General features: G+C 73.4%; 48 protein-coding genes (1 of these 48 only partly in view). 29 read left to right on the top strand and 19 right to left on the bottom strand.

Going from position 1 to position 56,721, the window contains the following annotated elements:
• Nucleotides 1-74: 74 nt before the first annotated feature.
• On the top strand, nt 75-1,943 hold the full coding sequence (locus ACQPW6_RS33895; protein WP_433893537.1) for a transketolase: 1,869 nt from the start codon (nt 75-77) through the stop codon (nt 1,941-1,943).
• Nucleotides 1,944-2,019: 76 nt separating this feature from the next.
• Here the strand turns inward: ACQPW6_RS33895 and ACQPW6_RS33900 are convergent, their stop codons facing one another.
• A complete protein-coding gene (locus ACQPW6_RS33900) occupies nt 2,020-2,418 on the bottom strand; it encodes a DUF6479 family protein (RefSeq protein WP_433893538.1) in 399 nt (132 codons plus the stop codon).
• A 93-nt stretch (nt 2,419-2,511) separates the two neighbouring features.
• Here ACQPW6_RS33900 and ACQPW6_RS33905 point away from each other — a divergent pair, with 93 nt between their 5' ends.
• The 3 genes from ACQPW6_RS33905 to ACQPW6_RS33915 all read left to right on the top strand — a co-directional run bounded on the left by ACQPW6_RS33905 (nt 2,512) and on the right by ACQPW6_RS33915 (nt 5,356).
• A complete protein-coding gene (locus tag ACQPW6_RS33905; protein ID WP_433893539.1) occupies nt 2,512-3,462 on the top strand; it encodes a cation diffusion facilitator family transporter in 951 nt (316 codons plus the stop codon).
• Between the two features lie 204 nt (nt 3,463-3,666).
• Nucleotides 3,667-4,554, top strand: coding sequence for an SGNH/GDSL hydrolase family protein (locus ACQPW6_RS33910; RefSeq protein WP_433893540.1), 888 nt, complete (start codon nt 3,667-3,669; stop codon nt 4,552-4,554).
• A 49-nt stretch (nt 4,555-4,603) separates the two neighbouring features.
• Complete coding sequence (locus tag ACQPW6_RS33915; protein ID WP_433893541.1) at nt 4,604-5,356, top strand: ZIP family metal transporter; 753 nt, start codon at nt 4,604-4,606, stop codon at nt 5,354-5,356.
• On the opposite strand, the gene ACQPW6_RS33920 is transcribed toward ACQPW6_RS33915, so the two are convergent.
• Complete coding sequence (locus tag ACQPW6_RS33920) at nt 5,325-6,086, bottom strand: hypothetical protein (RefSeq protein ID WP_433893542.1); 762 nt, start codon at nt 6,084-6,086, stop codon at nt 5,325-5,327. The two genes, ACQPW6_RS33915 and ACQPW6_RS33920, sit on opposite strands and share 32 nt — an antisense overlap.
• 149 nt (nt 6,087-6,235) lie before the next feature.
• On the opposite strand from ACQPW6_RS33920, the gene ggt reads away from it, so the two are divergent.
• Complete coding sequence (gene ggt, locus ACQPW6_RS33925) at nt 6,236-8,086, top strand: gamma-glutamyltransferase (protein WP_433893543.1); 1,851 nt, start codon at nt 6,236-6,238, stop codon at nt 8,084-8,086.
• Between the two features lie 52 nt (nt 8,087-8,138).
• Here ggt and ACQPW6_RS33930 read toward each other — a convergent pair whose 3' ends face one another.
• From ACQPW6_RS33930 to ACQPW6_RS33940, 3 genes are all read right to left on the bottom strand, one after another.
• Nucleotides 8,139-8,696 (bottom strand): isochorismatase family protein, encoded by a 558-nt coding sequence (locus ACQPW6_RS33930; protein WP_433893544.1) that lies wholly within the window; start codon nt 8,694-8,696, stop codon nt 8,139-8,141.
• A gap of 123 nt (nt 8,697-8,819) precedes the next feature.
• On the bottom strand, nt 8,820-10,340 hold the full coding sequence (locus ACQPW6_RS33935) for an MFS transporter (protein WP_433893545.1): 1,521 nt from the start codon (nt 10,338-10,340) through the stop codon (nt 8,820-8,822).
• Nucleotides 10,337-10,768, bottom strand: coding sequence for a MarR family winged helix-turn-helix transcriptional regulator (locus tag ACQPW6_RS33940; RefSeq protein WP_433893546.1), 432 nt, complete (start codon nt 10,766-10,768; stop codon nt 10,337-10,339). Before ACQPW6_RS33940 ends, ACQPW6_RS33935 begins: the two co-directional genes overlap by 4 nt.
• Before the next feature lie 182 nt (nt 10,769-10,950).
• Here ACQPW6_RS33940 and ACQPW6_RS33945 point away from each other — a divergent pair, with 182 nt between their 5' ends.
• From ACQPW6_RS33945 to ACQPW6_RS33980, 8 genes are all read left to right on the top strand, one after another.
• The gene (locus ACQPW6_RS33945) at nt 10,951-11,487 is read left to right on the top strand and encodes a hypothetical protein (RefSeq protein WP_433893547.1); all 537 of its coding nucleotides are present in this window, start codon (nt 10,951-10,953) and stop codon (nt 11,485-11,487) included.
• Nucleotides 11,488-11,649: 162 nt separating this feature from the next.
• Nucleotides 11,650-13,470 carry a hypothetical protein gene (locus ACQPW6_RS33950; RefSeq protein WP_433893548.1) on the top strand — a complete coding sequence of 607 codons (1,821 nt, stop codon included), beginning with the start codon at nt 11,650-11,652 and terminating at the stop codon, nt 13,468-13,470.
• 165 nt (nt 13,471-13,635) lie between these two features.
• Nucleotides 13,636-14,478 (top strand): nitrilase-related carbon-nitrogen hydrolase, encoded by an 843-nt coding sequence (locus ACQPW6_RS33955; RefSeq protein WP_433893549.1) that lies wholly within the window; start codon nt 13,636-13,638, stop codon nt 14,476-14,478.
• Nucleotides 14,479-14,481: 3 nt separating this feature from the next.
• Nucleotides 14,482-15,867, top strand: a complete 1,386-nt coding sequence (locus ACQPW6_RS33960) for an aspartate aminotransferase family protein (RefSeq protein WP_433893550.1) — start codon at nt 14,482-14,484, stop codon at nt 15,865-15,867.
• Nucleotides 15,864-17,270 (top strand): dihydropyrimidinase, encoded by a 1,407-nt coding sequence (hydA, locus tag ACQPW6_RS33965; protein ID WP_433893551.1) that lies wholly within the window; start codon nt 15,864-15,866, stop codon nt 17,268-17,270. Before ACQPW6_RS33960 ends, hydA begins: the two co-directional genes overlap by 4 nt.
• 60 nt (nt 17,271-17,330) lie before the next feature.
• Nucleotides 17,331-18,344, top strand: a complete 1,014-nt coding sequence (locus tag ACQPW6_RS33970) for a TIGR03842 family LLM class F420-dependent oxidoreductase (RefSeq protein WP_433893552.1) — start codon at nt 17,331-17,333, stop codon at nt 18,342-18,344.
• Between the two features lie 82 nt (nt 18,345-18,426).
• A complete protein-coding gene (locus tag ACQPW6_RS33975) occupies nt 18,427-19,326 on the top strand; it encodes an inositol monophosphatase family protein (protein ID WP_433893553.1) in 900 nt (299 codons plus the stop codon).
• Nucleotides 19,323-20,750 carry a phytoene desaturase family protein gene (locus ACQPW6_RS33980; RefSeq protein WP_433893554.1) on the top strand — a complete coding sequence of 476 codons (1,428 nt, stop codon included), beginning with the start codon at nt 19,323-19,325 and terminating at the stop codon, nt 20,748-20,750. Before ACQPW6_RS33975 ends, ACQPW6_RS33980 begins: the two co-directional genes overlap by 4 nt.
• Nucleotides 20,751-20,753: 3 nt before the next feature.
• Here ACQPW6_RS33980 and ACQPW6_RS33985 read toward each other — a convergent pair whose 3' ends face one another.
• On the bottom strand, nt 20,754-21,260 hold the full coding sequence (locus tag ACQPW6_RS33985; RefSeq protein ID WP_433893555.1) for a MarR family winged helix-turn-helix transcriptional regulator: 507 nt from the start codon (nt 21,258-21,260) through the stop codon (nt 20,754-20,756).
• 91 nt (nt 21,261-21,351) lie between these two features.
• On the opposite strand from ACQPW6_RS33985, the gene ACQPW6_RS33990 reads away from it, so the two are divergent.
• Nucleotides 21,352-23,724, top strand: a complete 2,373-nt coding sequence (locus ACQPW6_RS33990) for an FUSC family protein (protein WP_433893556.1) — start codon at nt 21,352-21,354, stop codon at nt 23,722-23,724.
• Nucleotides 23,725-23,765: 41 nt separating this feature from the next.
• Here ACQPW6_RS33990 and ACQPW6_RS33995 read toward each other — a convergent pair whose 3' ends face one another.
• Nucleotides 23,766-24,572, bottom strand: coding sequence for a nucleotidyltransferase domain-containing protein (locus tag ACQPW6_RS33995; protein ID WP_433894750.1), 807 nt, complete (start codon nt 24,570-24,572; stop codon nt 23,766-23,768).
• A gap of 233 nt (nt 24,573-24,805) precedes the next feature.
• Here ACQPW6_RS33995 and ACQPW6_RS34000 point away from each other — a divergent pair, with 233 nt between their 5' ends.
• Nucleotides 24,806-25,273 carry an SCP2 sterol-binding domain-containing protein gene (locus ACQPW6_RS34000; RefSeq protein ID WP_433893557.1) on the top strand — a complete coding sequence of 156 codons (468 nt, stop codon included), beginning with the start codon at nt 24,806-24,808 and terminating at the stop codon, nt 25,271-25,273.
• Nucleotides 25,274-25,276: 3 nt separating this feature from the next.
• Nucleotides 25,277-25,789: an NUDIX hydrolase gene (locus tag ACQPW6_RS34005; protein ID WP_433893558.1), complete on the top strand. Its 513-nt coding sequence runs from the start codon at nt 25,277-25,279 to the stop codon at nt 25,787-25,789.
• 62 nt (nt 25,790-25,851) lie between these two features.
• On the opposite strand, the gene ACQPW6_RS34010 is transcribed toward ACQPW6_RS34005, so the two are convergent.
• Entirely contained in the window at nt 25,852-26,361 is a 510-nt protein-coding gene (locus ACQPW6_RS34010; RefSeq protein WP_433893559.1) for an NUDIX domain-containing protein, read from the bottom strand.
• A gap of 145 nt (nt 26,362-26,506) precedes the next feature.
• On the opposite strand from ACQPW6_RS34010, the gene ACQPW6_RS34015 reads away from it, so the two are divergent.
• Nucleotides 26,507-27,661, top strand: coding sequence for a glycerate kinase (locus ACQPW6_RS34015; protein ID WP_433893560.1), 1,155 nt, complete (start codon nt 26,507-26,509; stop codon nt 27,659-27,661).
• Nucleotides 27,662-27,787: 126 nt separating this feature from the next.
• On the opposite strand, the gene pssA is transcribed toward ACQPW6_RS34015, so the two are convergent.
• From pssA to ACQPW6_RS34055, 8 genes are all read right to left on the bottom strand, one after another.
• Nucleotides 27,788-28,639 carry a CDP-diacylglycerol--serine O-phosphatidyltransferase gene (gene pssA, locus ACQPW6_RS34020; RefSeq protein ID WP_433893561.1) on the bottom strand — a complete coding sequence of 284 codons (852 nt, stop codon included), beginning with the start codon at nt 28,637-28,639 and terminating at the stop codon, nt 27,788-27,790.
• Nucleotides 28,626-29,273, bottom strand: a complete 648-nt coding sequence (locus ACQPW6_RS34025) for a phosphatidylserine decarboxylase (protein ID WP_433893562.1) — start codon at nt 29,271-29,273, stop codon at nt 28,626-28,628. Before ACQPW6_RS34025 ends, pssA begins: the two co-directional genes overlap by 14 nt.
• A 183-nt stretch (nt 29,274-29,456) precedes the next feature.
• A complete protein-coding gene (locus tag ACQPW6_RS34030) occupies nt 29,457-30,668 on the bottom strand; it encodes an acyl-CoA dehydrogenase family protein (protein WP_433893563.1) in 1,212 nt (403 codons plus the stop codon).
• 1 nt (nt 30,669) lies between these two features.
• Complete coding sequence (locus tag ACQPW6_RS34035) at nt 30,670-31,179, bottom strand: MaoC family dehydratase (RefSeq protein ID WP_433893564.1); 510 nt, start codon at nt 31,177-31,179, stop codon at nt 30,670-30,672.
• Between the two features lies 1 nt (nt 31,180).
• Complete coding sequence (locus ACQPW6_RS34040) at nt 31,181-33,181, bottom strand: protein meaA (RefSeq protein WP_433893565.1); 2,001 nt, start codon at nt 33,179-33,181, stop codon at nt 31,181-31,183.
• The gene (ccrA, locus tag ACQPW6_RS34045) at nt 33,181-34,554 is read right to left on the bottom strand and encodes a crotonyl-CoA carboxylase/reductase (protein WP_433893566.1); all 1,374 of its coding nucleotides are present in this window, start codon (nt 34,552-34,554) and stop codon (nt 33,181-33,183) included. The genes ACQPW6_RS34040 and ccrA overlap by 1 nt, the downstream gene beginning before the upstream one ends.
• Nucleotides 34,555-35,021: 467 nt before the next feature.
• Nucleotides 35,022-35,819 carry a TetR family transcriptional regulator gene (locus ACQPW6_RS34050; protein ID WP_433893567.1) on the bottom strand — a complete coding sequence of 266 codons (798 nt, stop codon included), beginning with the start codon at nt 35,817-35,819 and terminating at the stop codon, nt 35,022-35,024.
• 58 nt (nt 35,820-35,877) lie between these two features.
• A complete protein-coding gene (locus ACQPW6_RS34055) occupies nt 35,878-37,761 on the bottom strand; it encodes a 3-hydroxyacyl-CoA dehydrogenase family protein (RefSeq protein WP_433893568.1) in 1,884 nt (627 codons plus the stop codon).
• 655 nt (nt 37,762-38,416) lie between these two features.
• Here ACQPW6_RS34055 and ACQPW6_RS34060 point away from each other — a divergent pair.
• The 3 genes from ACQPW6_RS34060 (at nt 38,417) to ACQPW6_RS34070 (ending at nt 40,514) form a co-directional block, all read left to right on the top strand.
• On the top strand, nt 38,417-38,911 hold the full coding sequence (locus ACQPW6_RS34060; RefSeq protein WP_433893569.1) for a hypothetical protein: 495 nt from the start codon (nt 38,417-38,419) through the stop codon (nt 38,909-38,911).
• Between the two features lie 65 nt (nt 38,912-38,976).
• Nucleotides 38,977-39,984: a hypothetical protein gene (locus ACQPW6_RS34065; protein ID WP_433893570.1), complete on the top strand. Its 1,008-nt coding sequence runs from the start codon at nt 38,977-38,979 to the stop codon at nt 39,982-39,984.
• A 35-nt stretch (nt 39,985-40,019) separates the two neighbouring features.
• Entirely contained in the window at nt 40,020-40,514 is a 495-nt protein-coding gene (locus ACQPW6_RS34070; RefSeq protein ID WP_433893571.1) for an adenylosuccinate lyase, read from the top strand.
• A gap of 54 nt (nt 40,515-40,568) precedes the next feature.
• Here ACQPW6_RS34070 and ACQPW6_RS34075 read toward each other — a convergent pair whose 3' ends face one another.
• Nucleotides 40,569-41,189 (bottom strand): N-acetyltransferase family protein, encoded by a 621-nt coding sequence (locus ACQPW6_RS34075; protein WP_433893572.1) that lies wholly within the window; start codon nt 41,187-41,189, stop codon nt 40,569-40,571.
• Nucleotides 41,189-42,259, bottom strand: coding sequence for an Rv2578c family radical SAM protein (locus tag ACQPW6_RS34080; RefSeq protein ID WP_433893573.1), 1,071 nt, complete (start codon nt 42,257-42,259; stop codon nt 41,189-41,191). The genes ACQPW6_RS34075 and ACQPW6_RS34080 overlap by 1 nt, the downstream gene beginning before the upstream one ends.
• 103 nt (nt 42,260-42,362) lie before the next feature.
• Here ACQPW6_RS34080 and ACQPW6_RS34085 point away from each other — a divergent pair, with 103 nt between their 5' ends.
• Together ACQPW6_RS34085 and ACQPW6_RS34090 are read left to right on the top strand one after the other, a co-directional pair.
• Nucleotides 42,363-42,812 (top strand): SRPBCC family protein, encoded by a 450-nt coding sequence (locus tag ACQPW6_RS34085; RefSeq protein ID WP_433893574.1) that lies wholly within the window; start codon nt 42,363-42,365, stop codon nt 42,810-42,812.
• Between the two features lie 165 nt (nt 42,813-42,977).
• On the top strand, nt 42,978-45,470 hold the full coding sequence (locus ACQPW6_RS34090) for a DHA2 family efflux MFS transporter permease subunit (RefSeq protein ID WP_433893575.1): 2,493 nt from the start codon (nt 42,978-42,980) through the stop codon (nt 45,468-45,470).
• 88 nt (nt 45,471-45,558) lie between these two features.
• On the opposite strand, the gene ACQPW6_RS34095 is transcribed toward ACQPW6_RS34090, so the two are convergent.
• Nucleotides 45,559-47,151, bottom strand: coding sequence for an MFS transporter (locus ACQPW6_RS34095; RefSeq protein ID WP_433893576.1), 1,593 nt, complete (start codon nt 47,149-47,151; stop codon nt 45,559-45,561).
• Nucleotides 47,152-47,520: 369 nt separating this feature from the next.
• On the opposite strand from ACQPW6_RS34095, the gene ACQPW6_RS34100 reads away from it, so the two are divergent.
• The 7 genes from ACQPW6_RS34100 to ACQPW6_RS34130 all read left to right on the top strand — a co-directional run.
• Nucleotides 47,521-50,037 (top strand): SpoIIE family protein phosphatase, encoded by a 2,517-nt coding sequence (locus ACQPW6_RS34100; protein ID WP_433893577.1) that lies wholly within the window; start codon nt 47,521-47,523, stop codon nt 50,035-50,037.
• A 149-nt stretch (nt 50,038-50,186) separates the two neighbouring features.
• Entirely contained in the window at nt 50,187-50,912 is a 726-nt protein-coding gene (locus tag ACQPW6_RS34105) for a methyltransferase domain-containing protein (protein WP_433893578.1), read from the top strand.
• Between the two features lie 72 nt (nt 50,913-50,984).
• Entirely contained in the window at nt 50,985-51,818 is an 834-nt protein-coding gene (locus tag ACQPW6_RS34110; RefSeq protein ID WP_433893579.1) for a M55 family metallopeptidase, read from the top strand.
• The gene (locus ACQPW6_RS34115; protein ID WP_433893580.1) at nt 51,811-53,184 is read left to right on the top strand and encodes a M20/M25/M40 family metallo-hydrolase; all 1,374 of its coding nucleotides are present in this window, start codon (nt 51,811-51,813) and stop codon (nt 53,182-53,184) included. The genes ACQPW6_RS34110 and ACQPW6_RS34115 overlap by 8 nt, the downstream gene beginning before the upstream one ends.
• On the top strand, nt 53,184-55,196 hold the full coding sequence (locus tag ACQPW6_RS34120; RefSeq protein ID WP_433893581.1) for a prolyl oligopeptidase family serine peptidase: 2,013 nt from the start codon (nt 53,184-53,186) through the stop codon (nt 55,194-55,196). The genes ACQPW6_RS34115 and ACQPW6_RS34120 overlap by 1 nt, the downstream gene beginning before the upstream one ends.
• A gap of 95 nt (nt 55,197-55,291) precedes the next feature.
• Nucleotides 55,292-56,212, top strand: coding sequence for a S66 peptidase family protein (locus ACQPW6_RS34125; RefSeq protein ID WP_433894751.1), 921 nt, complete (start codon nt 55,292-55,294; stop codon nt 56,210-56,212).
• A gap of 108 nt (nt 56,213-56,320) precedes the next feature.
• Nucleotides 56,321-56,721, top strand: partial view of an NAD-dependent epimerase/dehydratase family protein gene (locus ACQPW6_RS34130; RefSeq protein WP_433893582.1) — the 5' portion only. It continues 676 nt past the right edge of the window; only the first 401 of its 1,077 coding nucleotides appear in the window; the start codon lies at nt 56,321-56,323; its stop codon lies off the right edge, out of view.

The following is a 56,721-nucleotide window of genomic DNA, read 5'->3' on the forward strand; positions in this document are numbered from 1 at the left end:
GTCCTGCTGTGGTCCGGGCAGCCGCACCGAATGGAAGGTGAAAGGTGTGGACCCATGATCGGAGAGCGCACGACATGAATGACACCACTGCCCCGCCGGAAGCCCTGGACGACGGCCGGCTCGCCGAACTCGCCCAGCAGCTGAGGGTCGACGCGGTACGCGCGGCGGACGCGGCCGGCTCCGGACACCCCACCTCGTCGATGTCGGCGGCCGAGATCGCCGCCGTGCTGTTCGGCCGCCATCTGCGCTATGACTTCGACCAGCCCGACCACCCCGGGAACGACCATCTGATCCTGTCCAAGGGCCACGCCTCGCCGCTGCTCTACGCGGCCTACAAGGCGGCCGGCGCCATCTCGGACGAGGAGCTGCTGACCTTCCGCAAGCTCGGCAGCCGGCTGGAGGGCCACCCCACCCCGCGGCTGCCGTGGGTCGACGTGGCCACCGGGTCGCTCGGCCAGGGCCTGCCGATCGGCGTCGGCGTGGCACTGTCGGCCAAGCGGCTGGAGCACCTGCCGTACCGCACGTGGGTGCTGTGCGGGGACAGCGAGCTGGCCGAGGGCTCGGTGTGGGAGGCGTTCGAGCACGCCGGCCTCGAAGGGCTCGACAACCTCACCGCGATCCTCGACATCAACCGGCTCGGCCAGCGCGGCCCCACCCGGCACGGCTGGGACCTGGACGCCTACGCCCGCCGGATCCAGGCGTTCGGCTGGAACACCGTGCAGATCGACGGCCACGACATCGACGCGGTGGACGAGGCGCTGGCCACCGCCCGCACCACCCGCGGCGCGCCGACCGCGATCATCGCCAGGACCAGGAAGGGCCGCGGCGTGGCCGCCGTGGAGGACCGCGAGGGCATGCACGGCAAGCCGCTGCCCGACGCGAAGAAGGCGATCCGCGAGCTCGGCGGCATCCGCGACCTGCGGATCCACGTCCGGCGCCCGCCGGACGCCGACCCATACCCCAAGGACGGCGGCGACCGGAGCGCGCGGCTGCCGACCTACCCGGCCGGCGGCGACGAGGTGGCCACCCGCAGCGCCTTCGGCGAGGCGCTGGCCGCGCTCGGCACCATGCACGACGACGTCGTCGTGCTCGACGGCGAGGTCGGCGACTCCACCAAGGCCGAGCTGTTCTCCAAGGAGCACCCCGAGCGGTACGTCGAGTGCTACATCGCCGAGCAGCAGCTGATCGGCACCGCCGTGGGCCTGGGCGTGCGCGGCTGGCGGCCCTACGCCTGCACCTTCGCCGCCTTCCTGACCCGGGCGCACGACTTCCTGCGGATGGCCGCGATCAGCCGCTCCGACATCAACGTGGTCGGCTCGCACTCCGGCGTCTCGATCGGCGAGGACGGGCCGTCCCAGATGGCGCTGGAGGACCTGGCGATGATGCGGGCGATCCACGGCAGCACCGTGCTCTACCCGTGCGACGCCAACCAGACCGCACGGCTGCTGCCCGCGCTGGCCGACCGGCCCGGCGTCGGCTACCTGCGCACCACCCGCGGCACCACCCCGGTGATCTACTCGCCGGACGAGGAGTTCCCGGTCGGCGGCAGCAAGGTGCTGCGCTCCGACCCGGCCGACCAGGTCACCCTGATCGCCGCGGGCATCACCGTGCACCAGGCGCTGGAGGCCGCCGACCGGCTCGCCGAGGACGGCGTCAAGGCCCGGGTGATCGATCTGTACTCGGTCAAGCCGGTGGACACCCAGACGCTGCGCGAGGCCGCGGCCGAGACCGGCAGGTTCGTCACGGTCGAGGACCACCACCCCGAGGGCGGCCTCGCCGACGCCGTCCTGGAGTCGTTCGGCAACGGCCACCCGATGCCGCTGCTCACCCGGCTGGCCGTGCACTCCATGCCCGGCTCCGCCACCCCCGAGCAGCAGCTCGAAGCCGCCGGCATCGACGCCTCGGCGATCACCGCGGCGGCCCGCACCCTGATCGACCGGTGACCTCGCGGCCCGGCCGAGCGCCGAGCCCCCGCGGACTCCGGGTCCGCGGGGGCTCGGCGCGCGTGCGCTCGGCGGCTCAGCGCTCGGGGTGCTCCTGGCCGCCCGCGGGCGGCGTGCTGGAGGAGCTGGTGTCGCTGATCTCGTACGGCTTGCGGCGGATTCCGTCCCGCGGAACCTCCGCCGGGTACGGCCGGCCTGACTCGTAGCCCTCGCGGTCGCCGCCGTCCTGGTGGCCGGGGCCGTGCCCGGAGCCGGCCGGCGGCCCGTCCTCGTGCTCCTGCCGGGTCTGCCAGGCCCCGGACCGCGGCTGCGGTCCGCGCGGCGGGGCCGGCTCCCGGGCGGTACGGCGGCGGCCGTACACCACGGCCGCGATGAGCAGGGCCACGATGCAGACACCGATGACCAGCGGGCCGATGCCGACCAGGAAGTCGTGGGTGACAGCGAGCTGTACCTGTTGTGGGCCGTGAGTGGACATTCTCGACACCTCCTGGAATGACGACTGCCCTTGATCGGGACGGGAACACGGAAAAGCAGGCGCACAACCCGGACGGCCGAGAGGAAACAGCAGATGGCAGGCAAGGGCCCGCAGGACGGCGACGAGGGCACCAGGGGGGCCGTCCTGGTGGCTCTGGCGGCGAATCTGGTCATCGCCGTCGCCAAGACCGCGGCCGGGCTGTTCGCCGGGTCGCCCGCGATGCTCTCCGAGGCCGCGCACTCGGTGGCCGACAGCCTCAACGAGGTCTTCCTGCTGCTGTCGCTGCGCCGCAGCAAGCGCGCCCCCGACGCGCAGCACCCGTTCGGCTACGGCAAGGAGCGGTACTTCTGGTCGCTGCTCGCCGCGGTCGGGATCTTCGTACTCGGCGGGATCTTCTCGTTCTACCAGGGCATCGAGGCGGTCAGGCACGGCGAGAACGAGAGCCACGCCGGCTACGTCGCGGGCCTGGCGGTGCTGCTGATCGCGCTGCTGGCCGAGTCGGCCTCGCTGCTGCGTGCCGTGGTGCAGACCCGCCGCTCGGGGCACGGCGCCGAGGACCCGGCGCTGCGCACCGTACTGGCCGAGGACGGCACGGCGGTGATCGGCGTGCTGCTGGCCGCGGCCGGCATGATCGTGCACATGGTGACCGGGAACGCCGCCGCCGAGGGCGCGGCGTCCATGGCCATCGGCGTGCTGCTGATGATCGTCGCCTCCGGCCTCGGCCGCACCGCGCACCGGCAGCTGATCGGGGTGTCGGCGGACCCGGAGCTGCGAGACGAGATCGAGCAGCTGCTCGGCGAGCAGCCAGAGGTGGACACCGTCGAGGAGCTGCTGACGATGCGGCTCGGCATGGACTCCACGCTGGTGGCGGCCAGGATCGACCTGGTGGGCGGGTTGGACAGCGAGCGGGTCGAGGAGGTCAGCCTGCGGATCCGGCACAGCATCAGGGAGCGCTGGCCGGCCGCCGACCGGGTCTTCCTTGACATCACCGACGCGCGAACGGAACGTGAAGACCGGGCAGCCGACCAGCGACAGGACCATTGACAGCAGGTCACGTCCGACTGAAGCCTGATCCTCGTCAACGACGACGACGGGGAGGGCCCGATGGCCGCAGGCACCGGGAAGAACGCCGCACAGTACGCGGGGCAGGGGTCACGGGAGTCATCCCGGGACGCGGATCGCGGTGGACCGGGGGCGCGGCCCGGCGCCGCGCCCGCCAGGCGGGCCCCGGGGCGGAGGGCCGCGGTCATGGGGGTCGCGGCCCTCAGCGGGGCACTGGCGCTGACCGCGGCCGCGGTCACCCCGGCCGCCGCCCGCCCGGGCCCGGCCCGGCATCCGGCGCCCGCCGTGCACTACGTGGCGCTCGGCGACTCGTACACCTCGGGCCCGGTCATCCCCACCCAGGTGGACGCGAACTGCGCGCGGTCGGACCACAACTACCCGTCGCTGTTCGCCGCGGCCGACAAGACCGCGGCCTTCACCGACGTCAGCTGCGGCGGCGCCACCACCGCGCAGATGTGGCAGCCGCAGGGCACCAACCCCGCGCAGCTCACGGCGGTGCACCGGGACACCACCCTGGTCACCCTGCAGATCGGTGGCAACGACATCGGCTTCGGCTCGATCATCGCCACCTGCGCCGCCCTGAGCGTCACCGACCCGGCCGGCAGCCCCTGCCAGAAGCACTACCGGGCCGGCGGCATCGACCAGCTCACCCTGAACGTGATCAGGACCGCCCCCGACGTCGGCCGGGTGCTGCGGGCCGTGCACCGGCAGGCACCGCACGCGAAGGTGGTCGTGGTCGGCTACCCCGACCTGCTGCCCGACGACGGCGTCGGCTGCTTCCCGGCCGTGCCCTTCGCGGCCGGCGACTTCCGCTACCTGCGGGACACCGAGAAGCAGCTCAACACCATGCTGCGGATCGAGGCGCTGCTCGGCGGGGCCTCGTACGTGGACACCTACGGCCCCACCGTCGGCCATGACATGTGCAAGGCGCCCGCGGACCGCTGGATCGAGCCGCTGACGCCCGCCGCACCGGCCGCGCCCGCCCACCCCAACGCCAAGGGCGAGCAGGCGATGGCCGCCGCGCTGCTGGCGAAGGCCGGGCAGCGGGGTGCGCCGGGCGGCCACCGTCGGTAAGGGCCACCCCTGAGTCGCGAGCGCGCGGGGCGTCGTGGATCATGACCTCATGCCGGTCCTGATAGCCGCGTGCGCGTTCGCGATGACCCTGGTCGGCGGGACCGTCGCGCAGCACATCGGGGACCGCCGCCACCTCGTGCTCGGCCTCGCCGCCGGGCTGATGCTCGGCGTGGTCGGGTTCGACCTGCTGCCCGAGGCGCTGGAGACCCAGCCGAAGGTGGTCTTCGGGGTGCCGGCGGCGCTGCTGATGTTCGTCGCCGGCTTCCTCGCCCTGCACATCATCGAGCGCTCGGTGGCGATCCACCGGGCGCACGAGGGCGAGTACGCCCCGCACGCGCACGGCCACGGGCACGCCCACGACCCGGTCAAGGGCATCGGCATCACCGCCGCGGTCGCCCTGGTCGGGCACAGCGTGATGGACGGCTTCGCGATCGGCGCCGCCTTCCAGGCCGGCGACACCGTCGGCATCGTGGTGGCCATCGCGGTGATCTCGCACGACTTCGCCGACGGCTTCAACACGTACACCATCACCCGGATGTACGGGAACGGCCGCCGCCGCGCCCAACTGCTGCTCGGCGCCGACGCGCTGGCCCCGGTGGCCGGCGCCGCGGTGACCCTGGCCTTCACCATCCCGACCTCGGCGCTCGGCCTCTACCTGGGCTTCTTCGCCGGCTTCCTGCTCTACCTGGCGACCTCCGACATCCTGCCCGAGGCGCACAGCCCGCACCCGTCGAGCTCCACGCTGCTGTGCACGGTCGCCGGGGCCGGCATCATGTGGCTGGTGATCGGTCTGGCGGACTGAGGGTCTTGGCCGGGGTGCCGGCCGCCTTGGTCACGTCGCCGACCAGCTCCACCACGTCGGAGCCGTACGCCTGGGAGTTGACCACCCGCAGCAGCAGGCAGAAGGTGCCGTCCAGGCCGTGCTTGCGGGCCAGCCGCCCCTGGTGCCTGGCCAGGTAGCGCACGGCGGCCTGGTTGGCGACCCCGCGCTGCCCCGCCGACAGGAACACCGGCCGGTCGTTGCCGGACTCGCGGTTCGCGGCCAGCCGGGCCAGCAGGACGTACTCCACCGCGCCCTTCTCCATCCGGTACGTCTCGCCGCCCACGGTGATCGCGCCCTGGTCGGGCCCCGGCGCCGGGTCGGTGTCGATCTCCACGCCCGGCAGCATCGAGCGCAGGTGCGCGGCCAGCCGCAGGTTGGCGGCCGGCCCGCCGATGCAGAACTCGGTACGGGCGCCGAAGCCCTGCCAGGCGGTGTCGTGCGCGAGCACCTCGGCGTGCGCGCCGCACTCCTTGATCGCCGCGGCCAGCTCCAGCAGCGCGAAGACGTCGTGCCGGGCCAGGCTCCAGCCGCGCGACCCCGGGTCGCGCGGCACCACCAGCAGGCATTCGGACTCCGCCGGCAGCCCGAAGAACCGCTGCTTGCGCTGGAGTCTGCGGCGCCACAGATAGGTCCGGGCGGACCAGCCGAGCAGCAGGCCGATGGCGCAGGCCGCCAGGCCGATCACGAGGGTGCGGAGGTCGTCGCTCATGGCGGGGCATCGTAGCGGTGTTCGGTTGAGCGCGTCACGGGTGGCGTCGGCCGGCGCACGCCGGAGCCGGCCGGGCGGGGCGGCGGTCCTGACGGGGCGGGAGGGGCGACGTTAGGCTGCCGGGACGGTCGTTGAGTGGAGGCTCCGTCATGGAACATTTCCGTCGAACACGACACATCGAAGGCATCGGGCGCGGACGCCCGCGGACGTTACGCGCGGTCGCGGTCCTCGCCGCCGGCGCCGCCGTCGTCACCGTCACCGCGGCGGCCCCCTCGCCCGCCGGACACGGCGCACCACCGCCCGCCGCGAAGAGCCCGCTGGCCGTCGGCTACGGGGGAGCGGTCGCAAGTGTCGACTCCGACGCGTCGGCCGCCGGGATCGACGTCCTGCGGCACGGCGGCAACGCGGTGGACGCGGCCGTGGCCACCGCCGCCGCGCTCGGCGTCACCGAGCCGTACTCCGCGGGCATCGGAGGCGGCGGCTACTTCGTCTACTACAGCGCCCGGCAGCACAAGGTCTCGACCATCGACGGCCGGGAGACCGCGCCGCGCAGCGCCACCGACCAGCTGTTCGTGGAGAACGGGCAGCCGCTGGCCTTCGCCGACGCCGTCACCAGCGGGCGCAGCATCGGGGTGCCCGGCACCGCCGCCACCTGGCAGACCGCCCTGGACAACTGGGGCAGCAGGTCGCTCGGCCAGGTGCTGAAGCCCGCCGAGGAGATCGCCCGCGACGGCTTCACCGTGGACGCCACCTTCAACCAGCAGACCAAGGACAACCAGGCCAGGTTCAAGGACTTCCCGGCCACCGCCGCGCTCTTCCTGCCCGGCGGGCAGCCGCCGGCCGTCGGCTCTACCCTGCGCAACCCGCAACTGGCCCGCACCTACCAGGAGCTGGCCGCCAGGGGAGTGGACGCGATCTACCACGGCGACATCGGCGCCGACATCGTCCGGACGGTACGCAAGCCGCCGGTCGACCCGGCCGCCACCCGCGTGGTCCGCACCGGCGACATGACCGCCGCCGACCTCGCGGCCTACCGGGCCAAGACGCAGGCGCCGACGCACACCGGCTACCGCGGCCTGGACGTGTACGGCCCGGCGCCGTCCTCCTCGGGCGGCACCACCGTGGCCGAGGCGCTGAACATCCTGGAGCACACCGACCTGGCCAAGGCCAGCGAGGCGCAGTACCTGCACCACTTCCTGGAGGCGAGCCGGATCTCGTTCGCCGACCGGGGCCGCTGGGTCGGCGACCCGGCCTACGAGCAGGTGCCGACCGCCGGGCTGACCTCCAAGCGGTTCGCCGCCTCCAGGGCCTGCCTGATCAAGGACGACAGCACGCTCAGCAGCCCGCTGGCGCCCGGCGACCCCGCGCACCCGGCCGCGTGCGGCGGCACCGGCAAGGCGGCGCCGACCACGTACGAGGGCGAGAACACCACGCACATCACGGCGGCCGACAAGTGGGGCAACGTCGTCGCCTACACCCTCACCATCGAGCAGACCGGCGGCAGCGCCATCGCCGTACCGGGCCGCGGCTTCCTGCTCAACAACGAGCTGACCGACTTCTCCTTCGTCCCGGCGAGCCCGGGGGTGCCCGACCCGAACCTGCCCGGGCCCGGCAAGCGGCCCCGCTCGTCCATCTCGCCGACGATCGTGCTCAAGGACGGCCGCCCGGCGTTCGCCCTCGGCTCGCCCGGCGGCGCGACCATCATCACCACGGTGCTCCAGGTGCTGACCGAGCACGTCGACCGCGGGCTGCCGCTGGTGGACGCCATCGCCGCGCCCCGCGCCAGCCAGCGCAACGCGGCGGCCACCGAGCTGGAGCCGGCGCTGTGGAACAGCCCGCTCAAGGCCGAACTGGAGGGTGTCGGCGAGCACTTCACCCAGAACCCGGAGATCGGCGCGGCCACCGGTGTGCAGCGGCTGCCGGACGGCCGCTGGCTGGCCGCCGCGGAGCCGGTCCGGCGGGGCGGCGGCTCCGCGATGGTGGTCAGCCCGGCGGGCTGACCGGCCGGCCGGCTCCGCCGGTACGACGGCAGGGCCGGCCGGGCCGGCGGTGTCAGGCGGCGGGCAGCAGCGCGGTGATCTCCGCGGTGCTGCCCGTCTCGCCGAGCCGCGGGAAGATCTTGCCGACCGCGTGCGCGTGCGCGTCGGCGTCGGTGTCGGTCACCGCGTCGACGGCCACCGTTACGTGGTAGCCGGAGTCGTACGCGGCACGGGCGGTGGACTCCACGCCGATGCTGGTGGATATCCCGGCCAGCACGATCTGGGTCACGCCGAGCCGGCGCAGCTCCATGTCGAGCGAGGTCCCGTGGAAGGCCCCCCACTGCTTCTTGGTGACGGTGATGTCGCCGGGCTGCCGGTCGAGGCCGTCCACCAGCAGCGTCCAGTCGTCGGGAAGCGCGCCGGACATCCCGGGGCCCTCGTTGCGGCCGGGCGCGAGGCCGGCCACGTTGACCAGCACCACCGGCAGCTCGCGCTCCCGGAAGGCGGCGGCCAGCTGGGCGCTGCGGGTGACGATCTCGTCAGCGGGGTGGGCGGTCGGCAGGCCCACGATGCCGCGCTGGAGGTCGATGACGACCAGGGCGGTACGGGGGTCGAGAGTGGTGACGCTCATGTGCGGAAATCTCCATGCGTTTGGTTCGTGCGGTGCGGCCGGCCGGTGTCCCGGCCGGGTTCTCGGGGTGTCTCTGGTGCTGCGCCCGGCGGGACGGGGGCGCCCGCCGGGCTGCTTGTCCGGTCATCCGCGGCGGCTCCGCAGCGAGCGGTCCAGGAGGGTGAGCAGCAGGACGGCCACGCTCAGGACGGCGGCCGTCAGTGCCATGTCGTGCAGGCCCGCGTCGGTCGCCCGCTGCCCGTAGAACAGGCCGATCAGGCTCGCCGCGGTGATCGCCCCGAGGTACTGCGCGGTGCGTTGCAGGCCGGCCGCGGAACCCGTCTCACCGGGCGGCGCCTGCGCGTAGACGGCGGCCTGGTTGCCGGTCGAGGCCAGCCCCTGCGGCAGGCCGAACAGCGCGCCGCCGGCCGCCAGCAGCAGCGCGGGCGAGGTGTGCCCGGCGCCGAGCAGCATCACGCTGCCCACACCGAGCAGCACGGCGGCCATCGTGAGCGGCGCCCGGATGCCCTTGGTGCGGGCGCCGAGCAGCGAGGTGGCCATCGCCGCGACCGACATGGGCAGCATCAGCAGCCCGGCCGTCGAGGACGAGAAGCCGTGCGCCTCCTCCAGCCACTGCGCGTAGCCGTACATCACGCAGTAGATGACCAGGTACGTCAGGCCGTGCCGCAGGTACGTCAGCGACAGCGGCTTGTTGCGGGCCAGCATCCGCAGGTCGATGAACGGGGCCCGGCGGCGCAGCTCCCAGCCGGCCAGTCCGGCCGCCAGCAGGGCGGCGACCGCGAGCAGGTACCAGGACGGGTGGCCGAGCCGCATCAGGAAGAGCATCAGGGTGGTGAGCAGCGCGCCGAAGAGCAGGATGCCGAACGGGTCGAGGGATTCCGGCGGCTTCCGGCCGTGGCCGGCGCCGGCCTGGGCCTGGGCGTCGGTCTTTGCCGGCCCGCTCGCCGTCGCGGGGCTCGGCGCGGGGCCGGTGCGCGGCAGCCACAGCGCGGCCAGCAGGAAGCCGAGCAGGGCCAGCGGGATGTTCACCGCGAAGACCGCGCGCCAGCCGAGGGTGGCCGCGAGCACCCCGCCGAGCACCGGGCCGACCGCCGCGCTGGACAGTCCGGCCAGCGACAGCAGGCCGAGCACCGGCCGGGGCGTCGGCACCCCCAGCCGCTGTGAGTGCGCGCGCAGCAGCGCCATCGCCGCCGGGTAGGCGGCGGAGGTGCCGATGCCGAGCAGCACCCGGGAGCAGATCAGCCAGCCGAGCGAGGGCGCGAGCGTGCCCACCGCGCCGGCCGCGCCCACCACGAGCAGGCCGGTCAGGAACACCCGGCGCGGCCCGAGCCGGTCGGCCAGCCTGCCCATCGTCGGCTGGGCTATCGCGCTCGCCAGATACAGGCTCGACACCAGCCACGCGGTGTCGGCGGCCCCGGCGTGGAAGCTGTGGCCGATCGCCACCAGGGCGGTGGAGATCATCGTGGAGTTGATCGGGTTGAGCAGCGAGCCGAGCATCAGCGGGGTGATCAGCCGCGGCCCGAAGGCGCGGCCGGCCGCTCCCTCGTGGACGCCTTCGTGGGCGCCTTCCCCGAGGACTTCCCCGACGCCTTTCTGGGCGCCTTTCCGGACGCCCGCGGCCGGGGCCGGAGGCGTACCGCTCACGACTGCACCAGGCGCTGGAGCACCGGGACGATCTCGGCCAGCGCGCGCTGCTCCGCCGGGTCGAGCCGGGTGTCGATCGCGTCGGCCAGCCAGCTGCGGCGGGCCTGCCGGCCGGAGCCGTAGAGCGCGGCGCCGGCCGGCGTGAGCGAGAAGACCACCTGGCGGCCGTCGGTGGGGTCGGCGGCGCGGGCCACCAGACCGCGTTCCTCCAGCGCGCCCAGCGTCGTACGCATCGACTGCGGCCTGACGAACTCGCCGCGGGCCAGCGCGGCGGTGGTGGCCGGGCCGTGCCGGCGGATCCGGGCCATCACCGACACCTGCGAGGGGGTCAGGGCGCCCTCGGCGGCGACCGCGCGCAGCCGGCGGGAGAGCTGGGCGATCACGGTCGTCAGCTCGTCCGCGGTGCGGGCGTGCGGTGCTTCTGTCATGCGTCCGAGCGTAGGACCATGACAGGTAAACTTGCAAGTTTGCCTGTCTATATCGGCGCGGGCGCAGAAAACCCCGACGGCGCTTGAACCGTTTTCGGCCAGGCGCCGTATGCATCAGCGACTTCTTGCACGAGCCCCTGTGCCGGGTCCGGCCTCGGGTACGACCGATCAAGGAGATCGACTTGTACACACAGCGCAACCCCCACGAATCCGCGGTCTCCGCGGGCGTTTCCGCTCCCGCCTCCGAGCAGCGCGTCGTCCGCCGGATACCCGCCGGCATCGCGGCGGCCATCGTCGCCATCGCCGGCCTCTCGCTGATCGGCATCGGCACGGCCTCGGCCGCGAGCCCCGCGGCGACGGCCGGCGGCCACGCGGTGGCCGGGAGCCACGGCGGTGGCGGCGGCTCCGGCTCGGGTGGCGGCGGCGGTACCTGGGACCAGACCAGGATTCCGCTGCCGCACCTGCCGGGCCAGGCCCCGGTCTTCGACCGCGGCCTCCAGTCGTCCACCGTGGCCGACGTGGTGGCGCTCGACCAGACCGGCGAGCCCGCGGCGGACGCCTCGATGATCGCGTTCTACGAGGACAACACGGCCTGCACGGTGGATCCGAGCGGCAAGCCCAACGTGCAGGACACGATCACCTGTCCCAAGGGCACGGCGACGACGACGGACGCGCTCGACGGCAGTACGTGGGTGCACGTGTTTCGCCTGGTCAAGTAGCGGCCGGCCGGTCACGCGGCACCACCGCGCCGCGCGCGCCCCACACCGGGTGCGCGCGGCGCGCCGCCGCAGCTCGCGCACGGATGAAAACTCGCCGTAGCGGCTCCGTAACACGCCGGGTGTGCAATGCCGGACGTACCGGAAGCGGAGCGGGAGGGCGTGGTGACCACGGAACCGGGCCTGGCGGCAAGGGAGTTCACGTACTGGTTCCGGTCGGTGGTGGCGGCGCTGGGGGAGCGGCCCGGCTGGTACGGGGTGTTCTCCGAACGGGATCCGGGGGCGGCGCGCGCCTACGAGAGCGGCGCGGACGTGCCGCCGTGGGACGTCGTCGGCGCCCTGCTCTACGACCTCGCCGCCGCGCGCGGCGCCGCCCTCGACGAGTCGGAGGCGTCCCGCGCCCGCGCCCTGCACCAGGCGGCCGTCGCCGCCCAGGACGCGTCCCCCGGTGCCGAATCCGCCCTGCGCGCCCGCCTGACCGCCGCCGCCCGCGCCCGCGAAGTGGCCCTGCACCGCGAACGCGAGGCGGCCCACGCCCTGGCCCGCACCTCCGCCAACCCGCCGACCCCGTCCGCCACCACCCGCCTGACCAACCTCCTGGCCTGGTCCCGCGACGACCGCGAACGCGCCGAATCCCGCCACGCCGAACTCCTCACCCGTCTCGCGGCTTTCCCGTCCCCGGAACGAGCCGCGCCATGGCGCGAACGGACCCCGGGGGAGGAGCCTGGCCGGGGCGGGTGGGTCGCGGACGGCGGCGGTACGGGGTCCGCACAGGACGGGTGGGTCGCGGACGGCGGCGAGTCCGCCCGTGCCGGGCAGCGGCGGTCGTGGCATGCCGAGCGGGACGGCGCCGGCACGGGGTCCACGCAGGGCGGGTGGGCGTCGGACGATGGCGCGTCGGAGAGCGCCGGCCATCCGGCCGAGGGGACCGGGCGCCCCGCCCGAGAGACGTCCTGGGGCTCGCGGGCGACCGACGACACCCCCACGCCCCGCGGCGCGCGTGCAGCCGACACGTCCGAACGGCTGCGGCGTGGCGCGCGGCACTCAGGCGCTCCCGATGCCGAGCCGACCCGCCCGCGCGGCGCGCGGTTTGCCGACGCGGCGGCGCCCGAGGCGACGCCCAGTCCCCGCGGCGCGCGGTTCGCCGGTGCGCCCGTTTCCGATGCTGCGTCCGGCCCGTCCGGCGCGTCGATACCCGAGGCAGCGCCACGCCCCCGTGGCGCCCGATTCGCCGGGGCGCCCGTCTCCGAGGCCGAGGTCGCGCCTCCGCGGGGTGCGCGGTTCCGCAGTGCGGCGGCCGAGGAGGCCGTGCCCAGTCCGCGTGGTGCGCGGTTTGCCGGCGCGCCCGCGTCCGACGGGCGCAGGGGTGCTCCCCGAGCCGAGGCCGCACCGCCTCTCCGGGGCGCACGGTTCGCCGGGGCTGCCGCCCCGAGCCACGATGACGCGAGCACCGCGGACGCGGGAGAAGCGCGGTGGGGGGCCGAGGCTCGCGGGGAGGTCGCGCGGCTCGGGGAGTTGCGGCGGGGCGGGGCCGGCGGGGCCGCATACGTCGCGCTGTGCGGGGCCGCGGTCGGGCCCGCGGGGCGGTTGCCGTATCTGCTCCGGGAGCTGGAGCGCAGCGGGCTGGGGGCGGACGTGCCCACGCTGCTCTGGGAGGTGGCCGCGCTGCCGCCCGCCCCGCTGGCCGCCGCGGCCTCCGCCCTCGCCGCGGGAGGCCGCGCCGGCGACTGCCGCACGCTGCTGCACCAGGCCGCCGCCCGCCCCCCGGCGGACATCGCGGAGACCGCCACCGCGCTGGCCGCCACCGAGGCCGCCGAACTGCTGAGCACGCTCGCCCGGGCCCGTCCCCCCGAGGACGCCGCCGCCGTCGCCGCGGCCGGCCCCGCCCTCACCGCACCGCTGCTCGCCGCGGCCGAGGCCGTCTCCACCTCCCGCCGCCGCGACATCGTCGCGGCCCTGCGCCGGGCCGGCCTGCCCGACCGCTGAACCCCCGCTGACCGCCGAACGGGTCGCGCCGACCGGAAACCGAAACGTCTTGGCGCGGTAACGGCGGCGGTCTTGCCACAGTGGCCAATACGCTTCTACGTTCATCCCCACGACTGGGATCTACGTGCGTAGAACCGACGTGCCGCCACGTCTGAGGAGCTGCTCATGAGCAATGTCGTGCGTGCCGCACTGGTCCAGGCCACCTGGACCGGTGACACCGAGACGATGATCGCCAAACACGAGGAACACGCCCGCGCCGCCGCCGCCCAGGGCGCGAAGGTGATCGGCTTCCAGGAGGTGTTCAACGCCCCCTACTTCTGCCAGGTGCAGGAGGCCGAGCACTACCGCTGGGCGGAACCCGTGCCCGACGGCCCCACCGTCCAGCGGATGCAGGCGCTGGCCAGGGAGACCGGCATGGTGGTGGTCGTCCCCGTGTTCGAGGTCGAGCAGCCCGGCGTCTACTACAACACCGCCGCCGTGATCGACGCCGACGGCACCTTCCTCGGCAAGTACCGCAAGCACCACATCCCGCAGGTCACCGGCTTCTGGGAGAAGTACTACTTCAAGCCCGGCAACCTCGGCTGGCCGGTCTTCGACACCGCCGTCGGCCGGATCGGCGTCTACATCTGCTACGACCGGCACTTCCCCGAGGGCTGGCGCGCCCTGGGCCTGGCCGGCGCGCAGCTCGTCTACAACCCGTCGGCCACCAGCCGCGGCCTGTCGGCGTACCTGTGGCAGCTGGAGCAGCCGGCCGCCGCCGTCGCCAACGAGTACTTCATCGCGGCCATCAACCGCGTCGGCCGCGAGGAGTACGGCGACAACGACTTCTACGGCACCAGCTACTTCGTGGACCCGCGCGGCCAGTTCGTGGACGGCACCGCCTCCGACACCAAGGAGGAGCTGCTGGTCCGCGACCTCGACTTCGACCTGATCGACGAGGTCCGCAACACCTGGGCGTTCTACCGCGACCGCCGCCCCGACGCCTACGGCGACCTGACGGAGGCGTGAGCCATGGCCGACACCGCACCCGGCACCACCCGCGACACCGAACCCAACACAGCGCCCGGCACCGCGCCCGCGAGCCCGCACGCCGACCTGCACGCCCGACACCTGGCCGTCCTGCCCGACTGGCTCGCCACCTACTACGCGCGGCCGATCGAGCTGACGCACGGCGAGGGCCGGCACGTCTGGGACGCCGAGGGCAACCGCTACCTGGACTTCTTCGGCGGCATCCTCACCACCATGACCGCCCACGCGCTGCCCGAGGTGCAGCGGGCCGTCGCCGAGCAGGCCGGGAAGCTGCTGCACTCCTCGACGCTCTACCTCAGCCGGCACGCGGTCGAGCTCGCGGAGCGGATCGCCGCGCTGTCCGGCATCCCGGACGCCCGGGTGTTCTTCACCACCTCGGGCACCGAGGCCAACGACACCGCGCTGCTGCTGGCCACCGCCTACCGCAGTTCCAACCAGGTGCTGGCGCTGCGCAACAGCTACCACGGCCGGTCCTTCACCGCGATCGGCATCACCGGCAACAGCGCCTGGTCGCCGACCAGCCTGTCCCCGCTCCAGACCCTGTACGTGCACGGCGGCGTCCGCACCCGCGGCCCCTACGCGCACCTGAGCGACGCCGAGTTCACCGCGGCCTGCGTGGCCGACCTGGAGGACGTGCTCGGCCAGGTCGGCGGCAGCGTCGCCGCGCTGATCGCCGAACCGGTGCAGGGCGTCGGCGGGTTCACCTCGGGCCCCGACGGGCTGCTCGCCGCGTTCAAGCGGGTGCTCGACCGGCACGGCATCCTGTGGATCAGCGACGAGGTGCAGACCGGCTGGGGCCGTACCGGCGACAACTTCTGGGGCTGGCAGGCGCACCAGGAGGCCGGGCCGCCGGACATCCTCACCTTCGCCAAGGGCATCGGCAACGGCCTGTCCATGGGCGGCGTGGTGGCCAGGGCCGAGGTGATGAACTGCCTGTCAGGCAACTCCATCTCCACCTTCGGCGGCAGCCCGGTCACCGCCGCCGGCGCGCTGGCCAACCTCCGCCACCTGCTCGACCACGACCTCCAGGGCAACGCCCGCGAGGTCGGCGGCCTGCTCAGGTCCCGGCTGGCATCGATCGGCGCCGGGCTGGGCATCGTGCGCGAGGTGCGCGGCCGCGGCCTGATGCTCGGCGTCGAACTGGTCGAGCCTGGCACCGACACCCCGTCCGCCGCCGCGGCCGGCCTGGTGCTCGAAGCGGCCAGGGAGCGCGGCCTGCTGATCGGCAAGGGCGGCAGGGCGGGCAACGCGCTGCGGATCGCCCCGCCGCTGTCGCTGACCGCCGCCGAGGCCGAGGAGGGCGCCGCCGTCCTGGAAGCGGCCCTGAAACACGCCCAGTCAGAACTGGAAGGGGGCGCGGCGCAGTGACCGCGAACCGCACCGTCGTGCGCGGCGGCCTCGTCATCACCGCGAGCGACGAGATCCACGCCGACCTGCTCATCGAGGACGGCAGGATCGCCGCCGTCGCCGCCCACGACTCCTCGGCCGCCCGCGCCTGGGACGACGCCCAGGTCATCGACGCCACCGGCAAGTACGTCATCCCGGGCGGGGTGGACGGGCACACCCACATGGAGATGCCGTTCGGCGGCACCACCGCGTCCGACACCTTCGAGACCGGCACCAGGGCCGCCGCCTGGGGCGGCACCACCACCATCGTGGACTTCGCGATCCAGTCCGTCGGCCGCTCGCTGCGCGCCGGGCTGGACGCCTGGCACGCCAAGGCCGACGCCCAGTGCGCCATCGACTACGGCTTCCACATGATCGTCTCCGATGTCGACGAGCACTCGCTCAAGGAGATGGACATCCTGGTCGAGGAGGGTGTGACCAGCTTCAAGATGTTCATGGCCTACCCGGGTGTCTTCTACAGCGACGACGGGCAGATCCTGCGGGCCATGCAGCGCGCCGAGAGCAACGGCGGGCTGATCATGATGCACGCCGAGAACGGCATCGCGATCGACGTCCTGGTGCAGCAGGCGCTGGAGGCAGGCCGCACCGACCCGCGCTACCACGGCGAGGTGCGCAAGGCCCTGCTGGAGGCCGAGGCGACCCACCGGGCGATCCAGCTGGCCCGGGTGGCCGGCGCCCCGCTGTACATCGTGCACGTCTCCGCGCAGCAGGCGGTCGCCGAGCTGGCCGCCGCCCGGGACATGGGCCTGCCGGTGTTCGGCGAGACCTGCCCGCAGTACCTGTTCCTGTCGACCGACAACCTCGCGGAGCCGGACTTCGAGGGCGCCAAGTACGTGTGCAGCACGCCGCTTCGGCCGCGCGAGCACCAGGCCGCACTGTGGCAGGGCCTGCGCACCGACGACCTCCAGGTGGTCTCGACCGACCACTGCCCGTTCTGCTTCAGCGGGCAGAAGGAGATGGGCCGCGGCGACTTCTCCAAGATCCCCAACGGGCTGCCGGGCGTGGAGAACCGGATGGACCTGCTGCACCAGGCCGTGGTCGACGGGCACATCAGCCGCCGCCGCTGGATCGACATCGCCTGCGCCGCGCCGGCCCGGATGTTCGGCCTCTACCCGCGCAAGGGCACCCTGGCGCCCGGCGCGGACGCCGACGTGGTGATCTACGACCCGCACGCCGAGCAGGTGATCTCCAGCCAGACCCACCACATGAACGTGGACTACTCCGCGTACGAGGGCCGGCGGATCACCGGCCGGGTGGAGACCGTGCTGTCCCGCGGCGTGCCGGTGATCGACGGCCGTACCTACGTCGGCCGGGCCGGGCACGGCCAGTACACGCCCCGCGGCACCTGCCAGTACCTCGACTGAATCCGACCGACCGCGGTGACCCCGACTGAACCCGACTGAACCCGACTGAAGGAGCGCGCCATGGACTTCGGCCTCGTCCTGCAGACCGACCCGCCCGCCTCGGACGTCGTCGCCCTGATGCGCCGCGCCGAGCGCGGCGGCTTCAGCCACGGCTGGACCTTCGACTCCGCCGTGCTGTGGCAGGAGCCGTTCGTCATCCACAGCCGGATCCTGGACCACACCGAGAACCTGACCGTCGGCACCATGGTCACCAACCCGGGCACCCGCACCTGGGAGGTGACCGCCTCCACCTTCGCCACCCTCAACTCGATGTACGGCAACCGCACGGTCTGCGGCATCGGGCGCGGCGACTCCGCGATGCGGGTGGCCGGCCGGCCGCCCAACACCCTGGCCAGGCTGGGCGAGGCGATCACCGTCATCCGCGACCTCGCCGAGGGCCGGGAGGCGAGCGTGGACGGCACCGCGCTGCGGCTGCCCTGGGTCGAGGACGGCCGGCTGCCGGTGTGGATGGCCGCGTACGGGCCCAAGGCGCTCGCGATGGCCGGCGAGCTGGCCGACGGCTTCATCCTCCAGCTCGCCGACGTCTACCTGACCGAGTGGATGGTCAAGGCGGTCAGGGACGCCGCGGAGAAGGCCGGCCGCGACCCGGCCTCGGTCACCGTCTGCGTCGCCGCGCCCGCGTACGTCACGCGGGACGACTCCCCGCAGGCCCTGGCGCACGCCCGCGAGCAGTGCCGCTGGTTCGGCGGCATGGTCGGCAACCACGTGGCCGACCTGGTCGGCCGGTACGGCGAGCACTCCGGGATGGTCCCCGGGGAGCTGACCGACTACATCAGCCGGCGGCAGGGCTACGACTACGCACACCACGGCCGCTCCGGCAATCCGGACACCGCCTTCGTCCCCGACGACATCGTGGACCGTTTCTGCCTGATCGGCCCGCCGCAGGCGCACCTGGCCAAGCTGGAGGCGCTGCGCGACCTGGGCGTGGACCAGTTCGCGGTCTACGACATGCACGACGCGAAGGAGGAGACGATCGACGCGTACGGCGAGCACATCATCCCGGCGATGCGCTGAATTCCGCGCGGGCCGCGGTCGGCGCGCTGAACTCCCCTGCGGTCGGCGGCGGCCCGGTGCCGCGGTCTGATTGGATGGCGGTATGGGCAACGAGGTCGGTTCGGGCACCGGGAGCACGGCGGAGGCGGCGGGCGTCACGGACGCGCTGGTCGCCGCGGTCGAGGACACCATCAGGGCGGTCGTGGCCGCCGAGGTCGTACCGCGCTGGCGGCATCTGTCCGACTCCGACATCGCTCACAAGTCCGGCCCCTACGACCTGGTCACCACCGCCGACCGGCGGGCCGAGGAGCTGCTGACCGAGCGGCTCGCGGCCCTCGTGCCGGGCTCGGTGGTGGTCGGCGAGGAGGCGGTCAGCGCCGACCCCGGGCGCCTTGACCTGCTGCGCGGCGACGACCCGGTGTGGGTGATCGACCCGGTCGACGGCACCGCGGCCTTCGTCCGCGGCGACGACGGCTTCTCCACCCTGGTCACCCTGGTACGCGGCGGGCTGCCGCTGGCCAGCTGGACGTACGCGCCCCGGCTCGGCCTGTTCGCCACCGCCCGCCGCGGGCAGGGCGCCTACCTCGACGGCAGGCGGCTGCACACGGCGGCCGACCGCGACCGGCTGCGGGTGTGGACCTCCAACCCGGTCTACCGCAACGAGGAGGAGCGCGCGGTGCTCGACCGGCTGGCCGCCGCCGGCGCCGAGACCAGGCCGTGCCGCACCAGCGCCGGCCTGGTCCACCTGGAGGTGGCCAGGGGCCTGGCCGACGGGGTGGCGTTCTTCTGGGAGGCGCCCTGGGACCACGCGGCCGGCCTGCTGCTGATCGCCGAGGCCGGCGGGACGAGCCTGACGGCGTCCGGCGAACCGTTCCGGCTGACCGGCGGCAACGCGCTGCCGTTCACCGCGGCCCGCGACGAGGACACCGCCCGGCGGATCATCGGCCTGATGGCGCGGGACCAGGACTGGACGGTGCCGGAGCCCGCGGCGGTACGGCGATGAGGCGGGCGGTGGTCGCCGACGCGGTCGTGGTGGGCGCAGGGCCCAACGGGCTGACCGCGGCCGTCGAACTGGCCCGCGCGGGCCTGTCCGTCCAGGTCTACGAGGCCAGGGACACCGTGGGCGGCGGGGCCCGCACCGAGGAGCTGACACTGCCCGGCTTCCGGCACGACCCGTGCTCGGCCGTGCACCCGTTCGGCATCGGCTCGCCCGCCTTCGCCTCGATGCCGCTGGCGGAACACGGCCTGGAGTGGCTGCAACCGGAGGTGCCGCTCGCGCACCCGTTCCCCGACGGCACGGCGGCGGTGCTCGGCCGCACGGTCGGGCAGACCGCGGCCTCGCTCGGGCCGCGGGACGCGGTCACCTACCGCAAGCTGATGTCGCCGTACACCGGCCACTGGGAGACCATGGCCGCCGACTACCTGCGCCCGCAGTGGGCCGGGCTGCCCAAGGACCCGTACCGCTTCGTGCGCTTCGGGCTCAGCGGCGCGCTGCCGCTCGCGGTGCTGGCCCAGCGGTTCCGCGACCCCAAGGCCAGAGGGATGCTCGCCGGGCTCGCCGCGCACGCGATCACCCGGCTGAGCCAGCCCTTCACCGGGGGCATGGCGCTGCTGTTCGCACTGGCCGCGCACGAGCGGGGCTGGCCGGTGGCGCGCGGCGGCTCGCAGGCGATCTCCGACGCGCTCGCCGGGTATCTGGCCGAGCTCGGCGGGGTGGTGAACACCGGGGTCACCGTCCGCAAGCTCGACGAGCTGCCGCCGGCCAGGGCGTATGTCTTCGACACCTCGCCGACGGCGCTGGCCCGGATCGCCTCGCTGGGCGACGCCTACCGCGGCTACCGCTACGGGCCGTCCGTCTTCAAGATCGACTACGCGCTGGACGGCCCGGTGCCGTGGCGCGCGGAGGTGGCCCGGCGGGCCGGCACCGTGCACATCGGGCCGACGTACACCGAGATCGGTGACGCGCTGACCCGCGCGGTGACCGGCCGGCCGCCGCAGACCCCGTTCCTGATCACCTCGCAGCCGACCGTGGTCGATCCCAGCAGGGCGCCGGCCGGCAAGCACGTGCTCTGGGCCTACGGCCATGTGCCGCACGGCTGGCACGGGGACGCCACGGACGCCGTGGAGCGGCAGATCGAACGGTTCGCGCCCGGCTTCCGCGACCTGGTGCTGGCCCGCGCCGTCGCGGGCCCGGCCGAACTCGCCACCAGGAACGCGAACTACATCGGCGGCGACATCGCCTGCGGCGCGGTGGCGGGCCTCCAGGCTGTGATGCGCCCCCGGGTGGCCGCCATCCCCTACGCCACCCGCCGCCCCGGCGTCTTCATCTGCTCCTCGGCGACGCCGCCGGGGCCCGGAGTGCACGGCATGAGCGGCCATTACGCGGCGAAGGCCGTGCTGCGGCACCTGCGCGCCGCCCGCCGCTGAGGGTCACACCCCCCGCGGCGCGCCGCCGGCCACGGCGGGCTCCCTGGGCGCACCGGTCAGGAAGTGCTCGGCCACCGTCGCGTTGTACTTGGTGAACATCACCCCGAGGGTGCGCAGGTCGTCCTCCGACCAGTCCGCCAGCAGCGCCGCGGTCCGCTCCGTGCGGCGCTCCCGGACCGCCGCCATCCGGCGCAGGCCCTCCTCGGTCGGCGTGACGATGCTGCGCCGGCGGTCGGAGGCCGCGGGGGCCCTGGCCACCAGGCCCTCGGCCTGGAGCGCGGCCACCTGGCGGCCCGCGGTCGACGGATCGAGCCCCAGCGCGCAGGCCAGCGTGTTGATGTCCTGCGGCCCGCTGACCGCGAGCGTGCGCAGCAGCAGGTACTCCGCCCGGTCGAGCCCGTCGTGCATGTCCGTACGCCGGGAGAGCAGCTCGAAATGCCTCACCAGTACCGCCGCCTGATGCTCGATCACGTCGAGCGCCCCGGCCTCACCGTCCACAACCGACTCCAATACCGGTATCGTGCATGCTAATATCGGCATTATACCGGTGTTTCCCGACGAGCAGGCCGGACCGGCGGCCGGTCAAGGGGTATGGGTGGGTATGGCGGCGAGCGGCCGACTTCGCGAGGCGTACGACCGGGTGATCGGCTCCGACCCCGGTCTCCGCCGGCTGCGGATGGCCCTGGGCGCGGCGGTGGCGATGAGCACCACGCTCGCCATCGAGTACGGCTACGGCCGGATCAGAGGACTCGACCAGCAGGGCACGCTGATCGCGATGCTGCTCGGCACGATGATCGCCATGATGGGCTCGATGGCCCTGGACGGCCACCAGGTGTGGCCGAAGATCCGCACCGGCGTCTTCTTCCCGTTCGCCATCGGCGCCGGCATGCTCGTCGGCGTCGGGGTGGCCGGCCACACCGACCTGATGCTCGGCATGTTCGTCGCCGTCATGTTCGTCGCGGTCTTCATCCGGCGCTTCGGACTGCCGTACTTCTTCTACGGCTTCATGATCTGGATGGGCTACTTCTTCGCCGCCTTCCTGAACGCCACCTTCTCCCAGCTCCCCGACCTGCTGCTGGCCGTCGCCATCGGCACCGTCTGGGTGCTGCTGCTGACCGCCACGGTGCTGCGCACCCACCCGCGCCGCACCCTGGCCCGGGTCCGCCGCGCCTACGGCGCCAGGGCCCGGGCGGTCGCCCGGGTCTGCGCCGATCTGCTGGAGACCGACGACGGCGACCTGCGGCGGCTGGCCCGGCTGCGCCGCGCCCTGCACTCCCGGCAGCTCAGGCTGGCCGAGACCGCCCTGGTGATAGAGGGCTGGTCGGCCACACCCGGCGCGCTGCCGCCCGGCTGGTCGGCCGCCGCGGTGCGCCGCCGCACCCTGGACACCCACCTGGCGATAGACGCGCTGGCCACCGCCGCCGACTCGCTGGCCGGCAGCGGCGGCCGGTACGCCGCCGACGCCGCCCGGATATCCGGCCACCTGGCCCGCCGCGACTACCAGGCAGCCGAGCGCAGCGCCCGCGCCCTGCTGGCCCGTGCCGAGTCCGACCCGCCGGGACCCGACCGCGGCGCCGACTGCTTCGCCTACCATCTGGCCACCGCCGCCTGGGAGTTCACCGCCCTGGTCAGGCAGCTCGGCGAGCCCGACGACAGCGAGGACGGCGAGGAGGTCTTCGCGCCCGCGGTGGCGCTGGCGATGGGCGGGCTGCCGGGCTCGGCCGCGGTCGCCGTGGACGTCCCGGCGCGGGGCGGCTGGAAGCGGCTCAGCGGCCTGTCGCTCACCAGCCGGCAGGCCATACAGGTCGCGGTGGCCGGCACACTGGCCATTCTGATCGGCCGCGAGCTGTCCCAGGCCCGCTACTACTGGGCGGTGATCGCGACCTTCATCGCGTTCTCCGGCACCGCCACCCGCTCGGAGACCTTCATCAAGGCCACCAACCGGGTGGTCGGCACGCTGCTGGGCCTCGGCGTCGGCATCGGCCTGGCCCATCTGACGGCCGGCCACACCTACTGGCTGCTCGCCGTGATCGTGCTCAGCATGTCCTGCGGCTTCTACCTGGTGAACGTCTCCTACGCCGCCATGATCTTCTTCGTCACCATCATGGTCAGCCAGCTCTACAGCCAACTGCACGAGTTCTCCGCCGGGTTGCTGATGCTGCGGCTCGAAGAGACCTCGATCGGCGCGGCGGTGGGCATCGTGGTCGCGCTGTTCGTGCTGCCCACCAGCACCCGCGACACCGTGAACAGCGCGCGCAGCCGCTACTACGCGGCGCTCGGCGAGCTGCTGCACGCCACCGCGACCCGGCTCGACCGCGGCTCCGCCGACCGGACCTCGGACGAACCCGCTCCCGATCTGGACGCGCTGGTCCGGGTGGTGGACCACCGGCTCCAGCAACTCGCCCTGGTCGCCCGCCCGTTGACCCGCCCGCTGGTGTGGGGCAACGACCCCCGGCTGGTCAGGCACCGGCTCGCGCTGCATGCGGGCGTCACCCGGCAGATCCGGGCGCTGGCGCTCGGCCCGCGCCGGTTCCCCGACGCCGACCCCGTACCGCACCTGGCCGAGGCGGCCCGCTCGCTCGGGCACGCGGCCACCGCGCTCGCACTGGCCCCCGCGCCGCAGGGCCGGCCGGCGCCCGAGGTGGCCCGCGCGCTGCTCGGCGCCGACGAGGCGATGCGGGCCGGGCGGCTGCGGGACACCGGTCCCGCGCTGCCCGCGGTCACCCGGCCGCTGCTGCGGCTGCGCCAGCTGCTGCTGGAGCTGTCGGTGCTGCCGCCGGTCCCGCCGGGGCTCGCCGCGGGGCCCGCTGCGCGGACGCCGGGCGGTTCACTGCTGGTCGCGGGCTCCGCGCTGCCCGCGCCCTCGGACGCGGTGCCCTCGCCCTCCGACTCCTTGCTCGCGCCGTCCGACGCCCTGCCCGGCGACCTGGCGACCGGCGGCGGTTCCGCGGACCCCGCGGGCCGGCCGTCCTGACCGGGCGGCGGCCGCGCGGCGCGGCACCGGGCCGCCCGCGCTCAGGTACGGGTCTCGTCCGCCAGCCGCGCCCTGACCTCGGCGACCAGGCCGGCCGCGGACCGTACGGTGGCGGCCAGTTGGTCCGGGGTGCGGCCGGCGCCGCCGAGCAGCGCGTCCACCCGGGCGGCGAAGTCCTGCGGGGCGTTGGGGAGTCGGGCCGCGGCGGCCAGCGCGCCCTTCTCGTTCAGGCACCAGACCCGGTGGGCGGCCAGCAGCGACTGGGCCAGCACGCCGAACGCCCGGGAAAGGCACAGCGCCACATGCAGCGTGTCGCCGGCGGTCGCGGACTTGGCGGCCGCCGCCACCGAGAAGTCGGCCTCCCAGGCCCCCTCGACCAGTGCCTTCCGCAACGGCTCCGGGTACGTCCTGGTCTGCTCCTGGAGGGCGGCCAACTCGCCCTCGGTGTCGGACAGCAGCCGTCCGACCGCCAGCTCGCCCGGATAGCAGGGCGACCAGAAGCCCAGCGGGTGGCCGGGCTGGATGCCGACCTCGTAACGTCCCTGCCGGCAGTCCGCCCAGACCGCGCCGACCCGGTCCAGGTCGCGCAGGATCCAGTCCACCGGAGTGCCGTCCACCCTCAGCCAGGCGCCGCCGTCGACCCACGGTCCCCAGCCGCCGGGCCCCGCCACCGGCACCGGCTCGCCGGTGAAGTCCTCGGCGAGCGCCGCCAGCGCGGCGACATCGGGCTCGCCGCGGTAGTACAGGCCCAGATCCCAGTCCGAGTCGGGCCGGTGGGTGCCGCGGGCCCGGCTGCCGCCGAGCACGACGCCGACCACCCCCGGCACGTAGACCAGGGCGCCGGCCATCTCCTCGACCAGCGCGGCCGTCTCCCGCTGGGTGCCTCCCGCGTCCTGCTGTCCCTCGGGTCGTCGATCGTTCGGCATGCCCCGACCGTACGTCGGCGGCCGGGCGGTCCGCGCGCGAATATCGGGCCGGGGCGCGGGCGGCGGGTTGTCGGAAGGGCTCGCCGTAACTATCCTCACGACTGTTCTTACTCGCCGGTAAGTTCACTGCGGAGTCAGAAAGGTGCGTGCCCGGTATGGCGGCGCTCGATGATCTCGACCTGGAATCCCTCGACTTCGGCTCGGTGGAGCCGAAGGAGTTCGCCCGGATCGTGAAGGCGATGCCCACCCGGCGGATCGCCGAACTGATGGGCGGCCCGCAGCGCGGGCGGGTGCTCGACGAGGTGTTCCACCGGATGCACACCCTGTTCAAGCCGAGTGCGGCCGGCAGCCGCGACGCCGTCATCCGGTGGCGGATCTCCGACGGCGCCGACGGCGGCGAGGTCTACGAGACGCACATCGCGAACGGCACCTGCACCGTGACCGACGGCAGGACCGACCGCACCCCGCAGCTCAGCCTGACCATGGCCGCCCCGGAGTTCCTGAAACTGGTGTCGGGCAACGCGTCCGGGCCGACGCTGTTCTTCACCCGCAAGCTCCAGGCCAAGGGCGACATCAGACTGGCCGGCAGCCTCACGTACCTCTTCGACATCCCGAAGGCCTGACCCGTGGCGGACTCCGCGGGCACCACCCGGACGCCCCGGCGGGCGGCCCGGGTCGCCGTGATCGCGCCGGACGGGGCGGTCCTGCTGCTGCGCTACGACAACCCCGAGGTCGGACGGCACTGGGCGATGCCGGGCGGCGGCCTCGACCCCGGCGAGACGCCCCGGGACGGCGCACGCCGGGAGGTACGGGAGGAGACCGGCTGGAGCGACATCGAGCCGGGACCGCTGCTGTGCACCTGGGAGCACGACTTCACCCGGGTCGACGTGCCGGTGCGGCAGCGCGAGCACATCTACGTCGCCCACGCGCCGCGCCGCCCGCTGGCCGGCGACCTCGCCGCCGCGCACGCCGCCGACGGCATCCTGCACGCCCGCTGGTGGCCGCAGGACGAACTCGCCGCCACCACCGACGCGCTGTGGCCGCCGACGCTGCCCGCGCTGCTCGCCGACCTGCGCGAGCACGGCCCGCGCGACCCGGCGCCGGACCTGGGGTACGTACCGAACGGGCCGCGCGCCTGATCCCGGGCGCGGGCCTGAGCCCGTGCGCCCGGCCCCGGGCTGCCGGCCGTCTCCGGTGCGGCTCAGACCCCCGGCGCCGACTCGGCCGGGCTGCCGTTGACCAGTTCGGCGGGCCCGGTGCCCGCGGTGAGCGCCGCGAGCGCGGCCAGCACCCGGCGGTTCGCGCCCGGTGACAGGTAGCGCGCGGCCTCCTCCGGGCGCACCAGCAGCCAGGAGTCCAGCTCCTCCTCCTGGAGCCGGACCGCCGCGAGCTGCTCCTCGGTGAGCACGCCGCCGTCGTAGAGGTAGCTCTGCAGCGCGGGCCGGCCGGGCCCGGTCACCCAGTCCACGGCCAGCAGCACGCCGGGCGCGATGTCGAGGCCGATCTCCTCGGCGCTCTCCCGGCGGGCGGCCTGCCGCGGTGTCTCGCCGATGTCGGACTCGATGGTGCCGCCGGGCAGCGTCCAGGTGCCGTCGTCGCGGTAGTTGGGCTCCACGATCAGGATCCGGCCGTCGGCCGCGCGGAAGAGGGTGTTGGCGCCGGAGATGATCTTCGGCAGGCCGGCGATGTACGCGGCGAAGTCAGTGCTCATACCGCCAACCTACGGGCCCGCGGCCCGCCCCGGTCCGGCGTTCGCGTGATCGCCCGGTCACGCAGCGGAGCCCCCATGGGCAGCGGGCGCCGCCCGGGATAGGGTCCGAGCGGCGCGACGTTCCGTATCGGATGGGGAGACTTACGTGTCCGACGCTGCAAGAAGACCGACGGGGCGCGTACTGGTCGCCGCGGACAAGTTCAAGGGATCGCTCACCGCGGTGCAGGTGGCCGAGCGGGTGACGGCCGGGCTGCGCGAGGTGGTGCCCGGCGTGGACGTCACCTCGCTGCCGGTCGCCGACGGCGGCGACGGCACCGTGGACGCCGCGGTGGCCGCCGGGTTCGAGCGCAGGACGGAGACCGTCACCGGACCGATCGGCGAGCCGGTGCGGGCCTCGTACGCGCTGCGTGACGGCACCGCCGTGATCGAGATGGCCGAGGCATCCGGCCTGCGGCACCTGCCGGCCGGCGTCTTCGAGCCGCTGACCGCCACCACGTACGGCACCGGGGAGCTGCTGCTCGCCGCGCTCGACGCGGGCGCCCGCTCGATCGTGCTCGGCGTCGGCGGCAGCGCCACCAACGACGGCGGCGCCGGCATGCTCAGCGCGCTGGGCGCCCGGCTGCTGGACGCGAGCGGCATCCCGGTCGGTCCCGGCGGCGGCGGCCTTGCCGCCCTGGCCGCGGCGGACCTGTCCGGGCTCGACCCGCGGCTGGCCGCCACCGACGTGGTGCTGGCGGGCGACGTGGACAACCCGCTGCTCGGCCCGAAGGGCGCCGCCGCGGTCTACGGGCCGCAGAAGGGCGCCTCACCGGCGCAGGTGGAGCGGCTGGACGCGGCACTCGGGCGCTACGCGGAGGTGCTGTCCGCCGCGGTCGGCGCGCGGGCCGCGAGCGCCGCGGAGACTCCTGGCGCCGGAGCGGCGGGCGGCCTCGGCTACGGGGCGCTGGCCGGGCTCGGCGCGGTCTTCCGCCCCGGTATCGAGGTGATGCTCGACGTGCTCGGCTTCGCCGCCGCGCTGGACGGTGTGCGGCTGGTCATCACCGGCGAGGGCTCGCTCGACGAGCAGACCCTGCACGGCAAGGCCCCGGTCGGCGTCGCCCAGGCCGCCAGGGCCCGCGACATCGACGTGGTCGCCGTCTGCGGCCGGCTCGCGCTGGGCCCCGGCGCCCTGGGCGCGGCCGGCATCCGCCGCGCCTACCCGCTGACCGACCTGGAACCCGACCCGGCCCGCTGCATGGCCGAGGCGGGCCCGCTGCTCCAGGCCACGGCCGCGGGCCTGGCCCGCGACTTCCTGGGGTAACAGCCGTCGGCCGGTTCGTCGCCCGGCTGTCTGCGCCAGGTGACAACGACGACCTCTGGTTCGGCGAAAGCCCCGGCCCCCTCCGTCAGCGGAGGGGGCCGGGGCTTCGGTGTCCGGTGGCGCGGGCTACCGCGCCGGCGGCGCCAGCCGGGCCTCGCGGCGGTTGGCGCGGATGGTGTTCACCCGGCGGGTGGTCGCGAAGCACGGGATCAGCGCCGCCGCCACGCACTGGAGGGCCGCGCCGGTCTGCAGCAGCGTGTGGCCGCCGGGCACGTCCAGCGTCCAGGCGGTGAGGCAGGCCATCGAGACCAGCGTCCAGCAGAACGTGATCAGCGCGAGCCGGCCGCGCGGCTTGGGGTACTCCACCCGGCTCACCATCAGCCAGGCGATGCCGACGATCGCCACCACGGTGGGCAGGAACGGCAGCTCAAGCAGCACCACGGAGACCACCGTCATCGCCCCGAAGGGGCTCGGCATGCCCTGGAAGACCCCGTCGCGCAGCGTGGTGCAGGAGAACCGGGCGAGCCGCAGCACCACCGCGAGCACGACCAGCACGGCGGCGAGCGCCGCCACCTTGCCGTGCGCGTCGTCGGTGACCAGTCCCCAGACGACCACGAAGTAGGCCGGCGCCAGGCCGAAGCTGATCAGGTCGGACAGGTTGTCCAGTTCCGCACCCATCGCCGAGCTGCGCAGCTTGCGGGCCACCAGGCCGTCGAACAGGTCGAAGACCGAGGCCAGCAGCATCAGCGTGACCGCGGTGGCCGCGTTGTGCTTGGACATCCCGCCGTCGCTGGTGCCCATCATGTGCGGCACCAGCACGTTGGTGGTGGTGAAGTACACGGCCATGAAGCCGCAGATCGCGTTGCCGAGGGTCAGCGCGTCGGCGATCGACAGCCGGGTGGAGAGCGGCAGGTCGGCGACCTCGTCCTCCAGCTCGGTGACCCAGTCGGACTTGGTCTCGGGATCAATCACGGTCAAGGCGTGTCACCCCAGCCGTGGTGGTCTGGCCGACCTCGACGGCGGGCTCGACGCCCTCCGGCAGGTACACGTCCACCCGGGAGCCGAACCGGATCAGCCCGATCCGCTCGCCCTGCTCGACCTTGCTGCCGCGCGGCACGTACGGCACGATCCGCCGGGCCACGGCGCCGGCGATCTGCACCATCTCGATGTCGCCGAGCTGGGTGTCGAAGTGCCACACCACCCGCTCGTTGTTCTCGCTCTCCTTGTTGAACGCCGGAACGTAGCCGCCGGGGATGTGCTCCACGGAGGCGACCGTGCCGGCCAGCGGAGCCCGGTTGACATGCACGTTCAGCGGGCTCATGAAGATCGCGACGCGGGTGCGCCCGTCCTTCCACGGCATGATGCTCTGCACCACGCCGTCAGCCGGACAGATCACCCGGCCGTCGGCGATCTCCCGCTCGGGGTCGCGGAAGAACCACAGCATGCCCGCGGCGAGCGCGGTGGCGGGGACGGCCACGGTCGCCCAGCGGGCGGAGCGCCGGGAGCGGGCGAGGGAGACCGCCGCCGTGGCCACGGTCGGGAGGAGCCACGGCGACGCTCCGCGCGCGAGGCGGACCCGGCCGCGTGGTGCAGAGGAATGGCTGTGGGGCATGGAAGACCTTCGTAGCGGAGGATGCCGCGAAATGCTTCAGGGGACGGCGGCTTTACCCTCGATGGTATCGGTTGACACGGGCAACTCGGCAAGCTCGAAGGCGAGTCGATGGCTGGTTCCGGTGGCCCCAGCCATGACACACTGTGACCTTCACCTCGGGTAAATCACCGTAAATACGGACATTCATCCCTGGATCCGGTACTCCTCCAGCAGCCTCCTGCCAATGATCATTTTCTGGATCTCGGCGGTCCCCTCGCCGATCAGCAGCATCGGCGCCTCCCGGTACAGCCGCTCGATCTCGTACTCCTTGGAGAAGCCGTAGCCGCCGTGGATGCGGAACGAGTCCTCCACGACCTCCTTGCAGAACTCCGCTGCCAGGTACTTCGCCATTCCGGCCTCCAGGTCGTTGCGCTCACCTGAGTCCTTCTTGCGGGCCGCGTTGACCATCATCTGGTGCGCCGCCTCGACCTTGGTGCCCATTTCGGCCAGCTTGAACTGGATCGCCTGGTGCTGGGCGATCTGCTTGCCGAAGGTGTGCCGCTGCTGCGCGTAGGAGATGCCCAGCTCGAACGCGCGGCGGGCCACCCCGCAGCCGCGGGCGGCCACATTGACCCGGCCGACCTCCACACCGTCCATCATCTGGTAGAAACCCCGGCCGCCGGCCCCGCCGAGCACCCGGTCGGCCGGAATCCTGACGTCCTCAAGGACGAGCTCGGTGGTGTCCACGCCCTTGTAGCCCATCTTGTCGATCTTCCCCGGCACGGTGAGGCCGGGAACCGACGGATTGGGCCCGAAACCGGGCTCCTTCTCGATCAGGAAGGTGGTCATCGACCGGTGCGCGGGCGCGTCCGCCGGCTGCCCCTCGTCGGTGCGGCACAGCACCGCCACCAGGTTGGCGCTGCCGCCGTTGGTCAGCCACATCTTCTGGCCGTTGAGCACGTAGTCGTCGCCGTCGCGCACGCCCTTGGTGCGGATCGCCGAGACGTCCGACCCGAGCCCCGGCTCCGACATCGAGAACGCGCCGCGCACCTCGCCGGTCGCCATCCGCGGCAGGAAGCTGTCCTTCTGCTCCTTGGTGCCGTGCTGCGCGATCATGTAGGCGACGATGAAGTGCGTGTTGATGATGCCCGACACGCTCATCCAGCCGCGCGCGATCTCCTCGACGGTCAGCGCGTAGGTCAGCAGCGACTCGCCGAGCCCGCCGTACTCCTCCGGGATCATCAGCCCGAAGATGCCGAGCTCCTTGAGCCCCTCGACGATCTCGGTGGGGTACTCGTCGCGGTGCTCCAACTCGGTGGCGACCGGCAGGATCTCCTTGTCCACGAAGCTGCGGACGGTCGACAGGATCTCCTGCTGGACGTCGGTCAGGCCGTCGGTCTGCGCCAGGCGCGTCATGTCAGCGTTCTCCCAACTGCTGCGGGCGGCCCGGCTGCTCGCCGCCCCGCTGCTCGATGTACGTGGCGGTGGGCACCAGCACCCTGCGGCGGAACACGCAGACCAGCGTGCCGTCCTGCTTGTAGCCGCGGGTCTCCACATGGACGATGCCGCGGTCGGACTTCGACTTCGACGGCCGCTTGTCGAGCACCGTGGTCTCGCCGTAGACGGTGTCGCCGTGGAAGGTCGGCGCCACGTGCTTGAGCGACTCGACCTCCAGGTTGGCGATGGCCTTGCCCGACACGTCCGGCACCGACATCCCCAGCAGCAGCGAGTAGACGTAGTTGCCCACCACCACGTTGCGGCCGAAGTCGGTGGTCTTCTCCGCGTAGTTGGCGTCCATGTGCAGCGGGTGGTGGTTCATGGTCAGGAGGCAGAACAGGTGGTCGTCGTACTCGGTGACCGTCTTGCCCGGCCAGTGCTTGTAGATCGCACCGATCTCGAACTCCTCGTAGGTGCGGCCGAACTGCACGTCATACCTCCAGCTTGTTCGCGCGCCGGATCTCGTCCACGATCCGGTCGATGATCCCGGTGATACCGAAGTCCTTCGGAGTGAACACCGCCGCCACGCCCGCCGCCCGCAGCTCCCTGGCGTCCGCCGCCGGGATGATGCCGCCGACGATCACCGGGATGTCGTCGACCCCCGCCCGGCGCAGCCGCTCCAGCACGTCGGGCACCAGGGCGGCGTGCGAGCCCGACAGGATCGACAGGCCCACGCAGTGCACGTCCTCGGCGACGGCCGCCGACACGATCTGCTCGGGCGTCAGCCTGATCCCCTGGTAGACCACCTCGAAACCGGCGTCACGGGCCCGTACCGCGATCTGCTCGGCGCCGTTGGAATGCCCGTCGAGGCCCGGCTTGCCGACCAGCAGCCGCAGCCGGCCGCCGCCCAGTTCGCGCGCCGTCTCCGCGACCCGGCGGCGCACCTCGGCCAGTTCGCTGCCCGGCTCCGCGGCCACCGCCACCGGCGCGCCGCTCACCCCGGTCGGCGCCCGGAACTCGCCGAAGACATCCCGCAGCGCCCAGGACCACTCGCCGGTCGTCACGCCGGCCCGCGCGCACTCCATGGTGGCCGGCATCAGGTTCGCGGTGCCGGCCGCGGCCGAGCGCAGCTCCGCCAGCGCCGCCTGCGCCCGCTCCTCGTCCCTGGCCACCCGCCAGTCGTGCAGCGCCGTCACCACCCGGGCCTCGTTCGCGGGGTCGACGGTCATCACCGCGGAGTCCAGATCGGCGGTCAGCGGGCTCGGCTCGGTGGACTCGTAGCAGTTGACGCCGACGATCTTCTCCTCGCCCGACTCGATCCTGGCCCGCCGCTCGGCGTGCGAGGACACCAGCTGCGACTTCAGATAGCCCGACTCCACCGCCGCCATGGCGCCGCCGAGCTCCTGGATGTGCTCGATCTCGGCGGTCGCCTGGTCCACCAGCTCCGCGACCTTCGCCTCGATCACGGTGCTGCCGGCGAAGATGTCCTCGTACTCCAGCAGGTCGCTCTCGTGCGCCAGCACCTGCTGGATCCGCAGGCTCCACTGCTGGTCCCACGGCCGCGGCAGGCCCAGCGCCTCGTTCCACGCCGGGAGCTGCACCGCGCGGGCGCGGGCGTCCTTGGAGAGCGTGACGGCCAGCATCTCCAGCACGATCCGCTGGACGTTGTTCTCCGGCTGCGCCTCGGTCAGGCCGAGCGAGTTGACCTGCACGCCGTAGCGGAAGCGGCGCTGCCCGGGGTCCTGGACGCCGTACCGGTCTCGGGTGACGGTGTCCCAGATCCGGCCGAAGGCGCGCATCTTGCACATCTCCTCGACGAACCGCACACCGGCGTTCACGAAGAACGAGATCCGCGCCACCACCTCGCCGCGCCGCTCGTCGGGCACCTGCCCCGAGCTGAACACCGCGTCCAGGACGGCGATCGCGGTGGACATCGCGTAGGCGATCTCCTGGACCGGGGTGGCACCGGCCTCCTGGAGGTGGTAGCTGCAGATGTTGATCGGGTTCCACCGCGGCAGGCTGCCGACGGTGTACGCGATCATGTCGGTGGTCAGCCGCAGCGAGGGCACCGGCGGGAAGACATGGGTGCCGCGGGACAGGTACTCCTTGACGATGTCGTTCTGGGTGGTGCCCTGGAGCTCCCGGGCGTCGGCGCCCTGCTCCTCGGCGACCACCTGGTAGAGCGCCAGCAGCCACATGGCGGTGGCGTTGATCGTCATCGAGGTGTTCATCCGCTCCAGCGGGATGCCCTCGAACAGCCGCCGCATGTCGCCGAGATGCGCGATCGGCACGCCGACCCGGCCGACCTCGCCGCGGGCCAGCACGTGGTCGGCGTCATAGCCGGTCTGCGTCGGCAGGTCGAAGGCGACCGACAGCCCGGTCTGGCCCTTGGCGAGGTTGCCCCGGTACAGGGCGTTGGACGCTTCCGCGGTGGAGTGCCCGGCATAGGTGCGCATCAGCCAGGGGCGGTCCTTCTGCCGCTGCCCCTTCATCACACGTCCCTGCTGTGCTTCTTGGTCCGCTCCGCTGGCGCGTCACGGAACAGATTGATGGCCGGCAGGTGCCGCTGGCGCATCTCGGGGTCGGTGACGCCCATGCCCTCCTCGGGGGCCAGCGCGAGGACGCCGACCTTGCCCTGGTGGAGGTTGCGGTGCACGTCGTACGCGGCCTGGCCGGTGTCCGCGAGCTTGTACGTACGCGACAGGGTCGGGTGGATCTTGCCCTTGGCCACCAGCCGGTTGGCCTCCCACGCCTCGCGGTAGTTCGCGAAGTGCGAGCCGACGATCTTCTTCAGGCTCATCCACAGGTAGCGGTTGTCGTACTCGTGGGTGTAGCCGCTGGTCGAGGCGCAGGTGACGATCGTGCCGCCCTTGCGGGTGACGTAGACCGAGGCGCCGAAGGTCTCCCTGCCGGGGTGCTCGAAGACGATGTCCACGTCCTCGCCGCCGGTCAGTTCGCGGATCCGCGCGCCGAACCGCTTCCACTCGCGCGGGTTCTGCTCGTGCTCGTCCTTCCAGAAGCGGTACTCCTCGGCGTTGCGGTCGATGATCGCCTCCGCGCCCATCTTCCGGCAGATGTCAGCCTTCTGCGGGCTGGAGACGACGCAGACCGGGGTGGCGCCGCCGGCCAGCGCGAACTGGGTGGCGTACGAGCCGAGTCCGCCGCTGGCGCCCCAGATCAGCACGTTGTCGCCCTGCTTCATGCCGGCGCCGTTGCGCGAGACCAGCTGCCGGTAGGCGGTGGAGTTGACCAGGCCGGGGGCGGCGGCCTCCTCCCAGGTGAGGTGGGCGGGCTTGGGCATCAGCTGGTTGGACTTGACGAGCGCGATCTCGGCCAGGCCGCCGAAGTTGGTCTCGAAGCCCCAGATCCGCTGCTCCGGGTCGAGCATCGTGTCGTTGTGCCCGTCGGCGGACTCCAGCTCGACGCTGAGGCAGTGCGCGACGACCTTGTCGCCCGGCTGCCAGGCGTTCACACCCGGTCCGGTGCGCAGGACGACGCCCGCCAGGTCGGAGCCGATGACGTGGTAGGGCAGGTCGTGGCGCCTGGTCAGCGGCGAGAGCCGGCCGTAGCGCTCCAGGAAGGCGAAAGTGGAGACCGGCTCGAAGATCGAGGTCCACACCGAGTTGTAGTTGACCGAGCTGGCCATCACCGCGACCAGGGCCTCACCCGGGCCGAGTTCGGGCAGCGGCACGTCCTCCACGTGCAGCGAGGTGCGCGGGTCCTTGTCCCGGGTTTCCAGCCCGGCGAACATCTCCGCCTCGTCCTTGTGCACGGTGACGGCCCGGTAGGACTGCGGCAGCGGCAGCGCCGCGAAGTCGGCGGCCGAACTGTCGGGCGCGAGGATCGCGTCCAGGATTTCCTTCATGATGACTCGCCTCCGGCGAAGCGTTCTGCGGCAACGCCCCAGGGAACGCAGGGGTCGGATGGGATGGGGGAGTACGCCGTCGTCGGTTCGGCGAGCAGTTAGCAGGTGTGCTGGTGGTGCCGGCGGAGCTGAAGGGCCGCGCGGTGGCGCGGCTGATACGTCCCCGGTCGGGGGCGCGTGCCTGTGACGCAGGCGTCCGGGCCTGGGAGACAGCCGGCGTGCGTGGGATCACCGCGCGCCGTCCGCCCGGACATTCCCCCGGCTGACGCCGGGAGTGCCCCTACGTTATGGCACGGCGTGCCACTCGTAAAGACACTGCGTGCCAACAATTTGGCTCACCTGTCATCTCGCCCCGACGAACGAGCAGTCACCGGCGGGCGGTGACGCACGCGCAGCAGCGGCCGTCCGGGACTGCCGGACGGCCGCTGCGTGGTGCGGGCTCGGTGAGGTGCTCAAGGCCCCCGCGATCAGGCCTTTCGCAACGCCTCTTCTATGCTGCGCAGGATCACGGCCGGTGAGGCGTCGGTGCGCGCGACGGCCACCACCACCTCGCCCTGCCGCGACACGATCGCCGAAGGCTCCACCGCGGCCCGCGAGGGTATCCGGCCGCCGCCGATCCCGGTGCCGGTGCCGAAGGTCGCCTTGATCACCTCGAAGGCGTGGTCGAGCTGCGACTCCACATCGCCCTTGCCGTCGGCCCGCAGCCAGCGCCTGAGCACGTGGTTGTGCGCGGCCACCACCGCGGAGGCGGCGACCTCGGCGAGCAGCGGGTCGTCGTCGCCGTCCCGGTGGGCGTCCTCGTCGAAGTGGCCCAGCAGGTAGCGGGTGAACAGCCGCTCGTAGCGGGCCACCGAGGCGATCTCCCGCTCCCGCAGGGTGGGCACCTCGCGGGTCAGCCGGTAGCGCTCGACGGACACCTCGGGCACCTGCGCGTACATCCGCAGCACCTCGGTGATGCCGCGGCACACGGTGTCGAGCGGGTGCTCGTGCGGGTCGGCCGAGTCCAGCACGGCCTGCACCCGTACCAGGGTGTCGTCGTGGTCGGGGAAGATCGCCTCTTCCTTGGAGCGGAAGTGCCGGAAGAACGTCCGGCGTGCCACCCCGGCCGTCGCCGCGATCTCGTCCACGGTCGTGGCCTCGTACCCCTGCTCGGCGAAGAGGTGCATCGCCGCCGACGCGAGGTCCTGCCGTACCCGGTGGCGCTGGGCGGCGGCACGCCGGCCGTTCGCGGTCTCGGGCACGCCGGGCTTCACAGGCTGTGGCATGTCTGGAACGTAACACGGCACGATGCTTCATCTGCCGCCCTCCCGGTACCCGGCGCGATCACCGGGCCGCGGGCCGGGCGTACTCGCGGAAGCCGCGGCCGGTCTTGCGGCCGAGGCAGCCCGCGGACACCAGGTGTTCGAGCAGCGGGGCGGGCGCGAGGCCCGGGTCGCGGAACTCCTCGTGCAGCACCTGCTCGATCGCCAGCGACACGTCCAGGCCCACCACGTCGAGCAACTCGAACGGCCCCATCGGATAGCCGCCGCCGAGCTTCATCGCCGCGTCGATCGCGTCCACGTCCGCGTAGTGGTCCTGGAGCATCTTCACCGCGTTGTTCAGGTACGGGAAGAGCAGCGCGTTCACGATGAAGCCGGCCCGGTCCGCGCAATCCACCGGGTGCTTGCGCAGGGCGCCGCACACCTGGTGCGCGGTGGCCCGCACGTCGTCGGCGGTCAGTACGGTGTGCACCACCTCGACCAGCTTCATGGCCGGCGCCGGGTTGAAGAAGTGCATGCCCACGACATCCTGCGGGCGCCCGGTGGACCGGGCGATCGCCACCACCGGCAGCGAGGAGGTCGTGGTGGCGAGCACCGCGCCCGGCCGGCAGACCTTGTCCAGCGTCTGGAAGAGCTGCTGCTTGACGAACAGGTCCTCGGCGACCGCCTCCACCACCAGGTCCGCGTCGGCGAGGGCGTCGTACGAGCCGGTCGGCGTCACCCGCGCCACCGCCTGGTCGCGCTGCTCCTGGGTCAGCCGGCCCTTGGCCACCGAGCGGTCCAGCGACTTCGCCAGCCGGGCCGCCGCCTGCTCGGCCTTCTCCAGGGTGCGGGCGGCAATCAGCACGTCGAAGCCGCCCTTGGCGAAGACCTCGGCGATGCCGGTGGCCATGGTGCCGGAGCCGGCCACGCCGACCGTCCGCACACTGCGGCCGCCGGCGGGTGTGGCGGCGGTGGGGGAGTCCGCGGTGTCCGCCTCCGCCGTGTCCGGGACGACGACGCCGCTGCCGGGCGCCTCGTAACGGTAGAAGCCGCGGCCCGACTTGCGGCCGAGCAGCCCGGCGGCGGTGAGCTGCCTGAGCACCGGGGCCGGTGCGTGCAGCCGGTCGTGGCTGGCCTCGTACATCGCGTCGAGCACGGTGGTCGCGGTGTCCACGCCGATCAGGTCGAGCAGCGCCAGCGGCCCCATCGGCAGGCCGCAGCCGAGCCGCATCGCCGCGTCGATGTCCTCGCGGGTGGCGTAGCGGGCCTCGTACATCGCCGCGGCCTGGTTGAGATAGCCGAACAGCAGCCCGTCCGCGATGAAGCCCGGCCGGTCGCCGACCGGGACCGGCTCCTTGCCCAGGCTGCGCACCAGCGCGGTGACGGCGGCGGTGGTCGGCGGCGAGGTGAGCACCGTGGAGACAACCTCGACCAGTTTCATCACCGGCGCGGGCGCGAAGAAGTGCAGGCCGAGCACCCGGTCGGGACGGCTGGTCTCGGCGGCCAGCCGGGTGACGGACAGCGCGTTGGTGCCGGTGGCCAGGATCGCCTCCGGCTTGGCGATCCGGTCGAGCGCGGTGAACACCTCGCGCTTGGTCTCGTAGCGCTCGTCCACCACCTCGATGACCAGGTCGGCCGCCGCGGCGGCCTGCAGGTCGGGGAAGGTGCGGAACCTGGCCAGCGCGTCGGCCCGCTCGGCCTCGCTGATCCGGCCGCGCTGCACGGCCCGCCCGGTGGAGCGCTCCAGCGCGGCCACCGCGCGGCCGGCCGCGGCGGGATCGAGGTCGATGCCGACGACCTCGTGCCCGGCCCTGGCCATGACCTCGGCGATGCCGGTGCCCATGGTGCCGAGGCCGATCACGGCGATCACGGCGGGGAGGTCGGGAACGTCGACGGGGAGCGAGCCGGGGGAGGCCGCGGCGGAGGGGGCGGATTCGGGGGAGGCTGAAGAAGAAGGACGGTCCATCGCGTGACTCCAGACGCTGAGGAGACCGTGAGCGCGCTGGTACGCGCGCACGGCTGAGAGGAGTTGGGGTGGAGTCGCGGGCCTGAAGCGCTGTTGGCGCGCCCGCGTAACCGATGGCGGGCCCTGTCCCGGGGCCGCGCCGCGATGATGCCGAACCGACGAGGTGTCGCTGCGCGCTCGGCGGCTGCGTCACCAGGCCGCCGAACTCGTTCCCACGAGGGTAACCGGCGAGTAACTTGCGCGCCACCCCTGCGGCGCGGGCCGGATCCGTGCGGGCGGCGCCGCGTCCGGCGCACGGATCGCCGGCCCGCCGCCCGCCCGGTGCGAGTGGAAAGACGATATTCGGAGTTCGCGATATTCGAGGTTCGCCGACCGGAAACCCGGAGTTCGTCATCGCGGGCGAGGACCGGGTAATTCTGTATTTCGGGCGCAGATTTTACCGTGCACGTTCCGTAGGGCTTTTCGGCGGGCGCCCTGGGCCCGAAAGCCGCCCTTGGCCGGGTGAATCGGACAATCCGTCGGCTGTGGCCGACACGGACGGTCGCGAAAGGGTTCCGGCCCGCGCCGGAGGGCGGTTGCCCGGGCTTTGCTGATTGTGCGACGCTCCGCTCCGGCCTACTGGCCCCGCCGTTCTCGACCCGGAGGTTCCTGACACGTGAATACCCGTACGTTTCGCAGGGCAGCGCTGTCCATGACGTCGGTCGGCGCACTGGTGGCGGGGCTGGCGCTCTTCTCCGGTGCGGCGCAGGCCGGCGCGGCGGAGCCGGTCACCATCTACTACAAGGTCGGTAACACGAACAACTACACCGACGCACTCGAGGTCTACTACAACTCGAATAACGCCGGCGCCGTCGCCCTTTTCACGGGGAACGTGCCCAACTACGCCGGATACACCAGCGGCTCCAACTACTACACCTACATATTCGACACCGACACGGCGTACTCCGGCCACGGCCAGGCGGTGAAGAACAACGTGGCCTCCGTGTCCAACGAGAGCAGCACGCACGACTTCCGCGTCTACTACAACAGCGGTTACGCGGGTCCGTCCCAGCTGATCCCGGAAACGGGTTCGTCCGGCAGCGCGACGAATCTGAACTCGACGCTGAAGAATGAGAACGCCTCGCAGAAGGCCATCGCGGCCAACGGCTGACCCGCGCCCGCGGACCGCGCCCGCGCCCGCGCCGGACACCAGAAGCACGCGAAGGAGCAGAAGCCATGCGAGGTCCGAACGTCCGGCGCGGAGCCGCGGCGCTGCTCGCCGCCGGCTGCCTGGCGGCCGGCGCGGTCTCGTGCTCCGACGGGCCGGCCGCCTCCCCGTCCGCCGCCTCCCCGTCCGCCGCCCCCGCGTCCGTGTCCGCCTCCGCCGCCGGCTCCCCGTCCCGCGGGGCCGGCGGCGGAGGTCCCGCACCGGTACCCACCACCGGCCTGGCCAGCGGACTGGTGCTGCCCCTTGAGGCGTACATGGAGAACTACGACCAGGAGGTGGCGATCAACAAGGCGAGGGGGAACCTGGAGTCCGCGTGCATGGCGCGCTACGCCTTCACCTTCGCGCCGAAGAGCGGTGGCAGCGCACCCTCGGGATACGACGGCGCGAACATGCCACGCCGCTACGGTGTCGCCGACCCCGCCGAGGCCGCCCGCTACGGCTACCACCTGGCTGACGACACGGCGCCGCCCAGCCAACCGCCGATGAGCGATGCCGAGTACGTCGTCCTGATGGGCAGCCTGCATCCGCGTCCGGACACGAATCCGACCCCGCCGCCCTACCACGGCAAGGCGGTGCCGGCCGGCGGCTGCGTCGGCGAGGCGACCCGCACGCTGCAGGGGACGGCGCCCGGGTCCGCCGACCTGTCGCTGCCGGAGCGGCTCGACGTGGAGAGCCTGCAGAAGGCGCAGGACCGGCCGGGCGTGCGGCACGCGCTGGCGGCCTGGTCGGGCTGCATGGCGGCCAGGGGCTACAAGGCGGCGACCCCGTTCGACGCGATGCGGCTGCCCCCGTCGGCGGCCGGGCCGAAGCCCGACAAGCAGGAGATCGCCACCGCCGTGGCCGACGTGTCCTGCAAGCAGCGGACCGGTCTGGTCAGGACCTGGTTCGACGCCGAAGTCACCGTCCAGCACCAGCAGATCGCCGCCGACAAGCCCGCGCTCGACGCCGCAAAGGCGCAGATCGACGCCATGGTGAAGGCCGCCGCAGCTGCGACGGGTGACGCTTCCGCGTCCTAGGCGTGTCCGACGTGCCGCCGCACTAGGGTGTGGCGATGGATTCCGCCGCTCGTGACCGTCTCGCGTTCGTTCTCATCGCCCCCGGAGAGCCGCTGGAGGTACGGGAGGCGGCGGCCGTGGAGCTGGCCGCGGCCGGTGACCGGCGGGCGTTCGAGACGCTGGCGCTGCTGCTGAACTACCGGGACGAGAGCCGGGCGGTGAGTGCCGCCGACGCGCTGCTGCGGCTGGCCGACCCGAGGACCGGCCGGGCGGCGGCGGCCCTGGTCACCAACGACCTGCGGACCGCCTACGCGCTGCCCGCGATCCGCCTGCTGGCCGAACTCCGCGCCCCGGAGGCCGTACCCGCCCTTGCCGGGACCCTGGAACGGCTGGCCGGGGAGGCGCCGCTCGTCCACGAACGGATCGCGCTGGCCTGCGTCGAGGCACTGGCCGGCCTGGAGCCGACCCCTGCGTCCCGCCGCGCGCTGCGCGCCGCCGCCGGGCACCCGCGGCTCGCCGAGGCCGCGACGGCGGCGCTGGGTGAGGGCTGACCCGCCGGGGCTGTACTCCGCCTGGACCGCCGCCGGCCGCAACCGCTGCGACCGCTACAGATCGCGCGCGTACCGCATCTCCTTGAGGGGGACGCCTTCGCAGTCGTCCACCGTCACCGCGCCGTCGGGGGCGAATCCGGAGCGGGCGTAGAAGCGTCGGGCGCGGTCGTTTTCGGCGAGCACCCACAGCAGCAGATGCCGGACTCCCAGCGACTTCGTACGGGTGAGCGCCGTGGACATCAGGGCGCGGCCGACGCCGGTGCCGATCCGGTCGGGGCGGACGTAGAGCGCGTACAACTCGGCTGACCCGTCCGGCACGTCGGCGCTGCGGTACGGGCCGAACGCCACCCACCCGACGACCTCCCCGCGGTCCGCAGGGGAGCCGTCCGCCAGGGTGCCGTCCGCCGGAGAACCGTCCGCCAGCGAGCCGGCCGGGACTTGGCCACCGTCCGCCGCGGCGCCACCCGCGGCCCCGGCGCCGTCCACCGCAACGAAGTTGTGCACCCGCCCCGCCGACCTGGCGAAGAACTGCCGCCGCTGCGCCGCGTCCTCGGCCGCGTCCATCGCGTCGAGGAAGCTCTGCGGCACGATGCCGCGATACGCCGTCTGCCAACCGGTCACCCTGATCGCCGCGACCGCGTCGACGTCGGCCTCGGTCATCGCCCGTATCCGCATCACATCAGTGTGAGCTGGGTGTCGGCCGGTGCGGGAACCGGGGCCGCCGCCCGTACCGCCTCCGGCGCCTCCGCCGCGGCGGCCTCCTGCTCGTCGGGCGCCGCCAGCCGCCGTGAAGTGCCGCGCCCGCCGGGCCCGCAGCCGAACTCCGCCGCGAACTCGTGCACCTGGCGGGTGATCTGCCGCTGGTACCACTTCGGCGCATAGGAGCCGCCCGCGTACATCGTCTCGTAACGCCGCACCAGGTGCGGGTGGTTGCGGGCCAGCCAGGCCATGTACCACTCCCGGGCGCCCGGCCGCAGGTGCAGCACCAGCGGGGTGATCGAGCCCGCCCCCGCCTCGGCGATGGCCCGGACGGTGGCCCGCAGCTGCTCGGGGGAGTCGCTGAGGAAGGGCAGCACCGGGGCCATCAGCACCCCCGAGGCGATGCCGTTCTCGGTGAGGGTGCGGCAGACCGCGAGACGCGTCTGAGGGGAAGGCGTGCCCGGTTCCACGCTGCGCCACAACTCGCCGTCGAGAAAACCGACGGACAGCGCGATGGACACATCGGTGACACGCGCGGCCTGCCGCACCAGTTCGAGGTCGCGCAGGATCAGCGAGCCCTTGGTGAGGATCGAGAACGGATTGCCGTGGTCCCGCAGCGCGGCCAGGATGCCCGGCATCAGCCGGTAGCGCCCCTCGGCCCGCTGGTAGCAGTCCACGTTGGTGCCCATCGCCACGTGGTCGCCCTGCCAGCGCGGCGCGGCCAGCTCACGGCGCAGCAGCTCGGCGGCGTTGGTCTTCACCACGATCTGGGTGTCGAAGTCCTGCCCGGTGTCGAGGTCGAGGTAGCTGTGCGTCTTGCGCGCGAAGCAGTAGACGCAGGCGTGGCTGCACCCCCGGTACGGGTTCACCGTCCACTCGAAGGGCATCCGGGAGGCGCCCGGCACCCGGTTGAGGATCGACCGGGCGCGGATCTCGTGGAAGGTGATGCCGCGGAACTCGGGCGTGTCGAACGTCCTGGTGGTAACGGCGTCCGTGCCGAAGAGCGCACCGGCGGCGTCCTCCCGGCTCAGCTGGTCCCAGCGCATCGCGCCCTCCCTCGGTCGTCCGTCCCTCCACAATAGAACATAGATTCGAAAAGCGGGTGTGGTTGGCTTGGCCGTCAGCCAATGGCGGAACCGAGGAGTAGACATGGCGCTGGTCGAAGCAACCACGGAGCGGATCGTCGCCGCCGAGCCGGAGCGGGTGTACGCGGCCCTCGCCGACTACGCCGACACCCGCGGCCGGGTGCTTCCCGGGCAGTTCAGCGAGTACGAGGTCCGCGAGGGCGGGCAGGGCGCGGGCACGGTGGTGCACTGGAAGCTCCAGGCGACCAGCAAGCGGATCAGGGACTGCCTCTTCGACGTCACCGCGCCGACGCCGGGGCAGCTGGTGGAGACCGACCGCAACTCCACGCTCGTCAACACCTGGACGGTCACCCCCGCGGGCGAGGGCCGCAGCAAGGTCGTCATCGGCACCGTCTGGCAGGGCGCCGGCGGGGTCGGCGGCTTCTTCGAGCGCACGTTCGCGCCCAAGGGGCTCAACCGGATCCACGACGAGGTGCTCGCGGGCCTGGCCGCCGACCTGGAGAAGGTCTCGTAGCCGGCGGCTCCACGGCGGCCCCCGTCGGCCCCAACACCCCTCTGCGCGGCGAAGATTCACTGATAAGGGTGGTTTTGCCTACTTCCTGAGAATCGTCGCGCCTGTCCGTCGTTGTCGCCTGAAGCGGAGACGGTGGCGAAGCAGGCGCGACGAGGGGAGCGACAGGTGGGTGGCAGCACGCTGATCGAGCGGACGGCGGACGAGCTCGACGGGGAGGACAAGGCGGCGGCACCGCCACCGGATCCGGTGGCGGGAGCCGGCGGACCGGCCGGCGAACTCGACCCGCACCGGGTCCGGCTGGTCTTCGTCGGGCTGATGCTGGCCCTGCTGCTGGCGGCGCTCGACCAGATGATCGTGGCCACCGCGCTGCCGAAGATCGTCGGCGAGCTGCACGGCCTGGACAAGATGTCCTGGGTGGTCACCGCCTACCTGCTGGCCTCCACCATCGGGCTGCCGATCTACGGCAAGCTCGGCGACCTCTTCGGCCGCAAGGTCGTCTTCCAGTTCGCGATCATGACCTTCGTGATCGGCTCCGCGCTGGCCGCCTGGTCCCGCACGATGGACGAGCTGATCGCCTTCCGGGCCATTCAGGGCATCGGCGGCGGCGGGCTGATGATCGGCGTGCAGGCGATCATGGCCGACATCGTGCCGCCCCGGGAGCGCGGCCGGTACATGGGCATGATCGGCGCCGCCTTCGGGCTCGCCTCGGTCGCGGGACCGCTGCTCGGCGGCTTCTTCACCGACCACGCCTCCTGGCGCTGGTGCTTCTCCATCAACGTGCCCTTCGGCCTGGTGACCCTGCTGGTCATCAGCCTGGTGCTGAAGCTGCCCAAACCCGCGGTCAGGCCCCGGCTCGACGTCGTGGGCGCGCTGCTGCTGGCCGCCGGATCCACCTGCCTGGTGCTGCTCACCACCTGGGGCGGCTCCACGTACGGCTGGCGGTCCCGGGAGATCCTCGGGCTCGGCGCGGGCGCGCTGGTCTGCGCCGTGCTCTTCGCCGTGGTGGAACGGTTCGCCGCCGAACCGGTCATCCCGCTGCGGCTGTTCCGCGACCCGGTGTTCCGGGTCACCGCGCTGATCGGCGGCGTGGTCGGCATCGCGCTGTTCGGCGCGGCCAGCTACCTGCCGACGTACTTCCAGATGGTGGAGGGCGCCAGCGCCACCGGCTCCGGGCTGCTGATGCTGCCGATGATGCTCGGTGTGGTGGTCGCGTCCATCGTCGGCGGCCAGCTGATCAGCCGCACCGGCCGCTACAAGATCTTCCCGATCCTCGGCGGCGCGCTGTCCGCGGCGGGCATGTACCTGCTGTCGCTGCTCGACCAGGACACCCCGCGCGTCGAATACAGCGTCTACATGGCGCTGCTCGGCCTCGGCATCGGCCTGGTGCTGCCGGTGCTGGTGCTGGCCGTGCAGAACTCGGTACAGGTCGCCGACATCGGCTCGGCCACCAGCGCCAACAACTACTTCCGGCAGATCGGCGGCTCGGTCGGCGCGGCGGTCTTCGGCACGCTCTTCGCCAACCGGCTCACCAAGCGCCTGGCCGTCGAACTCCCGCACGGCGCAAAGCTGCCCGACCCCCAGTCGGTCACCCCGCAACTGGTCCGCACGCTGCCCGCGGCGGTGCGCGACGGCTATGTGAACGCCTACGCCGACGCCATGCCGAGGATCTTCCTCTACCTGGTGCCGGTCCTGCTCCTCGGCTTCCTCTTCGCCTTCCTGCTCAAGGAGAAACCTCTGGTGACCCAGCACGGCCCCGCCGCCCCGGCGGCATTCGACACGGCTTACGACGGCGGCTACGACACCGCCCGCGACCCGGCAGGCGACCTGCTGAGCCCGCCGGCCCCCGGCGGCGCCGGAGGCGCTCCAGAGGCCGTCCCAGGCGCGCGGCGCGGCCAGGCGGGCGGCGTCCCGGTCTGCGGCACCGTCCAGCACTCCGACGGCAGCACCGTCGGCCGCGCCGCCCTGACCCTGATCGACGTCAGCGGGCGGCAGATCGGCCGCGGCGCCACGTCGGAGGACGGCCGGTACGCGCTCAGCACGCCGGGCAGCGGCAGCTACGTGCTGATCGCGGCGGCCGGCGGCCACCAGCCGCAGGCGGTCAGCATCACGGTCGCCGACCGGCCGGTGGAGCTCGACGTGGTGCTCGGCGGCGCCGGACGGCTGGCCGGCACCGTGCACACCGCGGACGGCACCCCGGTCAGGGAGGCCATCGTGACCCTCACCGACGTGCGCGGCGACGTGGTGGCCACCGCGCGCAGCGGACGCGAGGGCGTCTACGCGCTCACCGACCTGGTCGCGGGGGAGTACACGCTCGCGGCCAGCGCGCCCGCCTTCCGGCCGACCGCGCTGCCGGTGTCGGTCCAGGCGTCCCGCGAGACCCGGCAGGACGTGGAGCTGGCCGGCGGCGCGGCGCTGCGCGGCACCGTACGGGCCCCGGGCGGGCGGCTGGTGGAGGACGCCAGGGTCACCCTGCTCGACGCGGCGGGCAACGTCGTGGACTCGGTGACCACCGGCGCCGACGGCCACTTCAGGTTCGTGGACCTGGCGGCCGGCGAGTACACGGTGATCGCCGCGGGCTACCCGCCGGTGGCCACCGTCCTGCAGGTGGCCGGCGGCGGCCGGACCGAGCGGGACCTGCAGCTCGGCCACGCCGACTGATCCGCTCGCCGCAACGCGATGAGGGGTGCCCCGGCCGGGGCACCCCTCATCGCGTTGTGCACGGCGGCCTCCGGCCGCCCTCCGTGCGTCAGCTGTCGTCGTCGTCATCCGGTTTCGGGCACTGGGTGCCGCGGATCAGTGCGTAGCTGCCGCCGATCCGGTACGTGCCCGGCGCCGGGGCGTACAGCCGCACCCAGTCGCCGTCCTTGACCAGGCAGCCGTGCTTGTTGTCGGTGGCGCCCTCGATGCCCAGCACCGGCGACCACGGGATGCGCAGCACCACCGAGCCGGTGGTCGGCATGGTCACGATCAGCTCGGCCGGGCCCGCCTGGTCCACGACCGCGGGCGGGTCGGCCATCGGGTCGGCGCCGGAGACCCGGTAGACCTTCCAGTTCGGGTCCTCCCACACCGGCTGCAGCCACGCCGGGTCGGACGCCACGATCTTGGACTCGGCCACCCCGGCGCCGTCGGGCTCGTCCACCGGCAGCACCACGAAGTTGACGCTCCAGCGCTGGAGCCAGGCCCGGTAGGTGTCGGCGGTCAGGGTGCCGTCGTAGAACAGCGGGTTGCGCTCGACGTCGGCCTGCCGGTTCCAGCCGCGGGCCAGGTTCACGTGCGGGGCGAGCCCGGACGCCTCCCAGTGCGAGCGCATCGGCACCACCTCGACCCGGCCGCGGTCGGCCTTGACCTTCAGCAGTTCGCTGATCAGCGGCGCCGCGTGCTGGTCGGGCGCCGCGGCGTGCGAGGTGGTCACCTGGTCCACTATCGGCTTGGCGATCTGCCAGCCGGCCACCCCCGCGAAGGCCAGCCACAGCAGGACCGTGCGTCTGACCCCCAGGGTGCTGCCCATCGCCACGACCAGCAGCACCGTGCCGCCGAACAGCAGCGCCATCCGCTCCACGTTGCTGCCGATCGGCGACGGGATGGCGTAGGTCAGCGCGGTGCCGAGGGCGTAGACCCAGGAGGCGGTCCTCACCGTGCGCCAGCCCTTGGGCACCACCAGGGCGATCACGACGGCGGTGGCCAGCGGGATCGCCGCGAAGTACCAGGAGAAGGGCTGCACCCCGTAGAACGGGAACAGCAGTGAGGTGGCGGCCACCACCAGCGGCGGCGCGGCGGCCAGCACGTAGGAGTCGACCCGGCGGCCGGTCAGGAACAGCGCCGCGGCGATCACCAGCAGGAACAGGCCCGCCACCGGGCTGCACATGGTGGCGAGCGCGGCCATCAGGGTCGCCGTCGCCAGCCGCGGCGAGCGGCCCCGGCCGCCCGGCTCCGCGGGAAACAGCAGCAAGGTGGCCAGCATGGCGAAGAGCATGCCGAGGGCGAACGTCACCCGGCCGGAGACGACATCACACCAAAGAGCGAACGTCGTCCACAGCGCGGGCAGCATCGGGCGGGGTACACCGCGCCGCATCAGCAGCATCGCGCCCACCGTGGCCGACAGCGTGCCCGCGATCACCGCGGTGGTCCGCACCCCCAGTACGGCCATGATGTACGGCGACAGGATGCTGTACGAAGCGGGATGCATCCCCCCGTACCAGGACAGGTTGTACGAAGCCGAGGGATGGGCCTTTATGAAGTCCGTCCACGCGTACTGCGCCGCCATGTCCCCGGAGTCGCGGGCCAGGAAGAGCGCCCACAGCAGGTGCAGGACCGCCGCGAGCAGCGTGGCAACCACCACAGGGTGGCGAAAGTCGATACGCCGCAGCAGTGCCCGTGGGCCCCGTACGTCGGGGACGTGCGCAGGCTGCCAGGTGGTCACATGGCCTCTTCCGTAGCGGATACTGGACAGCCCCGCCCATTGTCTCCCGCAGCGGGGCCGAACTCCTCGCCGGTGGCGGCCTCGGATCAGAGTTCGAACAGAGACTTTGGACGCTAGCACGGCTGGTTTGTCTCCTCGCGCGCGGGCGTGCGCCGGGATTCGTACTTTGCCTCCCCAGACGGCCGCCGCGGTCGTAACGTGAGAGCGGCACCCGGTCCCGGTGCCGGCCGCCCGCTGCACCCGGCCGGACGCCTCCCGCGGCTGCCAGGGGAAGGAGCCCAACGAACCATGGACCGCCGCAATCCGCCACCGCTTTCCGGCAGGGTCCCGCTCGCGGTGATCGTGGTGGATTCCGCGGGACTGGTTTCGCACTGGAGTACGGGCGCGCGCAGGCTGTTCGGCCGGCCGCGCGAGGAGGCCGTCGGACGGCCCGCGGTGGATCTGTTACCGGTGGCAGGGGTGCTCGACGGGCTGTCCGGGGCCGCCTACCCGCCGCCGCAGGAGCCGGTCTTCCCCGATCAGGGGCCAGGCTCCGAGCTGGATCCCGCGTGGAGCGTGGCCGGGTCGTATCCGACGGCCGGCCGCGCCCGGCTCTTCGACGAGCCCGGGGCGGGGGCGGACGCCTCCTTCGGAACGGACACCTCTTTCGGAACGGACGGGTCCGGCGGAACGGGCGAGGCGTCCGGCCCCGGCGAGCGGCCGGTGGTCGACGTGCTGTGGTGGGCCTACCCGCTGGTCGGCCCGGGCGTCGAACGGCTGCTGGTGCTCGCCGCCGACGCGGCCAGCACGCATCCCGGCGGCGGCGCGGCCGACGCCGAGACCGTCGAGCGGATCGCGCCGGGCTTCGCCCTGCACACCGAGTTCGCCGGCTCCGAGCAGCTCGCCAAGCGGCTGCCGGAGATCCTGCCCAGCATGAATCCGCTGGAGAGCGCGCGGATCACCGCCCAGGTGCTCGAACTGGGCTACCCGGTTCTCGAGCTCAGCCGGCACGACCGGGTACCGGTCACCCCCGACTGGGGCGTACCGCGCCGGGCCGAGCGGCAGGCCAGGCGGCTGGCGGCGGAGGCCGACGCACAGGCGGCGGGCGCGCGGCCCGTGCCCGAGGAGGCACCCGATCTGGAGTACGCGGCGGTCCGCGAGCACCTGGAGTTCCTGAACGAGGTCAGTGGCGCGATCGGCACCTCGCTCGACCTGGCGCGCACCATCCAGGAGGTGAGCGCCGCCGTGGTGCCGCGGTTCACCGATGTCGCGGGGACGTACCTGCGGGAGCAGGTGCTGGCGGGCGAGGGCTTCCCCGACGGGCCTCCCGACGTCACCACCATGTGGTACCGCGTCGCCCTTGAGCACACCGACGAGCCGGGCCGCTGGGACGACGTGGTGCCGGTCGGCGAGTCCATGCCCTTCCCGGCGCGGACCCCGTTCTTCCAGTGCATGACCACCGGCGAACCGGTGCTGGTGCCGCGGATCACCGAGGAGATGGGCAACGCGATCGCCGCGCAGTTCCCCAAGCGCGACATCAGCCCGCTGATCAACCACCGCTCGATGCTCGTCGTCCCGCTCAAGGCGCGGGACGTGGTGCTCGGCTTCATGATCCTGCTGCGGCACCGCGAACGTCCGGTGTTCAACGACATGGACCGGGTGACCGGCGCGGAACTCGCCGCCCGGGCCGGCCTCGTACTCGACAACGCCCGCATGTACACGTACCAGGAGAACGTCGCCGACACCCTCCAGGACAGCATGCTGCCGCACATCGCGCCGCGGATGCCCGGCTGCGACGTGGCCACCCGCTACCTGCCGGGCACCCGGCTCGGCCGGGTCGGCGGCGACTGGTTCGACAGCATCAAGCTGCCCGGGTCGCGGCTGGCGCTGGTGGTCGGCGACGTGATGGGCCACGGGCTGAACTCGGCCGCGATGATGGGCCAGTTCCGTACCGCGGTGCAGACCATGGCGGGCCTCGACATGCCGCCCGCGCACCTGCTGCGCAACCTGGACGACCTGGCCCAGCGGCTCGGCGAGCAGTACCTCGCCACCTGTCTCTACGCCGTCTACGACCCGGTGGAGTCCGACCTGCTGATCGCCAACGCCGGGCACATCCCGCCGGTGCTGGTCCGTGCCGCCGACGGCCACAGCGAGCTGCTCGACGTGCCGACCGGCGCGCCGCTCGGCGTCGGCGGGGTGCCGTTCGAGACGGTTCGGGTGCCGGTGGCGCCCGGCGACCGGCTGGTGCTGTGCACCGACGGCCTGGTCGAGGTGCGCGGCCAGGACATCGGCGCGGGCCTCGCCGCGCTCTGCGAGAGCGCCGCGCACCCGGCCGCCTCCATGGACGACGCCTGCGACACCATCATCCGCGCCCTCAACCCGCGCGACGGCCGCAAGGACGACGTGGCGCTGCTGATGGCCCGCCTCAACGGCATCCCGCGGGCGGACGTGGCGGCCTGGCAGCTGCAGATCGACCCGCGCGAGGTGTCCAGGGCCCGCGGGCTCGTCCGGGAGACGCTGCGCGGCTGGGGTCTGGCCGAGCTGTCGGAGACCGCGGAGCTGCTGGTCGGCGAGGTCGTCACCAACGCCGTCAGGCACGCGCACACCTGCCCGGTGGGGCTGCGGCTGGTCCGGGCCGGCGCGCTGCTGTGCGAGGTGAGCGACGACGACCACGGAGTGCCGGCGCTGCTCAGCGCGGCGCCCGAGGACGAGGGCGGGCGCGGCCTGCGGATCGTCAGCAGACTGGCGCGCGAATGGGGCACCAGCCGCTCCACGCACGGCAAGACGGTCTGGTTCGAGCTGCCGCTGCCTCGCGCCGGCCGCTGACGCCCGGCATTCTGTCCTCCGGCGGGTGCGGCGGCGGCCGGCGGGTCTCCGAACGCGGTTCGGCGGTCCCGGGCATCCGAGCACGGTCCGGACGCCCCGAGCACGGCGCCCGAGCACGGTCCAGGCAGTCCAGGAAGGGGTGGGTTCAGATGAAGACGCCGCAGGAGTACGAGCAGGCGTGGGAGACCTTCTGGCACGACGCGCCGGACGAGGCGGGCGGGGTGTTCTGGGACTCCGATCCGTCGCTGAGCGCGGGGCGGCACCAGTCGCACTTCACGCCCTGGTTCGACCCGGGGCTGCCGCTGGTCGACCTGGGCTGCGGCAACGGCACGCTGACCCGCTGGCTGGCCGGCCGCTACCCGCGGGTGCTCGGCGTCGACCTGGCCCGCGCAGCCGTCGAGCGGGCCGCCCGGGACGACCCGCGCGGGGTCGCGGAGTACCGACAGCTGGACGCGGGCGACCTCGCGGCGGCGGCCGGTCTGCACGCGGACCTCGGTGACATGAACGTGTACATGCGCGGGGTGCTGCACCAGTGCGAGCCGGCCGACCGGGCCCCGCTGGTGGCGGGCATAGCGGAGCTGCTCGGCGAGCGCGGCCGGGTCTTCGCCGCGGAGCTGGCGGAGGCGGCCAAGGGCGTGCTGATGGGACTGGCCACGGCTCCGCAGGGGCCGCCGGCGAAGCTGGGCGCGGTGCTCGGCCACGGCCTGGTGCCCGGCGACGTGGCGGACGCGGCCGTGCCGGGCTACTTCGCCGACGCCGGGCTCAAGGTCTTCGCGCGAGGGGAACAGGCGCTGGTGACGACGGAGTTCGACGCGGGCGGGAACGCGATCGAGCTGCCGGCGAACTGGCTGGTGGCGGGCCGGTCAGAGGTCTAGACAACTGAAGTTATCCACAGGCCGGGCCGGGCCCTGGCGGGTCCCGGCCGCCGCCGCGTAACGTGACCGGACATGAAGATCCTCATCTCCGCGGACATGGAAGGCGCGACCGGCGTGACCTGGCCCGCCGACGTGCTGCCAGGCCATGAGCAGTGGGAGCGCTGCCGCCCGCTGTTCACCTCGGACGTGAACGCGGCCATCGCCGGCTTCTTCGCCGGCGGCGTCGACGAGGTGCTGGTCAACGAGGCGCACTGGTCGATGCGCAACCTGCTGCTCGAACGGCTGGACGACCGGGCCGAGATGCTCACCGGCCGGCACAAGGACCTGTCCATGGTCGAGGGCGTCCAGCACGGTGACGTGGACGGCATCGCCTTCGTCGGCTACCACACCGGCGCCGGCACCGAGGGCGTGCTCGCCCACACCTACCTGGCCAACTCCATCACCGGCGTGTGGGTGAACGGGTCGCAGGCCAGCGAGGGCCGGCTCAACTCGCTGGTCGTCGCCGAGTACGGGGTGCCGGTCGTGCTGGTGACCGGTGACGACCGCACCGGCGCCGACGCCGGCACGTACGCGCCGCGGGCCCGCACCGTCGCGGTGAAGGACTACGTGTCCCGGTACGCGGCGGTGTGCCGTACTCCCGCGCGTACCGCCGCCGACATCCGGGCAGCAGCCGAGGAGGCGGCGAGCCTCGCGGTGCGGCACGAGCCCGTCGCGGCCGGGCCGTTCACCGTGGAGCTGGAGTTCGACGCGGTGCATCTGGCCGGGGCCGCCACGGTGGTGCCCGGCGTGGCGCACTCCGGGGAGCGGCGGGTGTCCTACACGCTGCCGACGATGTATGAGGCGATCAGGGCCTTCAAGGCCGTCACCACGCTCGTGTCGCAGGCAGTGGAGGAGCAGTATGGCTGAGCAGGGACGATCCCAGGGCGCCGGCATCACGGCCGGCGGTCCGGTGGTCGACGGACGGGCGCTGGACGAGGTGGTGCGCTTCACCTCCGAGCTGATCCGGATCGACACCACCAACCGGGGCGGCGGCGACGGCAACGAGCGGCCCGCCGCGGAGTACGTGGCCACGCAGCTGGCCGACGCGGGGATCGAACCGCTGGTGCTGGAGTCCGCGCCGCGCCGGGCCAACGTGGTGGCCAGGATTCCCGGCGCCGACCGGTCGGCCGACGCGCTGCTGCTGCACGGCCACCTGGACGTGGTGCCCGCCGAGGCCGCCGACTGGACCGTGCACCCGTTCTCCGGCGAGATCCGGGACGGCGTGGTGTGGGGCCGCGGCGCCATCGACATGAAGAACGCGCTGGCGATGACGCTGGCCACCGTCAGGGCCTGGGCGCGCGCCGGGCAGCGGCCGCCGCGGGACATCGTGCTCGCCTTCACCGCCGACGAGGAGGACAGCGCCGCCTACGGCGCCGGCTTCCTGGCCAAGAAGCACGCCGACCTCTTCGAGGGCTGCACCGAGGGCGTCAGCGAGTCCGGCGCCTACACCTTCCACGCGACGGACGACCTGCGGATCTACCCGGTCGGCGCGGGCGAGCGCGGCACCGCCTGGCTCAAGCTCACCGCCCACGGCAGGGCCGGCCACGGCTCGAAGGTCAACCACGACAACGCCGTCAGCCACCTCGCCGCCGCCATCACCAGGATCGGCGAGCACCGCTGGCCGGTCAGGATCACCGACACCGTGCGGTCGGCGATCACCGAACTCGCCGCGCTCTACGGGGTGCCGGCCGACCCCGCCGCGTTCGCCGACGTGGACGCGCTGATCGGCAGGCTCGGCACCGCCGCCACCTTCGTGGAGCCCACGATCCGCAACAGCGCCAACCCGACGATGCTGGACGCCGGCTACAAGGTCAACGTGATCCCCGGTACCGCCACCGCCTTCGTGGACGGGCGCACCCTGCCCGGCGGCGAGGCGGAGTTCGACGAGACCATCGACCGGCTCACCGGCCCGCACGTGGACTGGGAGTTCTATCACCGCGAGGTGGCACTCGAGGCCCCGGTGACCTCGCCGACGTTCGCCGCGATGAGCGAGGCGCTGCTGCACTTCGACCCGGGCGCGCACGTGGTGCCGTTCTGCATGTCGGGCGGCACCGACGCCAAGCACTTCTCCCGGCTCGGCATCACCGGCTACGGCTTCTCACCGCTCAAGCTGCCGCCCGGCTTCGACTACCAGGCGCTCTTCCACGGGGTCGACGAACACGTCCCGGTGGCGGCCCTGCACTTCGGCGTCCAGGTACTCGACCGGTTCCTGCGCGGAGAGGCGGCCCGCTGATGACCACCCCCGACCAGCGGCAGACCCCGCGGCACGGCGACTGGCCGTCGCCGATCGACGCCGCCACCGCCGTCGGCCACAGCGGCAGCCCCGACCACCTCAGCGTGATCGGCGACGAGCTGTGGTGGACCGCGCCGCGCCCCGCCGAGGCCGGCCGCCGGGCGCTGATCCGGCGCCGCCCCGACGGCACCGAGGAATGCCCGCTGCCCGCGCCCTGGAACGTGCGCAGCCGCGTCATCGAGTACGGCGGCACGCCCTGGGCCGGCGCCCTGTCCGACGGCAGCCCCCTGATCGTCTTCGCCCACTTCCTCGACCAGCGGCTCTACGCGTTCCGCCCCGACCAGCCCGAGGCCGAGCCGTATCCGCTGACCCCGCTGTCCGCGATCGGCGGCGGGCTGCGCTGGGCCGACCTCACCCTGCACACCGGGCGCGGCGAGGTCTGGGCGGTGCTGGAGGAGTTCACCGGCGAGGGCCAGGCCGACGTGCGCCGGGTGCCGGCCGCCGTGCCGCTCGACGGCTCGGCCGCCGACGACCGCGGCGCGGTGCGCGAACTGACCGACGCCACCCACCGCTTCGTCACCGGACCGCGGCTGTCGCCGGACGGCGGACAGGCGGTGTGGCTGGCCTGGGACCACCCGCGGATGCCGTGGGACGGCACTGAGTTGCGGATCGCGGGGGTGCCGGCCGGTGCCGGGGTCTTCGGCCCGGCCCGCACCCTGATCGGCGGCCCCGGGGAGGCCGTCGCCCAGGCCGAGTGGACCCCCGACGGCACCCTGCTGGCCGCCACCGACCGCACCGGCTGGTGGAACCTGCACCGGGTGGACCCGGCCACCGGGGAGGCGGTCGACATCTGCCCCCGGCAGGAGGAGTTCGCCGGCCCGCTGTGGAAGCTCGGGCAGCGCTGGTTCGCACCGCTGGAACACGGCCTGGTCGCCGTGCTGCACGGCGTCGGCGGCCAGCGGCTCGGCGTGCTGGACCCGCGGTCCGGCGAGGTCACCGACGCCCCCGGCCACTGGACCGAGTGGAGCGCCACCCTGGCCGTCACCGGCGCCCGGGTCGTCGGCGTCGCCGCGAGCGCCCGCACCGGCCACGAGGTCGTCGAACTCGACACCGCCACCGGCCGCACCCGGGTGGTCGGCAGCGCGCACCGCGACACCGTGCACGCCGACTACCTGCCCGAGGCCGCCGCCAGGACGTTCACCGGGCCCGGCGGACGTGAGGTCCACGCGCACATCTATCCGCCGCGCAACGCCCGGGTGCCCGGCGGCGGGGCGGCCGGCGAGCCTGCGCCTTACGTGATGTGGGTGCACGGCGGCCCGACCAGCAGGGCCGGGATGGTGCTCGACCTGGAGATCGCCTACTTCACCTCCCGCGGCATCGGCGTCGCCGAGGTCAACTACGGCGGCTCCACCGGCTACGGGCGCGCCTACCGGGACCGGCTGCGCGAGCAGTGGGGCGTGGTCGACGTGGAGGACTGCGCCGCCGTCGCCGAGGGGCTGGTCGCCGAGGGCGCCGCCGACCCGGCAAGGCTCGCGATCCGCGGCGGCAGCGCCGGCGGCTGGACCAGCGGGGCCGCGCTGACCAGCACCAGCACCTACGCCTGCGGCACCGTCATCTACCCGATCCTCGACCTGGTCGGCTGGTCGCCGTCCGGCGGCGAGACCCACGACTTCGAGTCGCAGTACCTGGAGTCGCTGATCGGTCCGCTGGCCGAGGTGCCGGAACGCTACCGGGACCGCTCGCCGGCCGAGCACGGCGACCGGATCAGCGTGCCGTTCGTCCTCCTCCAGGGCCTGGACGACGTGATCTGCCCGCCCGTGCAGTGCGAACGCTTCCTGGCCGCGGTGGCCGGGCGGGGCATCCCGCACGCGTATCTGACCTTCGAGGGGGAGGGCCACGGGTTCCGCCGGCTGGACACGATGGTCACCGCGCTGGAGGCCGAACTCTCGCTCTACGGGCAGGTGTTCGGGTTCGCGGCCGAGGGCGTCAAGCGGCTGGAGCTGCACACGTGACGGGTGGGCGGCCGTCGGGGGCCGCCGCCGGGCGGGGCGTGGGCGGGCAGGAGGAGGGCGCGGCCGGCTCCCGGCCGGGTGCGGTCGGCCTGGCGGTGCCCGCGCTGGAACGTCCCCGGCGGCTGGTTCCGGGGGACCGGATCGGGATCGTGGCGCCCAGCGGCCCGCTGCCGCGCGCGAGCCTCGACACCGGCCTGGACATCCTGCGCGGCTGGGGCCTGGAACCGGTGGTGGCCCCGCACGTGCTGGACGAGCACGGCGGCTATCTCGCGGGCCGCGACCAGGACCGCGCGACGGACCTCGTGCGGACCTGGTGCGACCAGTCGGTGGCCGCGGTGCTGTGCGCCCGCGGCGGGTACGGGGCGCAGCGGATGGTGGACCTGGTCGACTGGACGGCGATGCGGGCGGCCGGCCCGAAGGCGTTCATCGGCTACAGCGACATCACCGCCCTGCACGAGGCGTTCGCCGTACGGCTGGGCCAGGCCACCCTGCACGGCCCGATGGCGGCGGCCTCGACATTCCTGGACGACCAGGCCACCCAGGACCATCTGCGGCGCACCCTGTTCAGCCCCGAGGAGGTGCGGACGATCGGGTCGCCCACCGCCCGCACGCTGATCCCCGGCCGCGCGGCCGGCGTCACCCTCGGCGGCTGCGTCAGCCTGTTGGCCGCCGACCTGGGCACCCCGACCGCCCGGCGGTCCGCGGCCGGCGGCATCCTGCTGATCGAGGACACCGGCGAGGAGTCCTACCGGCTCGACCGCATCCTCACCCAACTGCTGCGCTCCGGCTGGCTCGACGGGGTCGCCGGGATCGCCCTCGGCTCGTGGCAGGGGTGCGGCCCGTACGAGGAGATCCGCGCGGTGCTCGTCGACCGGCTGGCGCCGCTCGGGGTGCCGATCGTGGAGGAACTCGGCTTCGGGCACAGCGACACCAACCTCACCGTTCCGCTGGGGATACCGGCGGTGCTCGACGCGGACGCGGCCACCCTGACGCTCGATCTGCCCGCGTTGAGCTGAGCTCGGGGCGGATGCGGCCGGACGCTCCGGGCCGGCGGATCTTACGGACCGCTGACACGCGGGGCGATCGGGGTCCCGGTGGCGCGGCGGCGCCGTAACGTCGGCGGCATGCTGGTACTCGTCACCGGAGGCGCGGGCTTCATCGGCTCGCACATCGTCTCCGCACTGCACGCCGCCGGGCACCACGTGCGCGTCCTGGACGCCCTGCTGCCCGCCGCCCACGGCCCCGAGGCGCTGCCGCCACCGCTGCCCGACGGGGTCGAGTGGCGGCACGCGGACGTCAGGGACCGGGCCGCGGTGGCCGAGGCGCTGCGCGGCGCGGACGCGGTGTGCCACCAGGCCGCGATGGTCGGCCTCGGCAAGGACTTCGCCGACGCGCCCGACTACGTGAGCTGCAACGACTCGGGGACGGCGGTGCTGCTCGCGGGCATGGCCGAGGCGGGTGTGCGGTCGCTGCTGCTCGCCGGGTCGATGGTGGTGTACGGCGAGGGCCGCTACGACTGCCCGCG

It is taken from the genome of Streptomyces sp. CA-111067 (assembly GCF_050956065.1).
In the GTDB taxonomy this organism is placed as follows: Bacteria; Actinomycetota; Actinomycetes; order Streptomycetales; family Streptomycetaceae; genus Actinacidiphila.

Excerpts from the sequence above, each read along its gene's own strand:
- ACQPW6_RS33895 (WP_433893537.1), top strand. The coding sequence starts at position 75 with ATGAATGACACCACTGCCCCGCCGGAAGCCCTGGACGACGGCCGGCTC.
- ACQPW6_RS33900 (WP_433893538.1), bottom strand. The coding sequence starts at position 2,418 with ATGTCCACTCACGGCCCACAACAGGTACAGCTCGCTGTCACCCACGAC.
- ACQPW6_RS33905 (WP_433893539.1), top strand. The coding sequence starts at position 2,512 with ATGGCAGGCAAGGGCCCGCAGGACGGCGACGAGGGCACCAGGGGGGCC.
- ACQPW6_RS33910 (WP_433893540.1), top strand. The coding sequence starts at position 3,667 with ATGGGGGTCGCGGCCCTCAGCGGGGCACTGGCGCTGACCGCGGCCGCG.
- ACQPW6_RS33915 (WP_433893541.1), top strand. The coding sequence starts at position 4,604 with ATGCCGGTCCTGATAGCCGCGTGCGCGTTCGCGATGACCCTGGTCGGC.
- ACQPW6_RS33920 (WP_433893542.1), bottom strand. The coding sequence starts at position 6,086 with ATGAGCGACGACCTCCGCACCCTCGTGATCGGCCTGGCGGCCTGCGCC.
- ggt (WP_433893543.1), top strand. The coding sequence starts at position 6,236 with ATGGAACATTTCCGTCGAACACGACACATCGAAGGCATCGGGCGCGGA.
- ACQPW6_RS33930 (WP_433893544.1), bottom strand. The coding sequence starts at position 8,696 with ATGAGCGTCACCACTCTCGACCCCCGTACCGCCCTGGTCGTCATCGAC.
- ACQPW6_RS33940 (WP_433893546.1), bottom strand. The coding sequence starts at position 10,768 with ATGACAGAAGCACCGCACGCCCGCACCGCGGACGAGCTGACGACCGTG.
- ACQPW6_RS33955 (WP_433893549.1), top strand. The coding sequence starts at position 13,636 with ATGAGCAATGTCGTGCGTGCCGCACTGGTCCAGGCCACCTGGACCGGT.
- ACQPW6_RS33960 (WP_433893550.1), top strand. The coding sequence starts at position 14,482 with ATGGCCGACACCGCACCCGGCACCACCCGCGACACCGAACCCAACACA.
- ACQPW6_RS33970 (WP_433893552.1), top strand. The coding sequence starts at position 17,331 with ATGGACTTCGGCCTCGTCCTGCAGACCGACCCGCCCGCCTCGGACGTC.
- ACQPW6_RS33975 (WP_433893553.1), top strand. The coding sequence starts at position 18,427 with ATGGGCAACGAGGTCGGTTCGGGCACCGGGAGCACGGCGGAGGCGGCG.
- ACQPW6_RS33980 (WP_433893554.1), top strand. The coding sequence starts at position 19,323 with ATGAGGCGGGCGGTGGTCGCCGACGCGGTCGTGGTGGGCGCAGGGCCC.
- ACQPW6_RS33990 (WP_433893556.1), top strand. The coding sequence starts at position 21,352 with ATGGCGGCGAGCGGCCGACTTCGCGAGGCGTACGACCGGGTGATCGGC.
- ACQPW6_RS33995 (WP_433894750.1), bottom strand. The coding sequence starts at position 24,572 with ATGGCCGGCGCCCTGGTCTACGTGCCGGGGGTGGTCGGCGTCGTGCTC.
- ACQPW6_RS34000 (WP_433893557.1), top strand. The coding sequence starts at position 24,806 with ATGGCGGCGCTCGATGATCTCGACCTGGAATCCCTCGACTTCGGCTCG.
- ACQPW6_RS34010 (WP_433893559.1), bottom strand. The coding sequence starts at position 26,361 with ATGAGCACTGACTTCGCCGCGTACATCGCCGGCCTGCCGAAGATCATC.
- ACQPW6_RS34025 (WP_433893562.1), bottom strand. The coding sequence starts at position 29,273 with ATGCCCCACAGCCATTCCTCTGCACCACGCGGCCGGGTCCGCCTCGCG.
- ACQPW6_RS34030 (WP_433893563.1), bottom strand. The coding sequence starts at position 30,668 with ATGACGCGCCTGGCGCAGACCGACGGCCTGACCGACGTCCAGCAGGAG.
- ACQPW6_RS34040 (WP_433893565.1), bottom strand. The coding sequence starts at position 33,181 with ATGAAGGGGCAGCGGCAGAAGGACCGCCCCTGGCTGATGCGCACCTAT.
- ccrA (WP_433893566.1), bottom strand. The coding sequence starts at position 34,554 with ATGAAGGAAATCCTGGACGCGATCCTCGCGCCCGACAGTTCGGCCGCC.
- ACQPW6_RS34050 (WP_433893567.1), bottom strand. The coding sequence starts at position 35,819 with ATGCCACAGCCTGTGAAGCCCGGCGTGCCCGAGACCGCGAACGGCCGG.
- ACQPW6_RS34055 (WP_433893568.1), bottom strand. The coding sequence starts at position 37,761 with ATGGACCGTCCTTCTTCTTCAGCCTCCCCCGAATCCGCCCCCTCCGCC.
- ACQPW6_RS34065 (WP_433893570.1), top strand. The coding sequence starts at position 38,977 with ATGCGAGGTCCGAACGTCCGGCGCGGAGCCGCGGCGCTGCTCGCCGCC.
- ACQPW6_RS34070 (WP_433893571.1), top strand. The coding sequence starts at position 40,020 with ATGGATTCCGCCGCTCGTGACCGTCTCGCGTTCGTTCTCATCGCCCCC.
- ACQPW6_RS34075 (WP_433893572.1), bottom strand. The coding sequence starts at position 41,189 with ATGCGGATACGGGCGATGACCGAGGCCGACGTCGACGCGGTCGCGGCG.
- ACQPW6_RS34080 (WP_433893573.1), bottom strand. The coding sequence starts at position 42,259 with ATGCGCTGGGACCAGCTGAGCCGGGAGGACGCCGCCGGTGCGCTCTTC.
- ACQPW6_RS34085 (WP_433893574.1), top strand. The coding sequence starts at position 42,363 with ATGGCGCTGGTCGAAGCAACCACGGAGCGGATCGTCGCCGCCGAGCCG.
- ACQPW6_RS34100 (WP_433893577.1), top strand. The coding sequence starts at position 47,521 with ATGGACCGCCGCAATCCGCCACCGCTTTCCGGCAGGGTCCCGCTCGCG.
- ACQPW6_RS34105 (WP_433893578.1), top strand. The coding sequence starts at position 50,187 with ATGAAGACGCCGCAGGAGTACGAGCAGGCGTGGGAGACCTTCTGGCAC.
- ACQPW6_RS34110 (WP_433893579.1), top strand. The coding sequence starts at position 50,985 with ATGAAGATCCTCATCTCCGCGGACATGGAAGGCGCGACCGGCGTGACC.
- ACQPW6_RS34115 (WP_433893580.1), top strand. The coding sequence starts at position 51,811 with ATGGCTGAGCAGGGACGATCCCAGGGCGCCGGCATCACGGCCGGCGGT.
- ACQPW6_RS34120 (WP_433893581.1), top strand. The coding sequence starts at position 53,184 with ATGACCACCCCCGACCAGCGGCAGACCCCGCGGCACGGCGACTGGCCG.